54 protein-coding genes and 2 pseudogenes (1 of these 56 running past the window's edge) are annotated in these 57,671 nt (G+C 45.8%); 37 read left to right on the forward strand and 19 right to left on the reverse strand.

Features of this window, described 5'->3' with window-relative positions:
• Positions 1–58 precede the first annotated feature (58 nt).
• Positions 59–409, reverse strand: coding sequence for a hypothetical protein (locus AC1YY3_RS00005; protein WP_481824638.1), 351 nt, complete (start codon positions 407–409; stop codon positions 59–61).
• Between the two features lie 72 nt (positions 410–481).
• Between AC1YY3_RS00005 and AC1YY3_RS00010 the strand changes: the two genes are divergently transcribed.
• The 7 genes and pseudogenes from AC1YY3_RS00010 to AC1YY3_RS00040 all read left to right on the forward strand — a co-directional run bounded on the left by AC1YY3_RS00010 (position 482) and on the right by AC1YY3_RS00040 (position 10,077).
• Complete coding sequence (locus AC1YY3_RS00010) at positions 482–1,237, forward strand: hypothetical protein (protein WP_481824639.1); 756 nt, start codon at positions 482–484, stop codon at positions 1,235–1,237.
• Entirely contained in the window at positions 1,234–1,968 is a 735-nt protein-coding gene (locus AC1YY3_RS00015; RefSeq protein ID WP_481824640.1) for a DUF6339 family protein, read from the forward strand. Before AC1YY3_RS00010 ends, AC1YY3_RS00015 begins: the two co-directional genes overlap by 4 nt.
• 64 nt (positions 1,969–2,032) lie before the next feature.
• Positions 2,033–2,260 carry a hypothetical protein gene (locus AC1YY3_RS00020; protein ID WP_481824641.1) on the forward strand — a complete coding sequence of 76 codons (228 nt, stop codon included), beginning with the start codon at positions 2,033–2,035 and terminating at the stop codon, positions 2,258–2,260.
• A 2-nt stretch (positions 2,261–2,262) separates the two neighbouring features.
• Positions 2,263–2,658, forward strand: a complete 396-nt coding sequence (locus tag AC1YY3_RS00025; protein WP_481824642.1) for a type II toxin-antitoxin system VapC family toxin — start codon at positions 2,263–2,265, stop codon at positions 2,656–2,658.
• A gap of 88 nt (positions 2,659–2,746) precedes the next feature.
• Positions 2,747–2,899 (forward strand): annotated as a pseudogene (locus AC1YY3_RS00030) (hypothetical protein); the annotation flags it as partial.
• Between the two features lie 171 nt (positions 2,900–3,070).
• Positions 3,071–5,791, forward strand: a complete 2,721-nt coding sequence (gene polA, locus AC1YY3_RS00035; protein WP_482194226.1) for a DNA polymerase I — start codon at positions 3,071–3,073, stop codon at positions 5,789–5,791.
• 815 nt (positions 5,792–6,606) lie between these two features.
• Positions 6,607–10,077 (forward strand): AAA family ATPase, encoded by a 3,471-nt coding sequence (locus tag AC1YY3_RS00040; protein WP_481824645.1) that lies wholly within the window; start codon positions 6,607–6,609, stop codon positions 10,075–10,077.
• A 264-nt stretch (positions 10,078–10,341) separates the two neighbouring features.
• Here AC1YY3_RS00040 and AC1YY3_RS00045 read toward each other — a convergent pair whose 3' ends face one another.
• The 5 genes from AC1YY3_RS00045 to mnmG all read right to left on the reverse strand — a co-directional run bounded on the left by AC1YY3_RS00045 (position 10,342) and on the right by mnmG (position 15,260).
• Positions 10,342–10,737, reverse strand: coding sequence for a hypothetical protein (locus tag AC1YY3_RS00045; RefSeq protein WP_481824646.1), 396 nt, complete (start codon positions 10,735–10,737; stop codon positions 10,342–10,344).
• A gap of 325 nt (positions 10,738–11,062) precedes the next feature.
• Positions 11,063–11,911, reverse strand: coding sequence for a ParB/RepB/Spo0J family partition protein (locus tag AC1YY3_RS00050; RefSeq protein ID WP_481824667.1), 849 nt, complete (start codon positions 11,909–11,911; stop codon positions 11,063–11,065).
• A gap of 49 nt (positions 11,912–11,960) precedes the next feature.
• Complete coding sequence (locus AC1YY3_RS00055) at positions 11,961–12,740, reverse strand: ParA family protein (protein WP_481824647.1); 780 nt, start codon at positions 12,738–12,740, stop codon at positions 11,961–11,963.
• Between the two features lie 4 nt (positions 12,741–12,744).
• Entirely contained in the window at positions 12,745–13,389 is a 645-nt protein-coding gene (gene rsmG, locus AC1YY3_RS00060; protein ID WP_481824648.1) for a 16S rRNA (guanine(527)-N(7))-methyltransferase RsmG, read from the reverse strand.
• Positions 13,389–15,260: a tRNA uridine-5-carboxymethylaminomethyl(34) synthesis enzyme MnmG gene (gene mnmG / locus AC1YY3_RS00065; protein ID WP_481824649.1), complete on the reverse strand. Its 1,872-nt coding sequence runs from the start codon at positions 15,258–15,260 to the stop codon at positions 13,389–13,391. The genes rsmG and mnmG overlap by 1 nt, the downstream gene beginning before the upstream one ends.
• Positions 15,261–15,332: 72 nt before the next feature.
• Between mnmG and AC1YY3_RS00070 the strand changes: the two genes are divergently transcribed.
• The 5 genes from AC1YY3_RS00070 (at position 15,333) to AC1YY3_RS00090 (ending at position 20,237) form a co-directional block, all read left to right on the forward strand.
• Positions 15,333–15,503: a DUF7230 family protein gene (locus AC1YY3_RS00070; RefSeq protein ID WP_481824650.1), complete on the forward strand. Its 171-nt coding sequence runs from the start codon at positions 15,333–15,335 to the stop codon at positions 15,501–15,503.
• 354 nt (positions 15,504–15,857) lie between these two features.
• Positions 15,858–17,816, forward strand: coding sequence for a transglutaminase TgpA family protein (locus tag AC1YY3_RS00075; RefSeq protein ID WP_482194227.1), 1,959 nt, complete (start codon positions 15,858–15,860; stop codon positions 17,814–17,816).
• Between the two features lie 109 nt (positions 17,817–17,925).
• Entirely contained in the window at positions 17,926–18,708 is a 783-nt protein-coding gene (lgt, locus tag AC1YY3_RS00080) for a prolipoprotein diacylglyceryl transferase (protein ID WP_481824652.1), read from the forward strand.
• A complete protein-coding gene (thyA, locus tag AC1YY3_RS00085; RefSeq protein WP_481824653.1) occupies positions 18,705–19,538 on the forward strand; it encodes a thymidylate synthase in 834 nt (277 codons plus the stop codon). Before lgt ends, thyA begins: the two co-directional genes overlap by 4 nt.
• 78 nt (positions 19,539–19,616) lie before the next feature.
• Positions 19,617–20,237 (forward strand): inorganic pyrophosphatase, encoded by a 621-nt coding sequence (locus tag AC1YY3_RS00090; protein WP_481824654.1) that lies wholly within the window; start codon positions 19,617–19,619, stop codon positions 20,235–20,237.
• 621 nt (positions 20,238–20,858) lie between these two features.
• On the opposite strand, the gene AC1YY3_RS00095 is transcribed toward AC1YY3_RS00090, so the two are convergent.
• A complete protein-coding gene (locus tag AC1YY3_RS00095) occupies positions 20,859–21,278 on the reverse strand; it encodes a hypothetical protein (protein ID WP_482194228.1) in 420 nt (139 codons plus the stop codon).
• Positions 21,196–21,567, reverse strand: coding sequence for a hypothetical protein (locus AC1YY3_RS00100; protein ID WP_482194229.1), 372 nt, complete (start codon positions 21,565–21,567; stop codon positions 21,196–21,198). Before AC1YY3_RS00100 ends, AC1YY3_RS00095 begins: the two co-directional genes overlap by 83 nt.
• A gap of 132 nt (positions 21,568–21,699) precedes the next feature.
• Here AC1YY3_RS00100 and AC1YY3_RS00105 point away from each other — a divergent pair, with 132 nt between their 5' ends.
• The 4 genes from AC1YY3_RS00105 (at position 21,700) to AC1YY3_RS00120 (ending at position 23,974) form a co-directional block, all read left to right on the forward strand.
• Positions 21,700–21,873 carry a type II toxin-antitoxin system prevent-host-death family antitoxin gene (locus tag AC1YY3_RS00105; protein ID WP_481824656.1) on the forward strand — a complete coding sequence of 58 codons (174 nt, stop codon included), beginning with the start codon at positions 21,700–21,702 and terminating at the stop codon, positions 21,871–21,873.
• Positions 21,854–22,006: a transposase gene (locus AC1YY3_RS00110; RefSeq protein WP_481824657.1), complete on the forward strand. Its 153-nt coding sequence runs from the start codon at positions 21,854–21,856 to the stop codon at positions 22,004–22,006. The genes AC1YY3_RS00105 and AC1YY3_RS00110 overlap by 20 nt, the downstream gene beginning before the upstream one ends.
• A 267-nt stretch (positions 22,007–22,273) precedes the next feature.
• Entirely contained in the window at positions 22,274–23,287 is a 1,014-nt protein-coding gene (locus tag AC1YY3_RS00115; RefSeq protein WP_481824658.1) for an SPFH domain-containing protein, read from the forward strand.
• 18 nt (positions 23,288–23,305) lie between these two features.
• Positions 23,306–23,974: a TFIIB-type zinc ribbon-containing protein gene (locus tag AC1YY3_RS00120; protein WP_481824659.1), complete on the forward strand. Its 669-nt coding sequence runs from the start codon at positions 23,306–23,308 to the stop codon at positions 23,972–23,974.
• Positions 23,975–24,049: 75 nt separating this feature from the next.
• On the opposite strand, the gene AC1YY3_RS00125 is transcribed toward AC1YY3_RS00120, so the two are convergent.
• A complete protein-coding gene (locus AC1YY3_RS00125) occupies positions 24,050–24,997 on the reverse strand; it encodes a DUF58 domain-containing protein (RefSeq protein WP_481824660.1) in 948 nt (315 codons plus the stop codon).
• Positions 24,994–25,899 carry an AAA family ATPase gene (locus tag AC1YY3_RS00130; protein WP_481824661.1) on the reverse strand — a complete coding sequence of 302 codons (906 nt, stop codon included), beginning with the start codon at positions 25,897–25,899 and terminating at the stop codon, positions 24,994–24,996. Before AC1YY3_RS00130 ends, AC1YY3_RS00125 begins: the two co-directional genes overlap by 4 nt.
• Positions 25,900–26,004: 105 nt before the next feature.
• Here AC1YY3_RS00130 and AC1YY3_RS00135 point away from each other — a divergent pair, with 105 nt between their 5' ends.
• The 4 genes from AC1YY3_RS00135 (at position 26,005) to AC1YY3_RS00150 (ending at position 29,119) form a co-directional block, all read left to right on the forward strand.
• Positions 26,005–26,343: a TraR/DksA family transcriptional regulator gene (locus AC1YY3_RS00135; protein ID WP_481824662.1), complete on the forward strand. Its 339-nt coding sequence runs from the start codon at positions 26,005–26,007 to the stop codon at positions 26,341–26,343.
• Between the two features lie 232 nt (positions 26,344–26,575).
• Positions 26,576–27,610 carry a tRNA pseudouridine(13) synthase TruD gene (truD, locus tag AC1YY3_RS00140; protein WP_481824663.1) on the forward strand — a complete coding sequence of 345 codons (1,035 nt, stop codon included), beginning with the start codon at positions 26,576–26,578 and terminating at the stop codon, positions 27,608–27,610.
• Between the two features lie 77 nt (positions 27,611–27,687).
• On the forward strand, positions 27,688–28,401 hold the full coding sequence (locus AC1YY3_RS00145) for a retropepsin-like aspartic protease family protein (protein ID WP_481824664.1): 714 nt from the start codon (positions 27,688–27,690) through the stop codon (positions 28,399–28,401).
• Positions 28,402–28,732: 331 nt separating this feature from the next.
• The gene (locus AC1YY3_RS00150; RefSeq protein ID WP_481824665.1) at positions 28,733–29,119 is read left to right on the forward strand and encodes a hypothetical protein; all 387 of its coding nucleotides are present in this window, start codon (positions 28,733–28,735) and stop codon (positions 29,117–29,119) included.
• Positions 29,120–29,239: 120 nt separating this feature from the next.
• On the opposite strand, the gene topA is transcribed toward AC1YY3_RS00150, so the two are convergent.
• The 4 genes and pseudogenes from topA to AC1YY3_RS00170 form a co-directional block, all read right to left on the reverse strand.
• The gene (gene topA, locus AC1YY3_RS00155) at positions 29,240–31,567 is read right to left on the reverse strand and encodes a type I DNA topoisomerase (protein WP_482194230.1); all 2,328 of its coding nucleotides are present in this window, start codon (positions 31,565–31,567) and stop codon (positions 29,240–29,242) included.
• Between the two features lie 23 nt (positions 31,568–31,590).
• Positions 31,591–32,058: a Smg family protein gene (locus tag AC1YY3_RS00160; RefSeq protein ID WP_481824277.1), complete on the reverse strand. Its 468-nt coding sequence runs from the start codon at positions 32,056–32,058 to the stop codon at positions 31,591–31,593.
• A gap of 13 nt (positions 32,059–32,071) precedes the next feature.
• Complete coding sequence (gene dprA / locus AC1YY3_RS00165; RefSeq protein WP_481824278.1) at positions 32,072–33,124, reverse strand: DNA-processing protein DprA; 1,053 nt, start codon at positions 33,122–33,124, stop codon at positions 32,072–32,074.
• Between the two features lie 50 nt (positions 33,125–33,174).
• Positions 33,175–34,311 (reverse strand): annotated as a pseudogene (locus AC1YY3_RS00170) (LysM peptidoglycan-binding domain-containing protein).
• 97 nt (positions 34,312–34,408) lie between these two features.
• Here AC1YY3_RS00170 and def point away from each other — a divergent pair.
• The 8 genes from def (at position 34,409) to rpsI (ending at position 42,257) form a co-directional block, all read left to right on the forward strand.
• Positions 34,409–34,915: a peptide deformylase gene (gene def, locus AC1YY3_RS00175; protein WP_481824279.1), complete on the forward strand. Its 507-nt coding sequence runs from the start codon at positions 34,409–34,411 to the stop codon at positions 34,913–34,915.
• 1 nt (position 34,916) lies between these two features.
• Positions 34,917–35,840: a methionyl-tRNA formyltransferase gene (gene fmt / locus AC1YY3_RS00180; protein ID WP_481824280.1), complete on the forward strand. Its 924-nt coding sequence runs from the start codon at positions 34,917–34,919 to the stop codon at positions 35,838–35,840.
• Between the two features lie 7 nt (positions 35,841–35,847).
• Positions 35,848–37,137 (forward strand): 16S rRNA (cytosine(967)-C(5))-methyltransferase RsmB, encoded by a 1,290-nt coding sequence (rsmB, locus tag AC1YY3_RS00185; RefSeq protein ID WP_481824281.1) that lies wholly within the window; start codon positions 35,848–35,850, stop codon positions 37,135–37,137.
• Entirely contained in the window at positions 37,115–37,687 is a 573-nt protein-coding gene (locus tag AC1YY3_RS00190) for a DUF4390 domain-containing protein (RefSeq protein WP_481824282.1), read from the forward strand. The genes rsmB and AC1YY3_RS00190 overlap by 23 nt, the downstream gene beginning before the upstream one ends.
• Positions 37,669–39,810 (forward strand): sensor histidine kinase, encoded by a 2,142-nt coding sequence (locus AC1YY3_RS00195; protein WP_481824283.1) that lies wholly within the window; start codon positions 37,669–37,671, stop codon positions 39,808–39,810. Before AC1YY3_RS00190 ends, AC1YY3_RS00195 begins: the two co-directional genes overlap by 19 nt.
• An 18-nt stretch (positions 39,811–39,828) precedes the next feature.
• On the forward strand, positions 39,829–41,190 hold the full coding sequence (locus AC1YY3_RS00200; protein ID WP_481824284.1) for a sigma-54-dependent transcriptional regulator: 1,362 nt from the start codon (positions 39,829–39,831) through the stop codon (positions 41,188–41,190).
• A 231-nt stretch (positions 41,191–41,421) separates the two neighbouring features.
• Positions 41,422–41,850, forward strand: a complete 429-nt coding sequence (gene rplM, locus AC1YY3_RS00205) for a 50S ribosomal protein L13 (protein ID WP_349026492.1) — start codon at positions 41,422–41,424, stop codon at positions 41,848–41,850.
• Positions 41,851–41,861: 11 nt separating this feature from the next.
• Entirely contained in the window at positions 41,862–42,257 is a 396-nt protein-coding gene (rpsI, locus tag AC1YY3_RS00210) for a 30S ribosomal protein S9 (protein WP_349026493.1), read from the forward strand.
• Positions 42,258–42,642: 385 nt separating this feature from the next.
• Here rpsI and AC1YY3_RS00215 read toward each other — a convergent pair whose 3' ends face one another.
• Complete coding sequence (locus AC1YY3_RS00215) at positions 42,643–42,900, reverse strand: hypothetical protein (protein ID WP_481824285.1); 258 nt, start codon at positions 42,898–42,900, stop codon at positions 42,643–42,645.
• A 159-nt stretch (positions 42,901–43,059) separates the two neighbouring features.
• A complete protein-coding gene (locus AC1YY3_RS00220) occupies positions 43,060–43,803 on the reverse strand; it encodes a GlcG/HbpS family heme-binding protein (RefSeq protein ID WP_481824286.1) in 744 nt (247 codons plus the stop codon).
• 452 nt (positions 43,804–44,255) lie between these two features.
• Here AC1YY3_RS00220 and AC1YY3_RS00225 point away from each other — a divergent pair, with 452 nt between their 5' ends.
• The 6 genes from AC1YY3_RS00225 to AC1YY3_RS00250 all read left to right on the forward strand — a co-directional run bounded on the left by AC1YY3_RS00225 (position 44,256) and on the right by AC1YY3_RS00250 (position 51,820).
• Positions 44,256–45,119: an NADP-dependent methylenetetrahydromethanopterin/methylenetetrahydrofolate dehydrogenase gene (locus AC1YY3_RS00225; protein ID WP_481824287.1), complete on the forward strand. Its 864-nt coding sequence runs from the start codon at positions 44,256–44,258 to the stop codon at positions 45,117–45,119.
• Between the two features lie 4 nt (positions 45,120–45,123).
• Positions 45,124–46,500, forward strand: a complete 1,377-nt coding sequence (locus AC1YY3_RS00230; protein ID WP_481824288.1) for a glycerate kinase type-2 family protein — start codon at positions 45,124–45,126, stop codon at positions 46,498–46,500.
• Positions 46,501–46,743: 243 nt separating this feature from the next.
• Positions 46,744–47,997 carry a serine hydroxymethyltransferase gene (gene glyA / locus AC1YY3_RS00235; RefSeq protein ID WP_481824289.1) on the forward strand — a complete coding sequence of 418 codons (1,254 nt, stop codon included), beginning with the start codon at positions 46,744–46,746 and terminating at the stop codon, positions 47,995–47,997.
• A gap of 31 nt (positions 47,998–48,028) precedes the next feature.
• Positions 48,029–49,129, forward strand: coding sequence for a HindVP family restriction endonuclease (locus AC1YY3_RS00240; RefSeq protein ID WP_481824290.1), 1,101 nt, complete (start codon positions 48,029–48,031; stop codon positions 49,127–49,129).
• Entirely contained in the window at positions 49,116–50,141 is a 1,026-nt protein-coding gene (locus tag AC1YY3_RS00245; RefSeq protein WP_481824291.1) for a DNA cytosine methyltransferase, read from the forward strand. The genes AC1YY3_RS00240 and AC1YY3_RS00245 overlap by 14 nt, the downstream gene beginning before the upstream one ends.
• Positions 50,142–50,146: 5 nt before the next feature.
• Positions 50,147–51,820 (forward strand): formate--tetrahydrofolate ligase, encoded by a 1,674-nt coding sequence (locus AC1YY3_RS00250; RefSeq protein ID WP_481824292.1) that lies wholly within the window; start codon positions 50,147–50,149, stop codon positions 51,818–51,820.
• A 69-nt stretch (positions 51,821–51,889) separates the two neighbouring features.
• Here AC1YY3_RS00250 and AC1YY3_RS00255 read toward each other — a convergent pair whose 3' ends face one another.
• Complete coding sequence (locus AC1YY3_RS00255) at positions 51,890–52,420, reverse strand: hypothetical protein (RefSeq protein WP_481824293.1); 531 nt, start codon at positions 52,418–52,420, stop codon at positions 51,890–51,892.
• Between the two features lie 104 nt (positions 52,421–52,524).
• Positions 52,525–53,043, reverse strand: a complete 519-nt coding sequence (locus AC1YY3_RS00260; RefSeq protein ID WP_482194231.1) for an NUDIX hydrolase — start codon at positions 53,041–53,043, stop codon at positions 52,525–52,527.
• A 157-nt stretch (positions 53,044–53,200) separates the two neighbouring features.
• Between AC1YY3_RS00260 and AC1YY3_RS00265 the strand changes: the two genes are divergently transcribed.
• The 3 genes from AC1YY3_RS00265 to AC1YY3_RS00275 all read left to right on the forward strand — a co-directional run bounded on the left by AC1YY3_RS00265 (position 53,201) and on the right by AC1YY3_RS00275 (position 56,958).
• Complete coding sequence (locus AC1YY3_RS00265; RefSeq protein WP_481824295.1) at positions 53,201–53,767, forward strand: c-type cytochrome; 567 nt, start codon at positions 53,201–53,203, stop codon at positions 53,765–53,767.
• Between the two features lie 158 nt (positions 53,768–53,925).
• Positions 53,926–56,166: a fused MFS/spermidine synthase gene (locus tag AC1YY3_RS00270; RefSeq protein ID WP_481824296.1), complete on the forward strand. Its 2,241-nt coding sequence runs from the start codon at positions 53,926–53,928 to the stop codon at positions 56,164–56,166.
• Between the two features lie 162 nt (positions 56,167–56,328).
• Positions 56,329–56,958: a PilZ domain-containing protein gene (locus AC1YY3_RS00275; protein WP_481824297.1), complete on the forward strand. Its 630-nt coding sequence runs from the start codon at positions 56,329–56,331 to the stop codon at positions 56,956–56,958.
• Positions 56,959–57,162: 204 nt separating this feature from the next.
• Here the strand turns inward: AC1YY3_RS00275 and purM are convergent, their stop codons facing one another.
• Positions 57,163–57,671: the 3' portion of a phosphoribosylformylglycinamidine cyclo-ligase gene (purM, locus tag AC1YY3_RS00280; RefSeq protein WP_481824298.1), read on the reverse strand. It continues 535 nt past the right edge of the window; the window shows 509 of its 1,044 coding nt (coding positions 536–1,044); its start codon lies off the right edge, out of view — the gene reads right to left on this strand; its stop codon occupies positions 57,163–57,165.

The raw sequence follows: 57,671 nt of genomic DNA on the forward strand, positions 1-57,671 counted from the left end.
TCCAATTCCTCCAAGGCTTCGTGGTGTTTGACAAGGGCATCGCTTAAACTGGTTTGGGCTAGGTTCTTCCAGGACATAGGCTATTGCTCGAACTTGAATAAAGGCTTATTTTACCCATTTTGGGGCTTGAGGTCGTGCAAAGGTCTCTGTCTATGTATATTTTTCTGTGGATATAAGTGTTTCCTTTTTGCCACCACCCTTGCCTTGGGTTGTCGAAAAATGGATCAAATAAGTCTTGGCGATTTTTAACAGCACCTATCGTTTCAGCGACATTAAGATCAACCATTTTTTTATAAAACTGGTTTTTGCTCTCGCAGTTAAATTGTCTAATAAATTCCTTATCGAATTTGGCTAAACCATAGCCAATCAGATTCAAGATTTCATAATTTTCATGCTTATTCGAGGACATAGTTGATTTTTTAAATCAAAACGACAGGTTGGTTAAAAAATTTGAAATAGGTTATGCTTGTTTAACATATCCTTGGCAACATCTCAAAAATATTTAACGCCGAACGAACTAAGCTACGCAATTTCATCCGAAGAAATTGAACAGCAAATTACATCGGGAAATGCTGAATTTATCGCTGTCATTTCATGCCGGGACACTTATTTTCAGGCAAAACTCTGCTCTAGCGATAACAATAGGCAGTTAGAAGGTGAGTTTGATATTGGTGAATTACGTGGTGAAGTTAGGGTAGACCCTTATGTGGTTGTCACTAAGGATATCCGATATTTTACTTCTCCTGATATAAATTCAGAATTTGGTACAGACCCATTTTCATTTTCGGTCGGCGATATTCTTGCCCAAGACGAAACGCAAGTTTTTTATATTGACCGTGATTTATTTAAGCCAATCACATCAGTTTTTGAACTGGTTAAAAGGGACGAACAAGATGATGGTATTTGGTCTGTTGACTTTGATGGTGATCATGTACAAATTATCGTCAGCCATAGATTGAAGGAAAGCATAGATAACGCCAGGAATAGAAAGGAAAATAGGGTTATTCTGTTAAATTCAATCTATTTTGGGGCAGTCATGCAGGCTATCCAAAAGCTAAAAGACGCTGAAACCCAGTCAATTTATGAAGATAGGAAATGGGCAAAAGTTATTTTCGGTCAGGCGCATAATAAGGGAGTGGACATAGATAGCCATGATGCCTACATGATTGCCGAACGGTTGATGCAACAGCCCATTAAGTTACTTGATGCCTATGTTTTTAAGAGTGCAGAACAATGAAAGTTAATTTCCTTAAAGCTAAAAAAGTCCAAGAGCTTTTAACCAAGATACCTGAAAACCTAGAACTTTATCGAACTGGAAATTTTGGCTTTTTGATGAATGAATCGTCTTATCATCTTGAATCACGTCTGGAAATAGATGAGCAAAAACTAGCCGCCATTAGTTGTGACAAAACTAACCTAAAAGAGGTCGAGAATTGTGTCCTTATTTATCAGGCTCTCGATAATATTTCCCATTATTTGGCGAGGGATGAACGTCTTTGGGTTTATTTGACGCATACCCACTTACTGGAGTATACGCGAGCAAGGTGGCCGATACCCGAAGATAACATTCAAGCCATTAAGCACATCAAAACACATTTTTTCTGCATCGGTGCGCGCGGAATCGAGCGTGATAATGCCGCATCTCGATTATGGTGGCTTGCTTCTTTGTGTAATCGGACGAAAGGGTTATCTTTTGAAGATGCGCTAACATGTTTCTTATATCAATCTGATGTGAGGGCAAACATAGTTGAACGTCCAACGACCTCACAAAATATTCATGTATTTTCGGCAATAATTAAAAAATTAGATGAATCTTATAAATCAAACAAAGAATTATTTGAGCGCGAACGGTTTCGTTCATTTATGAAAGAATTGAACCTTATTGGCGGAATAAAGCTATTGGCGGCATTGCCAGAAACGCTTGTATTACAAATATTGGATCAATGTATAGCTAAAACATCAGCTTAGTTTTGAATGAATCATCATCGACACACAGAGTCCTAAAGCATTTATCAACCATTCGGAGTGCAATATGTACACTGCAATTAAAGGCATCTACGAAAACGGGCAAATCGTTTTGCAAGAAGAGCCGCCGACCACAAAAAAATCTCAGGTTGTGGTGATGTTTATCAACGAGCAAGAATCACAGCCCGTTGAAAACTTACACAAAGGCGTAAAAATCGGCAGTTTGGCTGGGAAAGGCTACAACATCCCTGATGATTTCAATGAGCCTTTGGATGATTTGAAGGAGTATATGTAGCCATGTACCTCATAGATACCCAGATTTTCATTTGGACATTGATAAGGCCTGAAATGTTATCAATGGGGACAAAGAGCATTTTGGAAAACCACAGTATTTTTGTTAGCCAGATTAGCTTGTTTGAAATTGCCATCAAGCAAAAAATTGGCAAACTGCCCGAATTGGGTTTATCTATAAGCGATCTTGTCAGACTTATCCAGCACGACGACTTTAATTTATTAACCCTGCAAAACAAACATATCGAAGCATATTCCCAAATTCCATTTCTATCCAATCATCGTGATCCGTTTGATCGGCTCTTGCTGGCAACCGCTTTAAGCGAAAATATGGCAATTATGTCTGCGGATGAGAATTTTAAATCTTATGCGCCGCAGGTTTCAGTTGTTGAGAATGGCTAACTTATAAACAAAGTTTTAATTCTTCAAAAACAAGTCCTTCAAGGTAAAATCAGTAAAACCCATAATAGCTTTGCCTTGGACACAATTAATGACTCAACACACCCCCAAACGCCTGATGCTGGTTGACGGTTCCTCGTTCCTGTTCCGCGCTTACCACGCCATTCCGCCGCTGACCAGCCCGAAAGGTGTGCCGACCAACGCCATCCAAGGCGTGACGAACATGCTTCGTAAGCTGATAAGCCAACTGCCGAATATTGTGGATGTTAAACGTGAGACTTAGGAAATCAACCCAATTCCGTTCGTCCTGAGCTTTTTGAAGGACTGTGCAGAGACTTTCCAGATAACTGCATCAAAATAAATAGTTCAAGGTAAAATCATCCTAGCCAACATCCTAATCTTGGATTCTTCATTTATGACCCCAAACACCCCAAAACGCCTCATCCTGGTTGACGGCTCTTCGTTTTTGTTCCGCGCTTATCACGCGATACCGCCGCTCACCAGTCCGAAAGGGATACCGACCAACGCCATCCACGGTGTGACTAACATGCTGCGTAAGCTCATTGCTGATTATCACAGCGATTACATCACCGTGGTTTTTGATGCGCCCGGTGGCACTTTCCGCAACGAGTTGTACGACCAATACAAAGCGAACAGGCCGCCGATGCCGGATGACTTGCGGGTGCAGATTGAGCCGTTGCACCAAATCATCCGCGCTATGGGTTTGCCCTTGATTATCGAATCCGGCATCGAGGCCGATGATGTCATGGGCGTATTGGCTAAACAAGCCGAGCGGCAGGGTTATGAAATCATCATCTCCACAGGCGACAAGGACATGGCGCAGATGGTGAACGAGCATATTATCCTCGAAAACACCATGTCGAACACGCGCATGGATATTCAAGGCGTTATCGACAAGTTTGGGGTCAGGCCGGAGCAGATCATTGATTATCTGGCCTTGGTGGGCGATAGCGTTGACAACATTCCCGGCGTACCCAATTGCGGCCCGAAAACCGCCGCAAAATGGTTGGCGCAGTACGAAACATTGGATAACCTGATGGCACACGCCAATGAAATTGGCGGCAAAATTGGCGACAACCTGCGTGCCAGCTTGGCTCATCTGCCCTTATCCAAGCAACTGACGACCATCGTGTGCGATCTTGATCTGCCTTATTCCGTGGAAGATTGCCATCAACAACCGGCTAATATTCCCGAATTGACCAAGCTATTGACTGAATTAGGTTTTTCAACTTGGCTGAAACAATTGGCGAATAACGCTGAATCCGCACCACAACCCGAAGCAACAAACGAAAAACCCGAAAAAGTCGAATCCAGTTATGAAACAATATTGACCGAACAACAATTTGAGCTATGGCTTAAACAACTCGAAGCTGCTGAAATCTTCGCTTTTGACACCGAAACCACCAGCCTTGATTACAGCAAGGCGCAAATCGTGGGCGTGTCGTTCGTGGTGGAAGTCGGGAAAGCGGCTTATTTGCCGTTGGCGCATACTTATCCTGGCGCACCGGAGCAGTTAAACCGTACTGATGTGTTGGAACAGCTTAAACCCATACTGGAAAATCCCGCCAAACCCAAACTGGGGCAACATCTCAAATACGATGCCCACGTCCTTGCCAATCACGGCATTACCCTGCGCGGCATCGCCCACGACACTATGCTGGAATCCTACGTCTTGAACAGCACCGCGACCAAACACAATATGGACGACATCGCCAAAAAATATCTCGATGTAACAACCATCCATTACGAAGACGTGGCCGGAAAAGGCGCAAAGCAAATCCCTTTTCAAGAAGTGCAACTGGAACAAGCCACGCCTTACGCGGCGGAAGATGCGGACATCACCTTGCAAATCCACCAATGTTTGCTGCCAAAACTGCAGCAAATACCCAGCTTGTATGCCTTATACACGGAGATGGAAATCCCCCTGATTCCCGTGCTGGAACGCATCGAGAACAATGGCGTACTGATCGACAGTGCCATGTTGGCGCAGCAAAGCCTGGAACTTGCCAGCAAGGTGATTAGCATCGAACAACATGCCCATAACCTGGTAGGACGGGCGTTCAATATTGGCTCGCCCAAACAAATCCAAGAAATCCTTTACGATCAGCAAAAGCTGCCTGTCTTAAAGAAAACCCCGACCGGCCAGCCTTCCACCGACGAATCGGTGCTGCAAGATTTGGCGGCCGATTACGAACTACCGCGCTTGATCCTGGAATATCGGGGCCTAAGCAAACTCAAATCGACTTATACCGATAAACTGCCGCAGCAAATTAATGACAAGACCGGACGGGTGCATACCTCCTACCATCAAGCGGTGGCGGCGACGGGAAGATTATCCTCCACCGACCCTAACCTACAAAACATCCCAGTCAAAAGCGAAGAAGGCCGTAAAATTCGGCAAGCCTTTATTGCGCCTCCTGGTTATAAAATCGTTGCGGCGGATTATTCGCAAATTGAATTACGTATCATGGCGCACTTGTCGGCGGATCAAGGCTTACTCAATGCTTTCAACGAAGGCTTGGATGTCCATCGTGCGACAGCGGCGGAAGTATTTGGCGTTGCGCCAGAGCTAGTGACCAACGACCTGCGCCGTTCCGCCAAAGCCATCAACTTTGGCCTTATTTATGGCATGTCGTCATTTGGTCTGGCAAAACAACTGGGCTTATCACGCAACGAGGCGCAATCGTATATCGACCTGTATTTTGCCCGTTATCCTGGCGTGAAACTGTACATGGATACCATCCGCGAGCAGGCGCGTGAACAAGGCTTTGTGGAAACCTTGTTCGGCAGGCGCTTGTACCTGCCGGAAATAAAATCCAAGAATGCTGCCATGCGCCAATATGCCGAACGCACGGCGATTAACGCACCGATGCAAGGCACCGCCGCTGACATCATCAAACGCGCCATGATCGCCACCGACCAATGGCTTTGTGCAGATAGAGCCGATGCACTTATGATTATGCAAGTACATGACGAACTGGTGTTTGAGATCGCCGAGGATAAGCTGGCTGATTATTCCAGTACGATAAGATCACTGATGAGTAATGCCGCTGAACTCACTGTGCCGTTAATCGTTGACATTGGCGTGGGCAATAACTGGGATGAGGCGCATTAATTTTTGTGGCTGTTCAGTGCCAAGCACCAAAGCCCTCTCCGAAGAGAGAGTTGGGTGAGGGGAATAAATAAAGCACTTTTCTTTTTTAATTTCTCCTCACCCTGGCTCTCTCTCTCCATCAGGAGAGAGGATGAACACCCCACGCTTACGATAACCTTTGTAATAATCTTGTCTGCTTCTTACCTGTGATCGCGTGTATTTTGGAGTGCAAACCTAGGTTTGCAAATCCCACTATGAATCAAGTTACAGGTTTCGCCCATTACCGGATTGTGTTTTTTATCAGCGAATATCCGTCAAATCCGCGTCATCCGAGTTCTATTGATCAAACTGCTAAACATTTACCAAATTTTTTACAAAACAGCTTGGAACTTTTTTCTGACACCTTTAGTCATACTCTAGAACGTCTGCAATAGGCGTTTAATCAGCCTCCTTTCCCCTTGTTTATAGGCTGATTCTTCTTTGGAGTCCCAAAGCCTACCTCTTCAGGCTTTGGGACTTTCTTTTTCCTAGGGTGCAAACATTTTAACCTTGGATTCAACGTCCGTCATCGCAATCAATAGTATAAATCTACCCTTTTCAAGCTAGCGGCTAACGCGGATTTAAACTCATAAGGCCGCCAAAATCTTTCTCCGAATCAATAAACCGAAGCTAACCCTAGAGCAGCCAAGAGAGGTCGCCATTAGTGGGCTTTTTTGTGCATGTTTTCTCAACCAGCCCCGCCGTGTATCATATAGCTTAATGTCGAATAGTATGTGCCACGATGAGTGTAATTTTTTCTAAATATCGCTGCAATATGCTATATAAATTATAGACTTATGAAGATACTCAATTTATATTTTAAAAACATCAACTCCCTGGAAGGCGAAAATCGGATCGATTTCGAGCAAGCGCCGTTTACCGATACGGGGGTTTTTGCGATTACAGGGCCAAACGGCTCAGGTAAATCAAGCATTCTGGATGCGATTACGCTGGCGTTGTATGGTGAAACATTCCGGTTTGATAAGCCTGCCCAACACATCATCACCCAGCAAACTGACGAGAGTTTTTCACAAATTGAGTTTGCCTTGGGAGCGGATAAATATCGCTCTAGCTGGCACGTAAAGCGCGAAGACGGCAATCTACGGGGTGAGTTGCTACCTTCAGAAATGCACTTGATACAGCTAAATAATGGCGAAGAGACCGTCGCCACTACCCCGCAACAGGTTTGTACCCGAATGGCTGAGATTACGGGTATGAATTTTCGCAGTTTTACCCGTTCTATCATGCTTGCCCAAGGCGATTTTGCCGCGTTTCTTAATGCGCTGGACAATGAGCGCATGGATATTCTGGAAAAAATCATCAGTACGGATATTTATGCCGATCATAAAAAGGAAGTGACCGATAAGCTGGCTGATGCACAAAAAAACCTAACCTATTTACAACAAGATTTGGCGGCTGTTCCCCTGATCGAGCCGCAATCGCTGGAAGCCTGCGAGTTGGATTTAGCTGATTTTAGCGAGCAAACAGCAGAGTTTCAGCAAGAAATTAATCGCTTGGCCGCCCAACAAGCGGTATTAGCAGAAACTGAAACCCTTAGAAGCCAAATTGGATCCCAAGAAAAAAGGTTGCAGGAAGCCATTACCCAACGTTTGTCGGTACAAAAAAAGCTGGATCAGTTAACTGCCGCTGACAATGCGCGGGATTTTAAAGATGACATCGAAACCATCACGCAAAAAAAGCAGCATATCGAGCAGGAACAAACTGCACTGACGGCTTTACGTAATGAACTCAAGCAAATAGAAAGCACGCTGGCTTTGCCAGAGTTTGATACGCATATCTTATCGCAGGAAAGCCTAACAAATAGTACGGGAATATCGTTCACCGAACAAAAACAAGCCATTGATAACATTAGGAATCAAGTCGGTTTGTTTAATGCCAACTGGCAATCCGAAGTTATCTTATTGAAATCGTTGGCCGATCAGATTGCCGAAAAGAAAACGACATTGAGTGAGGTATCGGCATGGTTGGAAGAACATGCAATTGATAAGCCCTTACTGGAAAATTTTCCTGAACTCGACCGATTAAAAAAGCTGCGTATTGCGCTGGACGAATTTGATGAAAAGAAGCAAGCGTTAGACAAGTGGTCAAAATCCACCAGTGCAGCATTGCATAAAAATAAATCAACTATAGACAAGAAAAACAACAAGCTGGAACAGTTAAACAAAGAGCTGGCAACTGAGAAAAAAGAGCTGGAAGAACTCGCCCAAGGCAATACCTTGGAGCAACTTGAAGATTTACAAACAGAGCAGAAAGAACGGGTAAAAGACTTTCAAGAATTAGTTGACTTGGCTGTCGCCAACGAAAATTTGACACCCAAAGCATCGTTTTTCTTCGGTCTATTTGGTAAGCAGGTTGCGCCGAAGCGTGATGTTGACGAATTAGAAGCCGAATTTGAAAGCTTGACGCAGCAGCTAAAGCAGGATGAAAACATACGATTATCCCTGGAAAAATCGATTTTTAATGATGCATTATTGGCGCGTATGTCACAAGATCGCGTCCATCTCGTTGATGGTAAACCGTGTCCTTTGTGCGGCTCAACCGAACATCCTTATGCCAAACGCTCACCGGCTCCGGCAAATGCCCAACAAGCATTGTTAGATCAGCGCATAAAGATAAAGCGGTTAACTGTGCAAATTAACGATCTTGAGCAGCATATCAAATTGGCACGAAAACGCGGTGAAAGAAGTCATGCCCATAATAAACAACGGCAACTGATTAATGCTCAATGGCATACCTTATGTAATCGGCTGAATACCGCCAGTGCTGATTTGGACATCAAAAATACGGCAATGATGAAGCGGTTGTTAACAATCGAATCCACTGAATCGAAGAATATAACCATTTTATTGACCAAGTATAAAGGCAGCGAAAAAAAGATAGCCAAACTTAAAGCCGCCATCGAGAAAAATACCTCCGCAATCAATCTCACCCAGACAATCGTACAAACCATTGAATCGGAATGGCAAACCGAGCCGCAAAGAGTAGCGGAAACTGAGACGACTAGAAACCAAGTTCAACAAGAAGAGCAGACGTTGATAGCAAATCTTACCGATCTGTTAACGCAATTAGGTGAAACCGTGCCTGCAAAAGGCAAAGAAGACGAGCTACTTAACCGCCTTAATCAGCGTCGTCAGGATTACGAAAGCTATGCCTTCCGCACCAAAAGCCTGACGGAAGAGCTGGAAAAGCTGGTATCACAACAATTAGCCAGCCAAGCTCAAATCGACTCCTACAAAGAACGACTGGACTACACTAACAACCAGTTACGTTCAGAAGAAGTTGTTGGTTTACACTTGGCACTGGTTGAAAAGCAGAAATTGATTGCCGATAAAGCGCAGTACATTAGCCAATCAAAAGACGAAGCCGAAGCGTTGGATAAGGCCATCGCCAATAAAATGCAGGGAACACAATTTGGCAATTTGGCTGAAATCAGTCAAATTTTGGAATTAATGACCAGTCAGCCTGAATTCACCCAGCAAAAAACGCAGTTAGATGAAGATGTTAACCAATGGGGAGCAAATCTCGATAAACTTTATGTGCAATTAGAAAGCCATGAAGAGCAAGCTAAATTGAAGTTAGTACCAGAAGAAATCGAGCTTAAATTAAAGGCTACCAATGAGAAAATGGAGCTGGCAGAGCTTGAAGCCAAACGCTTGGAAACCATAATCCGTGAACAAAAACAATACCACGACAAATACGCTTCCATCTTAGCGCAAGTGGCAAGCCAGCAAGCATTAGTACAACAGGCAAATGCTGAAGTTGAGGAAATATCGGCAGAAAATGGCATGGCATTTCGCCGTCGCGTACAAGAACGGATGGTTGAGCGGCTATTATCGCAAACCAATTCAACGCTGGAAAAAATCAGCGGACGTTATTATATTAGGCAAAAGCCCAGCGATAGAGGATTGGCGCTGGAAATTGAAGATACTTATCAAGGCAATGTCCGGCGCTTACCCAAATCCCTATCGGGCGGCGAGAGTTTTATTGTCAGCCTCGCACTGGCATTAGGACTTTCGGAACTGGCAAATAACGGCAGGTCGGTGGATTCTTTATTTTTAGATGAAGGCTTCGGCAACCTGGATGCAGAAACCCTGTACACCGTGATTAATACCCTGGAAGGTCTCCGTGCACATGGCAAAACCGTGGGCGTAATTTCCCATGTAGAAGCCGTGCAAAAACGCTTTAAGGCGCAATTGCAATTGGTCAAAAAGCCGAATGGTTTGGGGGAGTTGAGGAAGGTGTCTTGAATCAGGATGATTTTGATTTAAAAAAATTAAACTTATGTGGGGGTAATACTCAACTATGCTGGGTTACGACGCGCCAAGGCTTCCTGCAAATATCATCGCCCTACAGTTTGCGCGTCTAACCCAACCTTCATTTGAAAACAGTACGTGATGCGTACCCCCTACTTGGCTTCTAAGTTCATTTGCCAATCCTTTAGCTGAACTAAGCAAGCCGTTGAAATCGTTAGTTTATCCAACTCAAACTGAACGGCAGTAATGGGCTAATCATTACTTACAAGTTGCTCCGACTGACCCTACTAGGCTTAAAGTACCCGTACTATTCCGTTTGTAAATATTGCCTACAACACGATTACCTTTTATGAAATTAACTGGTATTGCTGTTGCACCAGCTTTAATATCAGCAGTATTGCTGTCAAAATCAAATTCTACTTCATCGCCAACTGGAGTTTTCAGGTTTTTAGAATACACAGCTGCGCTAGTTCCTGAGCGTGCGCTTGCTCTATATGATCCGTTACCAAGACCATCTGCATCAACAGATATTTTAGAACGATTGGCCTTAACCGTACATTTCGCTGTTACAGAGGCAGCGTTCACATCACCCAGAATAATAATATTGAGTGCCAAGGTGGTTACGACCAAGCCGATTATTTTTTTAAAGTTCATATTTTTCTCCAAGTTAAAAATGATCAATTGGTTATTTATACCTTTCGATCAATTAAGTATTGCTTTCTCTTCAATACGTACGTTAATGGCAGAAAAACCAGAGAAGGTTCATTTGGTTAAAATTTTTTTTTGATTTACAAGATAAATGAATTGATGCCCTCTCTCATGGGGATAGAGCTAGGGCGAGAAATTCAATAAGATTTTTTGTTTTTTTAAGGCATTGAAGCAGACAACCTTTGGGTCGAAATCTGTACAACACACACGAAAGCTATCTGTTTGTGTACCCTCTGGGCGGTGTAATTCGCCTACAGGTATAATCCCAGTTTTACCTTATCTGCTCAAGAATCCCATCCAACTCTTCCAAACTGGCATAAGCAATAACCAACTTCCCTGCGCCATTATCTTTATGCTCTATGAGGACTTTAGCGCCCAGTTTTGCAGTCAGTTCGTTTTGTAGACGTAAGGTGTCATGATCGACAGTTTTGGTTTTTTGCGGTTTGGGTTCGGCCTGAGCATCTTTGACGAGTTTTTCGGCTGCCCTTACGGTTAACCCTTCCCTGGCGATTTTTTGGGCGGTGGCAATTTGCTTTGCTGCGTCTAAAGACAGCAGCGCTCGCGCATGACCCATTTCCAGTTGTCCATTAATCAGCAACTTTTTTACTTCAGGGTGTAAGTCCATCAAGCGCAACAAATTGGTCACAGTAACCCGTGACTTGCCAACAGCATCAGCTATTTGTTGATGGGTCATGGTAAATTCATCGAGCAGCCTTCTTAAGGCTTCGGCTTCTTCCAGGGGATTGAGGTCTTGCCGTTGGATGTTTTCGATCAGTGCAATCGCCATGGTGGCACGGTCGTCGATGTCTTTGACGACGACTGGGATTTGCTGTAGTCCTGCCAGTTGGGAGGCCCGCCAGCGCCGTTCGCCAGCGACAATTTCGTACTTGTCCTGCCCGATTTTACGCACGACGATGGGCTGAATAACGCCCTGTGCTTTTATAGAATCCGCCAACTCCTGCAATTTTTCTGGGTTCATATCTTTTCTGGGCTGAAACTTGCCCCGTTGTAGATATTCAATTGGTAACGTGTGTGATGGGTTGGTTGTTTCTTTTGCAGCAGAAACATCGCCCAATAGGGCATCTAATCCTCGTCCTAGTCCTCGTTTCATGAAACTTATCACCTTTTGCTCAAATAGGGTTTCAGTTTAAGTGCTTAAGCGATTACTGTCACGACCCTTTTTTGTTACCTTCCTTTCTTAGCATTTCCCCAGCCAAGGCAATATAAGCCAAGGAACCGCGTGATGCCTTGTCATAAAACAGCACGGGCAAGCCGTGGCTAGGAGCTTCTGCCAACCGAATGTTGCGGGGAATGCAGGTTCTGTAGACCTTATCGCCAAAATATTGAACCAACTGCTCAGAAACGTCTTTGGTCAATCGGCTACGGTCATCGAACATGGTGCGGAGTATGCCTTCCAAATGCAGCCCAGGGTTGACGGTTTCCTGTATGTTCTTGATGGTACCCATCAGCGCCGTCAAGCCTTCCAGGGCGTAATACTCGCACTGCATGGGGATCAACACGCTATCGGCAGCGACCAAGGCATTCAAGGTCAGCATGTTCAGGGACGGCGGGCAATCGATTAAAATATAATCGTAATAAGGCTTAATCAAAACCAGCCCATCGTCCAGCCGCCGTTCGCGGCGCTCCTCTTTCAATAAGCGGATTTCGGCGGCAGTCAGGTCAGAATTTCCTGGAATTATCGAAAAGCCGAGTTCAGGTAATTTGATGATGGCCTCGGTTGCCAACACTTCTTTCATCAAAATATCGAAGCTGGAGTAGCTGACGGTTTCTTTATCCACGCCGCAACCAATGGCGGCATTGCCCTGGGGATCAAGATCGACCAATAACACCCGCTTTTTTGCCGCAGCCAGTGCAGCAGCCAAGTTGACCGTAGTTGTGGTCTTACCGACACCGCCTTTTTGGTTAGTCAGGGCAATTACTTTTCCCACTTGATTACCCTAATACCTCATCGATAGACTCATGATTGAGTTGTATGCACACCAGATTTCTTTCTGCTTCAACGCTTGGTATTTTAACAGTAATTACTGTTTTTCTGGCCTTGACCTGAGCCAGTTCGGCTCCAGTACAACACCCTTTCATTGCTATCATTTTGCCATTTTTGGTCAGTAAATGCTGGGTCGATTTAACTATATAAGACAACTCTGCAAAGGCTCGCGTCAATACCGTGCTGAAAGCTTGCTCAGGCTGATAATCCTCAACGCGGCTATGGAAAACTTGCACATTTGCCAATTTCAGTTCCAGTACAGCTTGCTGCACAAAACGGGTCTTTTTGGCGTTACTGTCTAGCAAGGTAAACGTTAGGTGCGGCAGACAAATAGCTAACGGGATACCCGGCAAACCTGCGCCTGTCCCAATATCAATAACACGCTCGCCTTCAAGATAAGGGATAACGGTCAGGCTGTCCAGTAAATGCAGCCTGACCATGTCGTTCTGCTTTTTTATTGCTGTCAGGTTATAAGCCTTATTCCATTTTTCGATAAGCTTTATAAAGGCCAGCAATCGATCAATTTTTTGCTCGTCAACCGACAGGTTAAGTGCTGCAATGCCGTCAACCAGGATTTTACGGCAGTCTTCCATCAAGCACTTTTCTTTTTCAGGTAGATCAACAACAAGGAAATAGCGGCGGGAGTCATGCCTGGAATACGAGAAGCCTGCCCCAAAGTCTCTGGACGTTGCGCTTTGAGTTTTTGGCTGACTTCGTTAGACAGCCCAGGTACGCCGTTATAGTCCAGGCTGTCAGGAAGGTGTAAATGGTCGTAACGCAAAGTTTTGTCGATGTCGGTTTGCTGCCGCACGATGTAACCGGCATATTTCGCCTGTATTTCAACTTGTTCACCGACTTGTTCAGGAGTTTCCTCGCCACCTTCATAGAAATGCAATAAACGCTGGACATCAACTTCGGGCCGACGCAGCAATTCCATCAGGTTGGCTTCTTTCAACAAAGGCTTGCCCCAGAATTGTTCAGCCAGTTCCGCTTCTGCGCTCTCTGCCCTTATCCACTTCTTTTTCAGCTCGTCCTGGAGATTGCTTATCGCTTCCCTCTTAATATCAAACGCTTGCCAACGGACATCGTCAACTAAGCCTAATTCACGGCCTTTTTCAGTCAAACGTAAATCGGCATTGTCTTCTCGCAGCAATAAGCGATATTCCGCGCGGCTAGTGAACATGCGGTACGGCTCTTGTGTGCCACGGGTAATCAGGTCGTCGATCATCACGCCCATGTAGGCTTCGTTACGTTTTGGACACCAACTTTCCTGGTCTTGTACCAGGCGTGCCGCATTAAGCCCTGCAATCAAGCCTTGCGCGGCGGCCTCTTCATAGCCCGTCGTGCCGTTGATTTGTCCTGCAAAGAACAAGCCTTGCATGTGCTTGGTTTCCAGCGACATCTTCAAATCGCGGGGATCGAAAAAATCATATTCGATGGCATAGCCAGGACGCACGATTTCAGCATTTTCAAATCCTTCCATCGAACGGACGAATTCGTACTGTACATCGAACGGCAAGCTGGTTGAAATGCCATTAGGATAGATTTCATGCGTGTCCAACCCTTCCGGTTCAACAAATATCTGGTGCGTATCGCGGTCGGCAAAGCGCACGACCTTGTCTTCAATCGAGGGACAATAACGTGGGCCGATGCCTTCAATAACGCCCGAATATAAGGGCGAACGGTCTAAGCCCGCACGGATAATGTCATGGGTTTTAGGATTAGTGCGGGTGATATGGCAAGGGATTTGCCTGGGGTGTTGCTCGCGCTTGCCCAGGAATGAAAATACGGGCACCGGATCGTCCCCGTGCTGAACCGCCAATTTATCGAAATTGATCGTCCGACCATCAATGCGCGGCGGTGTACCCGTTTTCAGGCGATCAATACGAAACGGCAGTTCACGCAACCGATCAGCTAAGGCAATCGAAGCCGGATCGCCCGCACGACCGCCGCTATAATTTTCCAAACCGATATGGATCTTGCCGCCCAAGAAAGTGCCTGTGGTCAATACGACAGCCCTAGCCATAAAGTCCAACCCCATTTGGGTTTTAACGCCGACGACCTTATCACCTTCAACAATCAAGTCCGCGACAGTTTGCTGGAATAAGGATAAGTCGGGCTGGTTTTCCAACACGCTTCTAATGGCTTGCCTGTATAAACTACGGTCAGCCTGGGCGCGGGTCGCCCGTACTGCTGGACCTTTGCTGGCATTTAGGGTACGAAACTGGATACCAGCAAGATCAACTGCATGAGCCATAATGCCGCCCAAGGCATCAATTTCCTTAACCAAATGCCCTTTGCCGATACCGCCAACGGCAGGATTACAGCTCATTTGCCCCAACGTTTCTATATTTTGGGTAAGCAGCAGCGTCCGCGCGCCGCAACGCGCCGATGCCAGTGCCGCCTCGGTACCCGCATGACCGCCACCGACCACAATCACATCAAAATCTTTTTTGAATTTCACACGCGTTATATAATCTAATGTTAGTTGCCGAAAACTTTAACTTTACAATTGCTTAATTATAAGGGGTAAACGATGAAAAAACGTAAAAATATGAACAAAATAGAGGAAGTGCCAAATCAAAATCCGGTGGCAAAATTCGCACACCAGTTCAATAAGGCACAGGTATTTCCTGATAAAACCGAATACCGCCGCAAAGCCAAACATGCGAAGCAGGAGGCTTCTCCAGTCGTTCCCTCAGAGTGACTGGAGAAGTTTTTTGTTAAAAAACATACGACAAATCAGTACAAATTGAGAAATAACGCGGTATTGAGATCCTCGGTATCGCAAATCGCGTAGCTTGAGTCGCAACTTTTCTCAACCCAACACCTTTGAGATGTTATCGGTCTTCCCTATTATTAGGGAACGTCATTAAGTCGAATTATCAAGTTATCTTGTTTAAATACGGAAAACAGCATTCGCGGCACATCAAATCTGCCTACAGGAGCTTTTTCATAAGAGTGTCTGCCTGATGGTATTTCATCTAATGCACCAAGAACAGCTCTACGCGCTATATTGATTATGCTGAATGATGTTTAGAACCCACCGCAATTAATGGCTATGATCACCAACCCCGCCCATAACAAAGAAATCCTAATTTTTTTGCTGTCGTCTATCGGCTTGATCGTACTCCCGCATGTGGCGCATTTGCATTGGGGCGTATTCGGCTTTTTTTGCCTACTGCTTGCTTGGCGGTTTATTGGTATCTGGAAACCTGAACGCTTGCCGACTTTCCCAATTATTATTCTCCTGATTGTCTGCGGCATGGCGATTCTGTACATCCAGCACCGGGGCTTTCTGGGGCGTGATGGCGGCACCAGTTTGTTCGTGATTGCGCTGGGCTTGAAATTGATGGAGATCAAGACCGAGCGCGACCTTTACCTGATAAATTATCTGGCGTTTATCGTTGCCGCCTCGCAGTTCTTGTATGAGCAAAGCATCCTGATGGCGGCGTACATCCTGTTTGTTTGCTGCGTGTTGCTGGCAACGTTGGTTTATATCAACAGCTATGTTGCCCAAACATCCGTGGCACTTAAAAAAGCCGCCGTTATCGTCGCCCAGGCGATTCCCATGGCGATTGCCGTATTCATCCTGTTCCCACGGGTGGAAGCGCCGAGGTGGTTATTGTTTAACGATGAACATCAAGCCAGGATGGGCTTGAGTGACTCAATGGAACCCGGTTCCATCACCGATCTCGGTATGTCGGATGAGCTGGTGTTCAGGGTAAAGTTTGCCGGAGCAATTCCGCCAGCAAAGCAACGCTATTGGCGCGGTCCAGTGTTGACACAAACCGATGGCAAAAAGTGGACTCAAGCCAAAGATTTAACTTATCAACAGCATTTAGATAAGCCAACATTTTCGGGAATACCTTACCAGTACACCTTGTTGCTAGAGCCACAGGAAAAAAACTGGGTGTTTGCGCTGGATATGCCAGCCGACTACCCTAGCCAATTACGGAAAAATGCTAACTATCAACTCATTACATCGGAAGACCACAATAAACGCACCGAATACAAGCTGACTTCTTATCCCACATACAACACGGGCTACCTCACAAAAACTGAATATAAGGATGCACGGCAGTTGCCTGGTTCGCCTTCAGATAACATCAAACAACTGGTAACACAGTTGCACGGTTTCGACAGTGCGCCGGATGTGTTTATCAACCAGCTACTCAACCATTTCAGGCAAGAAGACTTCTATTACACCTTAACCCCGCCGTTGATGGAAGAAAACCCCATCGAAACCTTTTTGTTTGAGACCCGCTACGGCTTTTGCAGCCATTATGCTTCGGCTTTTGTGTACTTGATGCGGGTGGCCGATATTCCCGCTCGTGTCGTGACAGGTTATCAGGGCGGTGAATTCAATGAGGTCGGGAATTTCCTGGAAATCAAACAAGCCGATGCCCATGCCTGGACGGAAGTCTGGTTGGACAAGCAAGGCTGGGTCAGGGTTGACCCGACCGCCGCCATCGCACCGGAACGGATCGAGAAGAATATCGACATCAACAGCCTAGTGTCCGGTGGTCTAATCAGTTATGCCTCATCCGATACGGGACAGGCTGCGTTTAACTTGCTAAAACAAGCCAGACAACTATGGAGCAATGTCGATTACAACTGGCAACGTTGGGTCATCAATTACAACAACGCCAATCAAGCCAGTTTCCTGTCGTCATTCGGTATCGTTGATTTCAAGACGATGGTCTATTGGATGATGGGGTTCGTCGGCATTATCACCGCGATACTCAGCCTATTTTTGCTCTATCAAAGACCCAAGCCCAAAGACCGAACCCTGATAGTCTACAACCGATTTTTAAAGAAACTAGCCAAAGCGGAACTAAGCAAAAACACAAGCGAAGGTGCTAGGGATTTTGCCGAGCGTACTAAACTAATTTTGCCGAAACAGGCAGCTAACATAGACGAAATCACCGCAGCATTCATAGACCAACGATACGGCAGTAAACCATCGGCGGCTGTCTTAAAGCAGTTGGCTAGGCTGGTTAGTTTGTTTAAAATTTGAGGTCGGATTGAGGAACGAAATCCAGCTTACTACGAGGTTAACTGGACGCGCCTGACTTTCTGGCATGAGTTAAGTTATAATAAAAGCTTATTCAATATCATAAAATCCCATGCTCACCTACCCCCAAATCGACCCCGTCCTAATCACCCTTGGCCCATTAAAGGTACACTGGTATGGCTTGATGTATCTGGTTGGCTTTGCTGGGGTGTGGTTTTTGGGGCAAAAACGAGCGCAACAGCCTTGGTCCCCGATTAAGCCAGCGGCGATAGAAGACTTAGTCACTTATGGCGCGATGGGTGTTATTTTGGGTGGTAGGATAGGTTACATCCTGTTTTACAATTTCAGTGAATTTCTCAGCAATCCCCTTATTATTTTTAAAATATGGCAAGGCGGTATGTCTTTTCATGGCGGCATGTTGGGGGTTTTTATTGCCATGTGGCTGTTTGGCAAAAAGCAAAACTGCACGATGTTGCAATTGACTGACATTATTGCGCCGCTGTGTCCGATTGGTTTGGGCGCGGGACGGCTAGGTAACTTTATTAATTCCGAGCTTTGGGGCAGGACTACCGATGTGCCTTGGGGTATGGTGTTCCCTAACGGAGGCTTGTTGCCACGGCATCCGTCCCAGCTTTACGAGGCTTTCCTAGAAGGTTTGGTTTTGTTTGTTATTCTTTGGCTTTACACCAGCAAGCCCAGACCAACGATGGGCGCAACCGGATTGGCGTTGTTCTGCTACGGCTGCTTTAGGTTTTTTGTCGAATTCTTCCGTATGCCCGACGCACATTTGGGTTATCTCGTCTTGGATTGGGTGACGATGGGGCAAATCCTGTCAACACCGATGATTATAATTGGTGCAGGTATGTTGTACTGGGCGCACAAAAAAGCCACATGAAACAGTATTTGCAGTTACTTGACAAAATTCTCCAGGAAGGCACTTTAAAGGGTGATCGAACGGGCAGCGGTACATTGTCCATTTTCGGTCATCAGATGCGGTTTAATCTGGCGGATGACTTCCCCTTGGTCACAACCAAAAAGATTCATCTCAAATCCATCATCCATGAATTGCTGTGGTTTTTGAAAGGTGAGACCAATATCGCTTATTTACGCGACCATAAGGTTAATATCTGGAACGAATGGGCGGACGAACACGGCGAATTAGGGCCAATCTATGGTTATCAGTGGCGCTCCTGGCCGACTCCGGACGGCAAACACATCGACCAAATAGCCCAGGTAATACAACAACTCAAACAAACACCCAACAGCCGACGTATGATCGTATCGGCGTGGAATGTGGCGGATTTACCGGATGAAAGCATCAGCCCACAACAAAATGTAGCGAACGGCAAAATGGCTCTGGCTCCTTGCCACGCGTTTTTCCAGTTTTATGTAGCGGACGGCAAGCTGTCCTGCCAGCTATACCAACGCAGTTGTGATACGTTTTTGGGCGTACCGTTCAACATCGCCAGTTATGCTTTGTTAACCCACATCGTGGCACAACAATGCGATTTGCAAGTGGGCGATTTTATTTGGACGGGTGGTGATGTGCATTTATATTTAAACCATCTGGAACAAGCCAGATTGCAATTAACTAGACAACCTTATCCGCTGCCCACCTTAACCATCCAACGGAAACCAGATTCGATTTTTGCTTACCAATACGACGATTTTGCTATCACCGATTACCAAACCCATGACCACATCAAAGGTGTTATATCGGTTTAATACGTTCTTTTTATCGCATAAACGTGATAATACATGAGGTTTCCATGACTATAAACACAGCAACATAACTACGATTCAATGAGTATTCGACACAAAGCCCACCCCTGGCATGGCATAGAAGCCGGTGATAACACCCCAAACATAGTGACGGCGTTCATCGAAATCGTCCCATCCGATACCATCAAATATGAAATCGACAAAGTCAGCGGTTATCTCAGAATTGATCGACCGCAAAAATTTTCCAATATGATTCCCACGTTGTACGGATTTATTCCGCAAACCTATTGTGCGGAGGAAGTGGCGGAGTACGCAGGGATGAAGTCAGGCAGAAAAGTCATAAAAGGTGACGGTGATCCGCTGGATATTTGCGTCCTCAGCGAACGTAGCGTAACTCACGGCGATATTCTGGTACAAGCAGTACCAATTGGCGGTTTTCGCTTACTGGACAGCGGTGAAGCAGATGACAAGATAATCGCCGTAATGAAGGGTGATGAATTTTATCGGCAATGGAATGATGTCTCGGATTGCCCACAATCGTACATTGACCGCTTAAAACATTATTTTTTGACTTATAAACATCTGCCCAGTGAACACCTTATTTGCGAAATAACCGATGTTTATGGACGAGATGAAGCCCACGAAGTAATAAAACGGGCAATGGCAGATTATCAACACCACTACGGGCATTACACGATTTAGATATTAAGAGTAGTAGTGTTCGTATTTTAAAAAATCGGGTAATCGGTAAAACTGGGTGGAAAATTCATCCTGAAATCCAATGTCAAAATCGTAAAACTGTGTGGAATTTTGAAATTTATTTATGCTACCCAAATAAGTTTTCAATAGTGACTGAGAATAACAGTAAGACACTATTAGCCTAGCCAAATAACATCATCAAATCATAATTACTGCTTGATTTAATTGATAATATGGCTACGCTTAGTCACAAAGCTCCAAGAAGTGGTTAAATTATCACTTAGCACCATACGGTTATCAACAAGGGAATAACCAAAGTACACCGCCATTTGCCGTGCATAACGGTTAAAACCGTTCTGATGCGGCACTAACAGGCCACCAAATTCTAATAAGCCAACACAAGTTAAGGTACTGCATGAACGCAATCGAAGAAATAGAAAATTGGCAAAGCTGCGCGACAGGGGCGTACCGACAGATGAAGAGCTTAAGGAACTAAAAGCCTATACTTTGTCTTCGGAAGTAAGGTGTAGGATGGATAACCGTAGCACATCCATCTTTCCCAGGGATTATATTTGATGGATGCGCTGAGCTTATCCATCCTACTTCCTTGTGCCGCGCCTTGGCTCAATGCGTGTTGTTCGGCACCTCTTTATCCGTGACCATGTGCATTGACCCGCTGGAAAAAAAATTCCAATGGTCTGATATACGGACAATGCCTTCCGGCGTGGAATCCCAGCTTTTGCTGGGCATGTTGTAAAAGCTGTACGAATATGGGCTTTGGCTGACATAACCCCAACCCGCGATTTCGTCACGGAATGCGGATGGCATCGTGATCCCGTCCTTGATGTTCGGGTTGCCTATGTTACTGGTTTTGGCAATGCCGCCTGTCCTGGTCGTCCGGTACGGGTCTTTCAATGCCTGCGGCTCGCCGTTTTTGTCGAGGGCTTTGGAAATATCAACCTTATTGACTTTGAAAATGCCCTGTAGCATACTGGCTATAGCTCCAGCGTGTCCTCCGTTTAGCGCGGCATCCGTGTCGGTCAATGCTTCGGTCTTGAAGGGATCGCGCTGGAGTGATTCCAACACCACCACTTCCTGCAAATAAAACCCGTGGCTTGTCCTTGTGGACAATTGCCACGCCGACATACGCCTCACCTGCAATGCTGATCGGCGCAGCCAGCGTATAGCCGTCATAACCCCTGCCTTTCCAGTTCAGTTCAACATCGACTATCACACCTTTTTCAATTATTTTGGGGACGGCTGTAAAAGCAGATGCCTTGCGCTTCCCAACCTCGTACGGCGGGTTGTAGGGCGGGTCGAGACCCGCCCACATGATTATAATTATATGGTTAACCCGTAAGACGGTTTCGCGCTAACAAACCGTCATTGAACATTGAATCGAGGACACTTAGTCTGTTACATTGAAAATCACCTGTGCAATCACGCTTTCACTGAGTTTTTAACAATGATTCGAGAAACTTCTGCCATGACAGTGCAGCAGAACTTAAGCGAGCTGCTTAATGAAGTTCAATACCAGCATGAGCAAATTATTATTACCCATGCTGTGAAGCCAGTTGCAGCATTAGTTGATATGCTGCTGTTTGAGAAATTTCGCCAAAATGAGCAAGCTTTTGGATAGGGCAATAGGTAACTGGCACAAAGAGGTATTTAACTACTTCGACCACAGGGTCACCAATGCGTATACAGAATCAGCCAACAACCACTCAAGTCAATTGCAAGGCAAGGCTGTGGCTATAGTTTTGAAGTGCTGAGGGCAAAAGTGCTTTACAACAACGCCAAACATAAGGTCAAAAAGAAATCGGGAATTCGTGAAAATATCTTGGCTACGGCTTGCCTAACAGTGATGAAAGCAACAAATGTACTGAATCATTTAAGCAAGAATTTTTAAATTTTGGTGTCATAATTCCACACAGTTTTACCCAAAAAATCAAACATCATCCAAACCTAGCTACCTATTGTTGCTATTTCAACCATTTCAACTAACATGAAACCACTACTTAGCCCAGTGGAGAACTTTTATGGCACTTTTCGACAGTATTAGACGGCAGTTTCGTTCGGTTATTGAATGGAGCGATCCCAATCCCGATACCTTATTTTATGAATGGAGCGACAATGGCGACGAAATCAAAAACGCCTCCAAGTTGATTGTCGGTCCTGGGCAGGGCTGCATTTTCGTGTACGAAGGCAAGGTACAGGCGGTGCTCGAGGAGCAATGCCTGATTACGCTGGAAACCGCCAACATCCCGTTTTGGACGACGATCAAAAACTTCATGCAGTTTTTTGAAAGTCACCACAAAGTCGGCATTTATTTTTTTCGTCGTACCGAAATTCTCAACCAAAAATGGGGTACAACTTCGAGCATCAAATACGAAGACCCCAAGTACAAATTTCCTGTAGGATTAAAAGCTTACGGCAATTACAGCTACCGCATATCTGATGGGCGCGGGTTTTTCGTCAATGTGGTCGGTAGCCACGGCGATTTTCTGGTTGAAGATTTTCGCAAAGTTATGTCCGAACGAATTATTCATCCACTGAGTGACTTTCTTGCCGAAAGCAAATATTCATACACGGATATTGATGCCAGTCGTGACGAAATATCCGACGGCGTATCGGCAAAATTAAATGCCGATTTTGGTAAACTCGGTTTTGAGATGACCGATTTCCGCATCGAAGGCACGAGCTTCGACGAAGAAACCCTGACGCGTATAAACCGTATTGCCAATGTCACCGCCGAAGCGCATGCCGCACAAGCCGCAGGTGTGGATTATGCAAAGCTGCAACAACTTGAAGCCATGCGCGAAGCCGCACGTAATGAAGGCGGTGCAGCAGGTGCTGGTGTAGGTTTAGGTGCGGGTATAGGTCTGGGGCAAGCGATGGCACAAGGGGTGCAAAATGCACCCGCCGCCCCAACAGCACAACCTGCAAACGACGTTGCGAGCAAATTGGCACAACTTAAAGAACTTAACAAAGATGGCTTGATTTCCGACCAGGAATACGCCGATAAAAGACAAGCAATTTTGGACGCTTTATAAATCGGGTGCGGATAAATCATGGCTAGATGCTCATCTTGCTCGGCGGCGTTGCCTGCCAATACCAATCGCTGTCTGTATTGTAATACGCGCAGCGATGTCGATTTACATGCCAAGCATCCGTATAAAGTAGAAAAACTGCATAGCAAGCGGATCTGTCCAAACTGTGACAAACCGCTACAAACTATTGGCTTAAAAACGCCAGAGCCATTAGCTGTTGAACGCTGTCAAACTTGCTACGGCTTGTTTTTCGATAAAGGTGAAATAGAGTTGATCTTGCAAAGCTCGGTTTCTAATGTCTTTGATATTAATCGTGAACATATCGATAACATCAACAAAGACCGTTACCGCAAGCCTGAAAAAATACGCTATCTTAAGTGTCCTGATTGTCGAAGGCACATGAACCGAGTCAATTTCGGTCAACGCAGTGGTGTGGTCGTTGACCAATGCATTATCCACGGCATTTGGCTGGACAGTGGTGAACTGACGCACTTACTGGAATGGAAAAAAGCCGGTGGTCAATTGTTACATCAAGAACACGCGGCAGACCTGAAAAAGCAAAAACAACAGAAACAGGATGTTCTTCCCCATACGGCGACCGATTATGCTAATACCAGTGGTGGTTTTGGTAGTGCGCTGGAAATAGATTTAATTGAAACAGTGGCGAAGTTGTTGGGTAAATTATTTTGATGTAATCGATAATGTATAGGCTATTTACTGACGTAACCCAACTTTTCAACTGCTATCGGCTTTGCGTAGTTAATATTAAAACAACGCCAACGCTTCCAGACATTTCCGGTAATGTGCTGGGCCATTGCTGGGTTCTAGCCGTAAACCGGGCAACACGAATCCGTAACTTAATCCCGCTTGTTCTGCATCTACCACCCAGCGGCATAAGTAACTCAAGCGTTCTTCCAGCGATTGCCCTGGGGCATGCCCATAATCCAGCCAGATTTCTGCCGAACTTTCCCCGCCGTATTGCTTGCTGAACAGACCTAGGCCTTTCGCGTAGGCTTTCCAGTGCAAATGCCTGATCGGATCGCCAGCCTGATAGCTTTGCAAACCATAAAATTCATCACCGCCTTTTTTGAACCGGCCTTGCTGGTTTTTGGTTGATCCTGTTTCTGGAAAGGGGATTTCCTGGTTTGCAGGTTTGGGGTACACCAACGCTTTCGAGCTAAACCTTATCGGCGACCAAGCGCGGAACAAGCCCAGTGGATAGGCGCTAAAAACAGTGACCGTCCCCGCCGAATGCCAACCCCTTTTCTGGGTCAGGTCGTATAAGGTAAGATGCGCCTTGCTATTGGCTTTTAGGTTGAAATGCTCGACCGCCTTGATTTTTATTTGCAGATGATAGCGTTCGACTGAGGTGGGATTGTCGATATGTACGCCAAACCCCGCCGCCTCGCCAACAAACACGGCTAGGGTTTGGCCTTCCTGGACTGTCAATCCCGCTAGGGATTTATAGGTATGCAGTATGGTGATAAAAAAAATACTGCCCAGCAAAAAGGCCAGCATATACGCCAGATTGTTGTTGTACACGAAGGCAATCAGTGCCAGCAGCAGGATCAACAAGCTGAAACCCAGGCCGCGTTGCGTTGGCAAAATAAAGATTCGCCGCTGATTGAGGGTTAGTGGCTTGCCGTCCACAGTTCGTTCACCTAAGAAAAATCGGTCCAGTCCGTAGCGTTCTTTTAGAGCTAATCCTTTCAATGCACGGCAACCTTAGCCAAAATGGGCGCGACGATGGCTACGGAATCGTTATTGCCTGACCGCAACCTATGACCTGCAACTGCCGCCAGCACGGCTTGTATATCTTCCGGGATGACCGCATCGCGCTGACCCATAAACGCCCAGGCTTTGGCAGCCGTTAGTAACGCCAAGCCTGCCCTGGGCGACAACCCGCAATGGTATTCGGGGGATTCGCGGGTGAAGTTGATGATTGCTTGGCAATAATCCAGCAAGGCAGAGGACACATGGACTTTACGTATGTTTTTTTGGATTTGCTGCAAATCTTGCGGCAGCAACTGGGCAGATAATGACTCAATCAGAAGGTGCCGATTCTGTCCCGTCAACAATTGCCGTTCTGATTTGGGGTCGGGATAACCCAACTCAATCCGCATCAAAAAGCGGTCCAGTTGCGATTCCGGTAGGGGAAAAGTGCCAATCTGGTGCGAGGGATTTTGTGTGGCAATCACAAAGAAAGGTTCTGGTAATTGATAAGTAACGCCTTCCACGGTGACTTGCTGCTCCTCCATCGCTTCCAGCAGCGCGCTTTGGGCTTTCGGTGTCGAGCGGTTAATCTCATCCGCCAACACCATCTGGTTAAATATCGGCCCAGCATGGAACTTGAATTCATGGTTTTTGGCATCGAACACCGAAGCGCCGATGATGTCTGCCGGTAAAATATCGCTGGTAAATTGGATGCGCTGGTATTGCATCCCCAGTAACTTCGCCAACGTATGCGCCAATGTGGTTTTGCCCACGCCGGGAATGTCTTCAATCAACAAATGCCCACGCGCCAACAGGCAACACACCGCCAGGCGGATTTGCCTGTCTTTGCCGAGGATAACCTGATTGGCGGCATTCAGTAGCCGCTGGATGTCATTTTGCATAGTTAATGGTAGGATGCTTGAAAAACGAGTTGTTGCCCATAGTATAGAACATTGGCTATAGAACAATGGCTCTAGTTGAGGCAAAGCAAAAGCAGGAGTGTTGCCATGAAAGAATATGAACAAGTACGCAGTAATCTGATTGAAATGCTGGAGGAACTGGACGACCGCCTAGCCAAGATCACTCACGATGTCAAACATGAAGACGAACCGTTAGAAAAAGATTTTGCCGAACAAGCCACACAGTCCGAAAATGACGAAGTGCTGGATTACTTAGGCAATGCCGCCAGGGCAGAACGGGATAGGGTGCAACAAGCCATCGCCCGTATAGACAGCGGTGAATACGGTATTTGCGAATTGTGCGGTGAACCCATCAGAAAAGAGCGCCTGGAAGCCGTGCCTTATTCCAGCATGTGCGTTAAGTGTGCGAGCCAGGCGGGGTGTTGAGCTTGGTAGCTACTGCCACCTTAATGTACCCCAACTACTTGCTTGCTGATCGAAAATAATCTTTCGCAGCCAGTGCGCTTGGTTTTTTACAGAAAAAAGGTCTTTAATGGGTTCACCGGTTTGTTCTATGGTTAGCGGAGTGTATTGTAGAACTTGGGCTTTTTGAACCAAAAATGTATTTTGGTTGGCTCAAAATATGCCCCGCATAAGGCTGCACCTTGATTAACCCTTCATGACTATTGAAATCCCCGCTTGGCCTTATGTTTACGGCTCGCCTTCAGGTGTCGGCAAAATCCGCACCGCACCGGAAGATTTTGTCGTCTATGAAAACCTTGCTTTTGAGCCGTCCGGGGGTGGGGAACATGTCTTTTTGCAAATACAAAAAACTGGAGAAAATACCGACTTTGTTGCCCGGCAATTGGCTCGATATGCCAATGTGCGCCAGCGTGATATTGGTTATGCCGGATTAAAAGACCGCCATGCGGTGACGACCCAATGGTTTAGCGTTTGGCTGCCCGGTAAATCTGAGCCAGACTGGACGGCATTTGCAAGCGACAACATGAAGGTGCTGCACACGGTACGTCATGCCCGAAAATTAAAACGTGGCGTGTTGTCGGGCAACCGTTTTGAAATCACTATTCGTGATTGGCAAGGAGATCAAGCAAAAACCGTTGAGCAGTTATCATCAATCAAGGCCAACGGCATTGCCAATTATTACGGCGAGCAACGCTTTGGCAACCAGGGGCAAAATGTCAACAAAGCCTTGGCGATGTTTAAAGGCGCGAAAATAGGCCGCGAACAGCGTAGCCTGTACTTATCCGCCGCACGTTCGTATCTGTTCAACCAGATTCTTAGCATTAGAGTTGCCGAAGCAACCTGGAATCAAGGGCTTATAGGTGACACCTATATGTTCGACTGCTCGAATAGCAGTTTTAAATCACAGTTGCCGGATGCTGAAATCCTACGCCGACTTGCAGCCAAAACCATCCATCCAACAGGCGTGCTATGGGGCAAGGGCGAGATTGATGTGTCTGCTGACGCATTTGCTATAGAACACAAAATAGTCGATGATTATGTCGAACTGGCTGAAGGTTTGGTTGCTTTTGGTGTGGAAAAAGCCCGTCGTGCTTTAAGGGTTAATGTGGACAATCTGGACTGGCAGTTCAGCAATAAAACCACATTAAAGCTCTCATTTACCCTGCCTGCTGGCAGTTACGCTACCTCGGTGTTGCGGGAAGTTATTGGACTTCAAGTTCACAACAGTTAATCAAAAATTGGCAAATCGCAATGTTTTGTGTGTTAACGTAAGTTTTCAGTCTATTTACGTTGTATCGAATTATGCTAATGACAATAACCGACAACCTCATTCCTGCTAGTAAACACCTGCATTTACTGCTCATTGCAGCCTTGGTGTTGTTTGCCGTAAGTATTCATGCAGAAGATGCTGACGATTTGTTTGCCCAAATCCAGGCATTACAAAACCAGAACAAAATCCAGATTACTGGGCTGGAACGTATTCAAAATGCAGAGAAAGTTCTGATCAGCGGCAGCTTGGAGCAGCAAGTCAAACAGCTTTTTGCATCGTACAATCACATTGTCAGTCGAAATACGAAAGGACAGATTGACCGCGTTGTCATCATCAACAAAAAGCAAAAACACAAAGATAACCGTATTGTGTTGCCGACCAGTCTCAAAGGCAATCATTCTACGGTTTCTGTAGCACTTTCAGGTGATGGCAGAGTCTGGCAAACCGTGGATATGGTGATCGACACTGGCGCGGATTTAGTTGTGTTGCCAGAATCTATGATCGACCAATTAGGGCTTGCGGACAGTAAATTTGTCGTAGGAAAAATGCAAACTGCTAATGGCATGGCCGACGCAAAAATTGGTCTGTTGCAAGAACTGAATATTGCTGGAGAAACCGTTGAAAATGTTGAAGTCGCCTTTATTGCTGACCAATTGTTAGGCGAAAACAAGTTGTTGGGGATGAGTGTGTTAGGACGTTATCAAGTAAATATTGATGATAAAGCGCAGTTGATTACGTTAATTAAAAAATAAGTTAACAAGAAGATAGTGATGTTTGCTCATATCACACAATGAAATCCAATAACATTGAAATACAGCTATCACCATTTTAAGCACTTAATCCCTTCAATGGTAGTAAGATGTATTCGGTGGCAGCACTCAAATTGTAGTAACAACAGAATCGGTATTCCCGCCTCATAATGACATTTGTAGTCATATTTAAGTCGATACTTGGTCTCATTGTGAGCTTGATTAACTCCAAATACCCGTTAAGTTGGGTTTGTAATAACTGCCGTTCTGAGTAAGTGTAATGTGTAGAGTTGCCCTTAAGTTTGTTTTTAATCCTTAAATACAGGAAGTGATAATGAAAAAAATATTTCTAGCCACAGCAATTTTGGGTTTAACGCTATTTGGAAACGCTGTTTCTGCTGATGTTGCAGTGCAATCCAAAGAAGAAGTACAAGGCACTTGGAAGCTGAAAACCACTAAAAATTCTTTAACCGATAGGCGACCTATCACACGGGAAGATACCTGGGTGTTTGAAGGCGGTAAAGTAACAATCTTACATATTCCCCGTGAAGGCACTTATTACGACCAACCTCCCGTAAATTATGAAATAGATAACGGTAAGTTGAAGGTTGAGATTTTAGGTGGTAGCCGATTTGATTTGTATACTGTCGTGGAAAAAAGCGACAAAAACATGACTTTGAAAGGAAAATTCGGCGATTACTACTTTTTTGAAAAAAAGTAATACTGGCTTAATCTTGTCAGTTAGCTCCGTAAGTGACCGTTATCAAGCGAACACTTACGACCTTTGAATTGTTTGTAGCTTAAAATAAAACTGAGTATTCCGGCTTATTATCGGCTGTTCTCAGACAGCCGTTTCTTTTGGTCCTTGCACATCAGCAGGATCGCCTTCATAAGGTGTGGCATATTTGCAGTCTTTTTGGGGGCAGGTTTTTTCCACGCCGCGTGTTTTGGTTTCCTTGACTACCAGAACGGGCCAATGGCATTCCGGACAGCTATCATTTATTGGCACGTTCCACAGTGCATAATTGCACTTGGGATATTCAGAACAGGAATAAAACACTTTGCTGTTACGCGACTTGCGTTTGAGGATAGTGCCTTTTTTGCATTGTGGGCATTCGACTTTTGTGTCTTGCGGCTTTTCCAGTGGCTCGATGTGCTTGCACTTAGGATAAGCGCTACAGCCGATAAATTTGCCGTACTTACCGACTTTAAATACCAAAGGCGATTCACAGCTAGGGCAAACTCGACCTTCGACAGTTTCCGGCGCAGTGCTGGTGGCGGCATCGTCATTCAAGTTACGGGTGTACGAGCATTCTGGGTAGTTTGTGCAGCCGATAAAGCGTCCATTTCGCCCTAAACGGATGGATAAGGGGCTGGTACAAAGCGGACATTTCTCGTCAATAGCTTCCTGGGTGACATCCTTGCGTTGGACTTGCGCTTCTTTTTCAATAATCAAATTACTGAATGGCTTCCAGAACTTGGTCATCAGCGGAATCCATTCCTGCTCACCGCGTGATACTGCGTCCAGTTCATCTTCCAGATTGGCGGTAAAGTCGTAATCGACATATTTGGTGAAATGTTCGGTCAGGAATTTGTTGACGATTCTGCCGACATCGGTTGGGTAGAAGCGCTTGCTGTCCAGAGTGACGTATTCACGGTTTTGTAAGGTCGATATGATCGAGGCATACGTGGAGGGGCGGCCAATGCCATGTTCTTCCAGCGATTTGACCAAGCTGGCTTCACCGTAACGCGGCGGTGGTTCGGTAAAATGTTGTCCAGCGATGATGTCGTTAAGTTTGACTGGACGGCCTTCTTCCATAGAAGGCAAAAAATTTTCCTTATCGTCGCTTTCTTTGGTGTCATCTTTTCCTTCCAGATACACCGCCATAAAGCCTGGATTGGCAATGCTAGAACCTGTTGCTCTAAAAGTATGCTTGCCCTCTTCGCCACAACTTAGATCAACGGCGACCAGATTGAGCGTGGCATAGGTCATCTGACAAGCGATGGAACGTTTCCAGATTAAATCATAAAGCTTAAATTGCTCTGCGCTGAGGTGGGCTTTTAGCTGATTGGGTAAGTGGCGCGGATAGGTCGGGCGTATCGCTTCGTGTGCTTCCTGGGCATTTTTTGACTTAGTTTTAAATAATCGAGGTTCTTTGGGAACGTTATCCGCCCCGTAAGTTTCTGCAATCAAGGTGCGTATTTCTTGCACGGCATCTACAGACAGATTCACTGAATCGGTACGCATATAAGTGATAAGGCCAGCCGTTTCGCCGCCTATATCAATGCCTTCGTACAATTGTTGGGCGACCATCATGGTGCGCTTGGTAGTGAAACCGAGCTTACGTGAGGCTTCTTGTTGCAAGGTTGACGTGATGAACGGCGGAGCAGGATTGCGGTTTTGCTGCTTTTTTTCCAGCTTACTGACGACTAACTGACCGTCGGCGGCATCAAGTAAGGTTTGTTTGGTTTTTTCTGCTAATTCGCCATCGGTTATGCTGAATTGGTTGAGTTTTTCGCCGTTAAAATGCGTGAGCTTTGCTTTAAACGCCTGTTCCTGAGCAGTTAATGCGGCATCTATCGTCCAGTATTCGCGGGTTTTGAAAGCCTCGATTTCCAGTTCGCGCTCGACAATCATCCGCAAAGCAGGACTTTGCACACGACCTGCGGATAAGCCTCGGCGGATTTTTTTCCACAACAATGGCGATAGTTTAAAGCCAACCAGATAATCCAAAGCCCGTCGCGCCTGCTGGGCATTGATTAAATTGATAGCGAGTTCTGACGGGTTGGCAATAGCTTCAGTAACCGCTTTTTTGGTGATTTCATGGAACACAACCCGATGCACTGGCTTGTTTTTTAAAAGGTTTTTTTCCTTGAGCAATTCGTACAAATGCCAAGAAATGGCTTCCCCTTCGCGGTCAGGGTCGGTAGCCAGATAAAGCACATCAGCCGCTTTAAGTGCCTTACTGATGGTTTGTACGTGCTTTTGGTTGCGCTCAATCAGCTCATATTTCATGGCAAAATCGTTGTCGGGATCAACCGCGCCCTCTTTGGGGACAAGGTCGCGGACATGGCCATACGAAGCCAACACATGGAAGTCTTTGCCTAGATACTTCTCGATGGTTTTGGCTTTAGCCGGGGATTCTACAATAACGAGGTTCTTGCTCATTCAATCAAATGCAAGCGGAGGAATTAATTTAAGTAAGTGGGTACAAGGTCGTAAACTATATCTTCCATTCTGGAAAAGGCAATTTCTTCGTCCGGTTGACTAAGCAATACCAGCATGACTATCCACTTGAGTTTTTCGATGGACAGTTCTTCATCTTCGAGTGCCAGCGCACGGTCTATGACCACTTCCCGATTGGCGGAATTTAAAATGCTGCTACGCTCAAGAAACATCAGTAGATCGCGGCATTCCAGATCCAGCTTGGCCTGTTCTTCATGGCTGAAAATACGGAAAGAAGTGGCTATGGTGGGCCTTATTCCACGTTGCAGGCTGAGAGATTCCAGCCAAACAAAAGCTTTATTGACTTCGCAAGTCTCAAAACCCGCTGCCAATAATTCTGTCCTGACGCTGTCACTGTCTGGAAGAATTTCAAGCTCATCTTCCATATAGTGTTCAAAAAGGTACATCAGGACATCAAAAATAGTTTCTTTCATAGGTTCAATCGGTTTATTTCAAACGGGTATAGCTACCACCAGCGTTCGCCTCTACGTATCCAGATAACTCCAAGATCAATAGCATGGATGAGATAACCTCAACTGAAGTCCCTGACTCTTCAACCAATTTGTCGATAGCAGTTGGGCTGAACATGACGCGATTCAATAGTGTTTGTTGCTCCAGGTCAAGCGTTGTTTGTAATATTTCAACGGAATTGTTTTCATCTTGTTGAATATATTGACTAAATTCTTCAAGTATATCCTGGGTGGTTTCGACCAGTTTAGCACCTTCCCGGATCAGCGCATTGCAACCTCGCGCCAAGGGGTTATGGATAGAACCTGGAATGGCAAAGACTTCGCGGTTCTGTTCCAATGCCATCCGTGCAGTAATCAGCGAGCCGCTTTCCTTGGCAGCTTCAACCACCAGCAAGCCTTGGCACAGTCCGCTGATGATACGGTTACGTCTGGGGAAGTGGTTGGCTTTTGCCAAAGTGCCGGGCGGAAATTCGGAAACCATTGCGCCGGTATTGACGATTTCGGTCGCCAGATCAATATGCCGTGCGGGATATACGCGATCCAAGCCAGTTCCTGCGACGGCAATAGTGTAGCCTTTAGCATTCAACGCACCTTGGTGGCTGGCGGCATCAATTCCCAATGCTAAACCGCTGGTAATGACAAAACCCTGTTGACTTAAGGTTTTGGCAAAGCCAAAGGCTGTTTCCAGTCCTAATGTCGAGGGATTACGGCTACCGACGATGGCAATCTGCGGCAGAGATAGCAGCTCAGGATTGCCCCGTACAAACAAGAGCGGCGGCGGGTCGTGGATTTCTTTAAGTTGTGCGGGGTAATCAGAGTCAAATAAGGTGAGAACAGCATTATTGTTTTGTTCCAACCAGGCGAGATCAGAGTCAATAATCGACCAATCTGGATTTTTAATGGCCTGTATGATGTCGCTTTTCAAACCTAAAGCGGAAAGTGCTGCGTTGGATTCCTCAAATAGTTGAGGAGCCGTGTGAGTTTCTAGCAGTCTAAGGAAAGTCCTGCTACCAACGCCTGGCGTACGCAATAGCGCAAGCCAGTATTTAATGTCGTTTTTTTGTGCTTTAGTGAATGTGTTCAGGGAGTTTGGACTTTATCGAGGACGTGAATGGCTTGAGTGGCTTTCATGACCAAGGCGTAACTCACCCGATCAAAGGGGCGGAAAACCATTAATGTACCTGCCATTTCATCAGGCAGCTTGACCTGATCGTTCTTGATGACACTGTATGTGTCTCTGGTTATTCTGCCGCGCTGGTAAATATCCAGCTCATGTCCTGGCAACAGCCCATCCTGAGTGCCCTTATCAATTACGACCACATTAAATTTGCCGATTTGGCTAACGCCATCCAGTACACTGATAATGCTGCCCTTAATGCTTTCTTCGGGCGCTCTGGGGAAATAGCTCAAGGTGAATTGTTCCTCAGCCTTTGGCATTAGCCGATCACCGATAAGGATTTCGGTAACCGATTTGTCGATAACCACCGTTGCGGGGTCGCCTGCTTGCACTAAGCTGGTGTCGGCGACATATTTTGCTTCATAGCCCAATACTTCACCCGTTTCTGGTCTTTGGAAGGTATCACCAGCACGGTACACCGTAAAGCCTGTATTTTGCGGCGCAAGAATGGAGCGCACATAAAGTTTGTCACCTGCCGCTGCAATTAGACGTTAACCCGCAAGATCGACGACATAAGGCGCGGCGTTGAGTTCGTTAACCCCGACCACTTTAGGTGAGCTTAGGTATTTAGCGATAGTTTCCGTCGGAATCAAACGAATGGCTGCTTTCTGGCTGGTTTCTCGGATACAGGGCGAAAGTTTGCCGCCTTGCGCCATCGCAAAGCTGGTACGACCATTATGGATGTCTTCTTCGCTAATCATACAGGTATCGCTAGTAGGGCTGACACCTGAATCTTGATAAGCCTCGTTGCCTCTGGAAAAACTCAACCTAGGCTTGCCATCAACAACAGAAAAGTAAACGGTTTGACCAGGATAAATAAGGTGTGGATTTTTAATCTGGGCGTTGTAACTCCACAGTTGCGGCCACTGAGTGGGATGATTTAAAAACTTCCCTGAAATATCCCATAAGGTATCGCCTTCGACAACGGTGTATTGGTTAGGATGGGATGGATTAATGGACAATGGGATCGCTTCGGTAGCCCACGCAGATGCGATCATGCACAAAGCAACTATTAATCCTGAAAGTGTTCTAAAAACCATAGTGTATTCCCGTGGTGTCTTTTTAATCATTATGAATTCAAAGTTTAGATGAATTCATATAGAATTCCAGTATTAACTAATTATAGTGGAGAGTTTGTTGAGCGTTTTAACTATTCTCGAATTTCCTGACGACCGTTTACGTAAAAAAGCGGCTGAAGTTCAGGTTGTCGATGGCAAAATCAAAAAACTGGTCGATGACATGCTGGAAACCATGTATCTGGCGAAAGGGATCGGCTTGGCGGCAACCCAGGTAAACGTCCACCAGCGTATTGTCGTCATTGATGTGAGCGAGGAGAAAGATAACCCTTTGTGTTTGATTAATCCAGAAATTATTGCGAAAGATGGCGTGGAAGAGTCTGAAGAAGGCTGTTTGTCAGTACCTGGTTTTTTTGAAACGGTTAAACGCGCCGAACACATCAAGGTAAAAGCCTTGGATAAGGAAGGCAAGCCTTTTGAAATGGAAGCAGATGCTTTACTGGCTGTGTGCATACAGCACGAGCTGGATCATCTGGAAGGCAAGTTGTTTGTGGATTATATATCGTCCCTAAAGCGGCAGCGCATCAAGAAAAAACTGGAGAAACTCCACAAACTGGAACAAAACTGACGTGCGGATTATTTTTGCGGGAACACCCGATTTCGCCGTCCCCAGCTTACGGATGCTGTTGGACTCCAAACACGAGGTCTGCGCCGTCCACACCCAACCTGACCGCCCTGCCGGCAGGGGACGCAAGCTGCAACCCAGCCCAGTGAAAGAATTGGCGTTAAGCGTGGAAATTCCGGTATTTCAGCCGCTTAGCCTCAAACCGGAAGCGGATTTGCAGCAACTGCGTGATTTTAATCCTGATCTGATGGTAGTAGTGGCTTATGGCATGATATTGCCGCAAGCGGCTCTTGATATACCGACATTAGGCTGCCTCAATGTTCATGGCTCCCTATTGCCGCGCTGGCGCGGTGCAGCACCGATTCAACGGGCTTTGATGGCCGGGGACGAAAGAACTGGCGTTACTATTATGCGGATCATCCACAAACTGGATGCTGGCGATATGTTGCATAAGGAAGAGTGCATGATTACTGCACAAGATACTTCTGGGGATTTATACGAAAAACTGGCTGCTTTAGGTGCGGTTGGTTTGGAAAAAGTGCTTGCACAGATCGAATCTGACACTGTACAAGCTGAAATTCAGGATGAAAGCTTAGTCACTTACGCGGAAAAACTGAGCAAAACCGAAGCCGAACTCGATTGGACGCAATCTGCGGAACAATTGGGTAGGATAGTAAAAGGACTTAATCCCTGGCCTGTCGCACAAACACTGTATAAAGGTCAGGTGTTACGGATATGGCAAGCCGAGCCGATGGTATCTGACATCAAAACTGATCCTGGCACAATCATCTGCACTAACAAAACCCTGGATGTAGCAACCAAAGATGGCTTGTTGCGTTTGCATGAAGTGCAATTGCCCGGCGGAAAACGCTTACCTATCCAGGCGTTTTTGAGCTCACATCATCCACAAGGAGTCAAACTCGGTTGATTACATTTTGAATACGCGATTGATCGCCGCCCGTGTCATGACGAAGGTATTGCAAGATGGGCAATCGTTGACCTTGGCATTAGACCACGCCCTTAAGTCGGTTGAATCCGCACAAGATAAAGCCTTTGTGCAAGCCATATCTTATGGCGTGTGCCGAACTTATCACCGTTTGGATTTCATCTTAAACGCATTGATTGATAAGCCATTAAAATCGTTAGAAGTAAAATCGCTGATATTAATTGGGCTTTATCAACTCAAGTATATGCGGGTAAAACCCCATGCGGCGGTTTCGGAAACCGTACAGGCGGCACGTAAAATAGTTTGGGCAAAAGCTTTGATTAATGCCGTGCTTAGAGGTTATTTGAGGAAGCAAGACGATCTTGAGCAACAAGCAGATGAATTCAAAACAGCGGCGTTAAGTCACCCTAACTGGTTGATTAAAAAAATAGAACATGATTGGCCTAAGCAAGTTGAAACAATATTGCTGGAAAACAACCAGCCACCACCGATGGCGTTGCGGGTTAATCTGACGAAAACGACGCGGGATGACTATCTTCAGTTATTGATTGAACAAAATTTAGCGGCAAATGCCGCCGACTTTACGGCTACCGGAATTATCCTGGATAAACCCGTGCCGATTGAAGCCTTACCCAAATTTGCGGACGGCTGGGTTTCAGTGCAAGATGGTGCGGCGCAATTGGCCGCAGAATTGCTTGATGCGCGACCAGGACAGCGTGTGCTGGATGTCTGTGCCGCACCAGGTGGAAAGACCGCGCACATTTTAGAGCAACAACCTGACATTGGTGAAATGGTCGCCGTTGATATTGACGAAAGCCGAATGCTGCGGGTGAGTGAAAACCTACAACGATTGGGTCTGCAAGCCAAGCTAATCGTCGCCGATGCAGCCAAAACTGACGATTGGTGGGACGGCAAACCGTTTGACCGGATTTTGCTGGATGCGCCGTGTTCGGCAACTGGGGTTATTCGCCGTCACCCAGACATCAAGCTATTAAGAAAAGAGACGGATATTGCCGCATTAACAATCCTGCAAAAAACCATCTTAAATGCCATCTGGCCTTTATTAGCAAGCGGCGGAATGCTTTTATACGCCACTTGTTCAGTGTTAAAAAAGGAGAATGAAGAGCAAATTCAAGATTTTTTATCGACACATAACGACGCTATCGAATTACCAATCACGTCTGATGAATGGGGCATTCCTGGTATCTGTGGAAGGCAAATTTTGACCGGCGAATCCTCAATGGATGGCTTTTATTATGCGCGACTTGTTAAACAATAAAACAGCTATTTTGCTGTATTTACTGTTGTTACTGATGCCCACATCAGCTTATCCGAGCGACACAGGGGTAAGGGTAACAAGTGCCGAAACCTCCTTATTGGGCGACGATTATGTACTGACCGCCGACATCGATTATCAATTAAGCAAGAAAGCCATAGAAGCATTGAACAATGGTGTTTCCCTATTCTGGACGTATGAGTTTAAAGTGCAGGAACAACGCAATTATTTATGGGATAACACGCTGATTGAAAAAAGTTTCCGCTACCGTATCCAATATCATGCCCTATTGAAGATGTACCGGATAACCAATGAAAGCAACGGCGCGGTGGATAACTTTTCCACACTGCAAGCGGCTCTGAATTTGTTGTCAACAGTGCGAGATTACCGACTCGTAGAAAAATCCAAAATATTCAACCAAGAATCATATATCGCCGGAATGAAAATCACCTTCGAGCGAGATGCGCTGCCACTGCCTTTGCGCCCAGTTGCTTATGTGAATTCGCAATGGTATCTTTCCAGCGACTGGTATTTATGGCCGTTAAAAAAATAAAACTGCCTATCTGGGTCTCTGTAGCCATATTGTTTGGCTTGATTTTGCTGTCGCTACAATTGATGAGTTCAGCCCAGCAGGAATCATCAAAACTAAGTGCCATGTCTTCATGGCTATTACTGATAAATGCCTTGGGTTCAGTGGTTTTGCTGGGCTTGGTCGGGGCAAATATTTACGCTTTAGTCCGACAATTAAAAAAGCGTGAAGCGGGTTCTAAACTCACTACTCGGATGATGTCCTTGTTTGTATTGCTGGCTTTAGCTCCCGCAGCCATCGTTTTTTTCTTTTCCATGCAGTTCCTGCACCAAGGTATTGATAGCTGGTTTAACGTCGAAATAGACAAGGCGATGGAAGATGCGCTGGAACTCAGCCAGGCTTCATTGGATCAAAGAATGCGCTGGCATCTAAGGCAAACCCAGCAATTAGCTGAGAACCTGGATTATTCATCTGAAGCCATGGCGACCTTGGAAGTTGAAAACTTGCTTATGCTATCGGGTGCTTCCGAAGTGACGCTTTTTTCAAAGCAAGGACGTATTATCGCCTCCAGCAGCATTAATCCCGGTGATATATTGCCCAGCCTACCCGATGAGAATATTCGTTTGCAACTACAGCATAGCTCTGATTACGTGGCTTTAGCGCCAGTTATGGAGGATCAATTGATGATCCGAGCGATAGTTGTCATCAAAGGCCAAGAACCGCAATATCTGCAAGCACTTTATCCTGTTCCGGTACGGATTGCCGACCTTGCGGACTCAGTAGAATTTGCTTTTCTTCGGTATCAGGAGATGAATTATTTAAGAAATTCCCTGAAACGGAGCTTTTCTTTAACCTTATCGCTGGTGTTATTGATGAGCTTGCTGGCGGCAATATGGGTGGCATTTATCAGTATACGCAATATCGTCGCACCGGTAAAAAATCTTGTCAAAGGTACGCAGGCCGTGGCTTCTGGGCTTTATGACCAGCAGTTGCCAGTAACTGCCCAAGATGACCTCGGTTTCCTCGTCGAATCTTTCAATGTGATGACACGCCGCATAGGTGAGGCTCGGAATGAAATAAGGCGGACGGGTGTTGAGGTAGAAAATCAACGGGCATACCTGGAAACAATACTCGCTAATTTGACGGCAGGGGTCATCAGTTTTGATGAAGACTATAAAATCCGTACGGCCAATCAGGCGGCTTACCGGATTTTTCACATTCATGTTAACCACTTTATTGGGCAAACTTTGCTGGAACTGGTCGAGAACTATCAAGAACTTACCGAACCTTTAAAATCTATCCAGCGTTTGCTTGAACAAGCCGATGATATTTGGCAACAACGGATCGCATTTTTAGGCCCGAATGGTCGCCAAGAGCTATTGTGCCGAGGAACACCATTATTTTCGCAAGAAGGTCAGCGAGTCGGTGCTGTTGTGGTATTTGATGATGTGACGGATTTGATTCAAGCGCAAAAAAGTGCTGCCTGGGGCGAGGTGGCGAGGCGTTTGGCGCATGAAATCAAAAACCCGCTGACCCCTATCCAGCTATCAGCAGAACGCTTACAGGTGAAGCTGGCGACAAAACTGGAAACCAGTGATGCCGAAATTTTACAAAAATCCACCCGTACGATAGTGCAACAGGTTGAAGCAATGAAAGAAATGGTGGATGACTTTGCCCAATATGCTAAACCCGCCAAAAAACAGGCCACTGATATAGACTTGGCTGTATTGGTACAAGAAGTGTTAGCATTGTATCCAGTGAAACCTGGAGTAAAATTCAAGGTCGAATTTGAAACCGGTGAGCTATTAATAAAAGGGGATCCGGTTAGTCTCAGGCAAGTGGTGCATAATTTGATCATTAACGCCCTGGAAGCCATAGGCGCTGAAGGACAAATCGAAGTTCATTTATCCAGGGTGCAGAAAAACTACGCCGATTTTATCGAAATGGCGATTTATGACGATGGCCCAGGCATTAAAGAAGAGCAAATTGAACAAATTTTTGAGCCTTATGTCACCACCAAGACCAAAGGCACTGGCTTAGGTTTGGCGATTGTGAAAAAAATCATTGAAGAACACGGTGGTTCTATATGGGTTGATAGCCGTCGTCCAATTGGCGCGGGTTTTATCATTCAACTCCCCACAGTTTAATGAAGCAGCGGAAACACTATGAATGAACAAACACCTCGATTATTGGTTGTAGATGATGAGCCGGAAATTCGCCGTTTAGTGTGCGAAATTCTCGAAGATGAAGGTTATCAGGTTGCAACCGCAGAAAATGCTACGGAAGCACGAACGCTTAAGGATTCAGTAAACCCGCATCTGATTTTGCTGGACATCTGGATGCCCGATACAGATGGCATAACTCTATTAAAAGAATGGGTTGCAGAAGATTCATTGCTGTGTCCCGTCGTAATGATGTCAGGGCATGGTTCGGTAGAATCCGCCGTGGAAGCTACCAAGCTGGGTGCTTATGACTTCCTGGAAAAACCCTTATCCTTGGCAAAACTGTTGCTGATCGTAGCTAGGGCATTGGAAGCGAGTAACCTACAAAGGGAAAATGCCGGACTTAAACAACAATTGGTGACCGACATAGAACCAGTCGGCAAAAGTGCTGCTGTTGCCCGCACTAAAGACCAGCTAAAACGCCTAGCTCAACACGATACCAGGGTATTGTTCGTTGGTGAAGCTGGGGCAGGTAAAGAGCTATATGCCCGTTACTTGCACAATAATAGTGCTAGGAGGGATGGTTCATTTGTCGATGTCGCGGTAGGCAGCATTTCACCGGAAAACGCCGCTGTGGAATTTTTTGGCAAGGAACATGACGGCAGGGTTTTCCCTGGCCTGCTGGAACGAGCAAACAGAGGAACCTTATTCTTAAGCGAAATTGCCGGAATGGATCAGGAGACGCAGCTAAGATTGCTCAGTGCCTTAGCATCAAGCTCGTTCTTGCGTGTAGGAGGCAGCGAGGCTGTACGCGTGGACGTGCGCGTACTGGCTTCAACACGAATCGACTTGGCAGACGAGGTTAAATCAGGGCGCTTTCGTCACGACCTCTATTATTTGTTGAATGAAGTCACCTTGAACATTCAACCGCTTAGGGAACACAGCGAAGATATTCCAGGTTTGTTGAGTTTTTATGTGGACTATTTCGTCAGCCATGACAAATTGCCGTTTCGGAAGTTTTCCATGTCGGCGCAGAACTTTTTACGCAACTACAGTTGGCGCGGAAACGTCAGGGAATTGAAAAACTTAGTCCAGCGACTGATGATTTTGGGCGTTGGCGAAGAAATTGAACTGGATGAAGTAAAACTGGCGTTAGGGACAGTCATCAGTGATTCAGCACCTTCAGCATCCGTGCCGGATTTCTATAACTTGCCGTTAAAAGACGCTAGGGATCAATTTGAAAAAGCTTATCTGGAATACCACTTTGAGCGTTCAGGTGGCAGCGTAGCCAAGTTATCTTCAGCCGTCGGTATCGAGCGCACCCACCTTTATCGAAAATTGCATTCCTTGAACATCAAACTATAAAAAATCTCCTTCTCCCTCTGGGATGCCTACAAGGATGTAGATAGTAGGGCAATGCAGGAGCTATTGCCGAGAAGGTTGGGATGAGGGGATTTATAGGGAGTTTCTAAAGCTAAAGATGTTCATGTCAACGCACTAATTAAGCCCTTCCAGTAAATAAGTTTGATAGCAACGCAAAGATTTAGTATAATTCCGCTTCTTTTTTTAAGCCTTTAACAGCAAGACAAAGTAACGATGAAAACATTTAGTGCAAAGCCCGCAGAAGTAAGGCGCGACTGGTATGTGGTAGACGCAGAAGGCAAGACCTTAGGTCGTCTGGCATCTGAAATTGCAAGCCGTCTACGTGGCAAACACAAGCCTGAATATACCCCACATGTCGATACCGGCGATTACATCATCGTCGTCAATGCTGAAAAAATTGGCGTTACCGGCACTAAAGAGCAAGACAAGCTGTATCAACATCACACAGGTTATATCGGTAATCTTAAAACTGTTAACCTAGCCAAATTAAGAAAAACATTTCCTGACCGCATACTCAATACAGCGATTAAAGGCATGTTACCAAACAACCCGCTCGGTCGTGCCATGTTCAAGAAATTGAAAGTGTATGCAGGTCCAGAGCACGATCATCAGGCTCAACAGCCGAAAGTTTTAGACATTTAAGCAGGAAGACCATGACAGCAGCAGCGCAATATTATGGAACAGGTCGTCGTAAATGTGCGATAGCGCGCGTTTACGCGACGAAAGGCACTGGCAAGATTACGATTAACACAAAATCCATTGAAGACTATTTTGGTCGTAAAACTGACCAAATGGTGTCACGTCAACCATTAGAATGTGTTGATATGGAAACCAAATTTGATGTCAACGTTTTTGTTAAAGGCGGCGGTCCTTCTGGACAAGCTGGCGCGATTCGCCACGGCTTGACCCGTGCACTGATGGTATATGACGAAACATTACGTCCTGCACTTAGACAAGCAGGTTATGTAACCCGCGATTCACGGATTGTTGAACGTAAGAAAGTCGGCTTACATAAGGCTAGAAAACGTCCACAATACTCAAAACGCTAATCTTTTTTTTCGATCCCCTAAAAAGGTCTGTGTTTGCAAAAACACAGACCTTTTTTGTTTTTATCGTATAAGGTTTTGATTTCGTTCGTGGTGAACTCGTCATTCCATGAACACTTACTGTGTCTGTCCTTCGTAGCTTCAAGATGGACGGGGTTTTAATGGTGTTAGGTAAAGCGTATCTGCACGATTACCATACCCTACGACTAGACCACTATATGAGATGTCTGTGAAGTAATTGACTGGAAAAATGTGGGATATTTCTCCTCGTGTAGATGCTTTTAACGCCGATTGTTAAATATTGCTGATGACAGCTAATGCCTATTTAAACAAATAGTTACAATTAGCTTTGACAATAAAGCTGTTATATACAGTTTCCAACCTAAGGCTATGGCGCTTTTGCATCATCAGGAACAAAGCCGACAGGCGGCTTATTTTCGCCATGCGTTTTATTCTGACGGTTTTGAATTAGCAGGGTACGAATACGATCTCCTTGTTCCATGCGAACTTTTTCCTGCCTTGCTCTGAGTTTTTCTGCTACTTCTTTGGCTATGACTTCCTGGTGAGTATGCCAGTTATCGATCACAAGTTGGGATGACAGCATCCCCAAAAACACACCAAGGGCGATTTGCAGCACTAATTTCATTTTGTTCTCTGTTGGAATCGATTTATGTCTGTTTGAAAAATTGGGTTATAGCCTAATAAAAAAGCCGCTTAAGGCTAACCTTAGCGGCTAAATATATTTTTAATCAGTTCGAACAACTAAGCAGGAAGTCGGCCATCAACAAACAACAAGGCTGGCTGATTAAGGAACAGCAGGGCCTCCTGCGCCAATGCTTACCGCTACTTCATCTTCACCCCCAACTGCACATAATGGGTGTGCCCAACCACTACTTTGGCTATAGTCGATACCGTCAGTGCCATTAGGTCCAACACCGCCAGGAACATTATCTAAACCAAGGGTGGTTCTTGTTCGCCAAGCGATATTGTGATCTGCACAAGAAGAATCCCAGCTTACGCCGACAGCACCAACTATTTTTCCGGAAGCATCATAGAGTGCAAGACCACCCCCGAAAACATTAACACCACCAATCTTTTTACCGACTAACGGATCGTTGGATTGACCATATTTTGCTGATGGTCCTTTATAAGCGACCTCGGTATCAACGGGGTTGCTCTCCTGCAAGCCAAACAAACTACCACCAGGCTGAACGGCGGTGTAAAGATTAGCTGTGGAAAGTGCTAACCCAGGTAGACTGAACGAATTAGCAGTGTTTGCTTTTTGGGCTGAGATAACACGACTGCCAGGCCATTGGGTACCTCTGTCGCCGCCGGTAAATGCAACGGCGCAAACAATGCCGTCTCTATCGACAATAGTACCCCACATGTGCAAACCAAAGCCGCCATTACCGACATTTTGCGCTGCACTTAGGGCAGCTTTTAGTGCAGCATGATTGGGTAAAGTTGCACAATTGGAATCTGCTAAAGCAATATTAGAAGCTGTCGCTAAAGACCCCATTAGTGTTAAATAAAAAACTGTTTTTTTCACTATACCCCCTATCCCTCATAGTGCTACAGGAATGCCGCTGTCGCTTCGGCTCATTAAACGCCTACAGGCGTAGCAGTAAGGTAAAAGCATTATGGTGAGAAGTCAATACGTAAAAAATACCTATAAACTAGGCTAATAGTTAACAGCTTTTTTATGCCAAATTATGTACGCATATAGAAATACCATGCTAGAGCAAGACCGTATTTATGCGTCCCAAAATATGATAAAGCAATGATTTTAGCTATGTTTTGTTTGTTAGCGTTCGACCAGATTGCTGACAAACTGCTTGGCACTAAATGATTTTACTTATCTTGCAAAACTAGCTATCGGATATAATGAACCCCTATTTTGAATGCCAAAAAGCTTAGCCAATTCTGCCTTGTCCCGTGAAATGGATAGCGAATATCTAAGTACACAGTGCAGAAAAACCCAATTCATAACAAGGTAAGTTAATGAAAAAGCTGTTATTCCAATTTGATACAGATACTTATCCTTCTGTTTTCGATACGGTTGTCGCTTACGATGGCGGGGCTGACCATGTGACGGGATATGGCGGATTAACTCCCGAAAATGTAAGCCCGCTGGTTGAAGGTGCCATTTTTACCCGTGCACCCAAAGACAAGATGAATACCGCTATTTTTGTTGGTGGGAGCGATATGATTACAGGGCAAGCCCTCTTTAAAGCCGTACAGAAACACTTTTTTGGCGGTTTTCAAGTCTCGGCCATGCTCGACTGTAACGGCTGTAATACGACTGCCGCTGCTGCTGTAGCTAAGTTGGTTGCTAACAGGAGCATTGTCGGAAAAAAAGCCGTCGTATTAGCGGGGACAGGCCCTGTTGGTCAACGTGCTGCGGCTATGTTAGCTAAAGAAGGCGCAATAGTCACTATCACTTCCCGAAAAATGGTACAGGCTGTAGAAGCCTGTAATGCCATGAAAGTTCGCTTTGGTGTTGACCTTATTCCCATTGAGGCTGCTGATAATGGTGCCAGAGGACAAGCGATTTCCGATGCCAATATCGTGCTGGCTACTGGTGCAGCCGGAATTGAGCTGCTGACCGAGGAGCAATGGCGAGACAATCCCAATATTGAACTGATTGCCGATGCCAATACCACGCCGCCGCTAGGGATAGGCGGCACGGACATGATGGATAAGGGAATGGAACGGCACGGCAAGATCATCTGGGGCGCAATCGGCTTTGGGGCATTTAAACTGGCATTACACCGCGCCTGTATCGCCAAATTGTTTGAAGACAACAAACAGGTTTTGGATGCCGAAAATATCTTCACCTTAGCCAAGGAAATGGCAAAGATTTAGTTTGGTGAATGTTTCCGCCCACTCATCTATCCCTAACCTGAGAAAGTCCGCGTTCAACATTTTTCAGGCGGGTGTTGCCGCTGCTGATCCTTATCAGGCAGTCAGGCGATGCCTGATAGCTGACGATAACCAGTTACAAATCCTGCTGAATAAGAACAGTGATAAGCGAACAGGGCGATGGAATAAAACCCACCTGATTGCCTTTGGCAAAGCGGCTTGCCCGATGATTAAAGCCGCTATCGACACTATCCCAGCCCATTATTTATCGGGACAGGCGATTGCCGTCACCAATTACGAAAATGTAAAACCTGTTCCTGGCGTTAACGTCATTGGCGCTGGGCATCCTTTGCCTGATGACGCGGGCTTCAATGCTGCCAGACGGTGCGCCGAGATAGCGCAAGATGCTAAAGTAGGTGAATTGGTCTTGGTTTTGGTCAGCGGCGGCGGTTCTGCCCTGATACCTTATCCGGTTGATCCGGTAAGTTTGCCGGATAAAATCCGCACGACCGATTTGTTGCTTGCTTCCGGTGCAACCATTAACCAGGTCAATTGCGTCCGTAAGCACCTGTCCCAGTTAAAAGGCGGCGGCTTGGTACAGATGATTGCACCTGCCGATTGTCATGCCCTGATTTTGTCCGATGTCATCGGTGATGATTTGTCGGCTATCGCCAGCGGCTCAACCGTGCCGGATGAAACAACGTTTGATGATGCGATTGACCTATTAAAAGCCAAAGACATCTGGCATAAGGTGTCGTCCATTGTACGCGATTACCTGGAAAGTGGACAGCAAGGCGAAGTCAAGGAAACTGCAAAACCTAACGATGCTTGTTTTGCCAAAACCAGCCATACCTTAATAGGCAGCAACACCCTCAGTGTAAAAGCCATCATGAAAGCGGCGCAAGAGCAAGGTTTTGATGCGATCCTTTACGGCGATAACCTGTGTGGCGAAGCACGAGATGAGGCCGGAAAACTCGTGTACTTCGCCCTTGCCCATTTGAGTACAGCAGGAAACCGACCGATTGCGCTACTAGCAGGGGGCGAAACCACAGTTACCCTCAAAGGCAATGGCCGTGGTGGGCGTAACCAAGAAATGGCGCTTGCCTTCGCCATCCAAGCGCAAGAACAAGGGTTGCAAGGAAACTGGGTCTTCCTAAGCGGCGGCACAGATGGCCGCGATGGCCCAACGGATGCTGCCGGAGGAATGGTAGATTCGGGTACAATACAACGAATGCTGAAAGCAGGCGTAAATCCAACCGAGCTGCTCTACAACAACGATGCCTATACCGCGCTAAAAAGTTCGCAAGATTTATTGATGACGGGTGCAACGGGTACGAATGTGGCTGATTTGCAGATACTGCTTATTCAACCGTTCCAATCGTAAACTAATTCTGTAGAATTAAAGGATGAAAGCCCTATCCAGAGGGATGCCTACATGGATGTAGGTAAGTAGGGCAACGCAGGATCAGTTGCCGAGAGAGTTGGGTGAGGAGAATACGCATAGGGGAAAAGCCTAGTTAAATCCCCTCATCCCAAGCTTCTCCCTAAGGGAGAAAGAATCCATATTTTTAAGCCATCAACATTAGCCGTAAACTCAGACACCACAAAATTTATTTCAGGAGAAAACATGTTTAACAAATCCATGACCATTGCCGAATTCGATGATGAATTATTCCACGCGATTGAAGAAGAAAAACAACGCCAGGAAGATCATATCGAGCTGATTGCGTCTGAAAATTACGCCAGCCCCAGAGTGCTGGAAGCGCAAGGCACGTTATTAACCAATAAATATGCGGAAGGTTATCCAGGAAAACGCTATTATGGTGGCTGTGAATTTGTCGATAAGGCAGAGCAATTAGCCATCGACCGCGCCAAAGCCTTATTCGGTGCAGATTATGCCAACGTACAACCGCACTCCGGTTCAGGCGCAAACATGGCCGTATATATGGCGTTGGTACAACCAGGCGATACCATTTTGGGCTTAAGTTTGGCGCACGGCGGTCATTTAACCCACGGCGCAAAACCCAATTTCTCCGGCAAAATTTACAACGCCGTGCAATACGGACTTGATCCAGCAACTGGTTTTATAGATTACGACCAAGTTGAAGCCTTGGCACTAGAACATAAACCGAAAATGCTAGTGGCGGGTTTTTCCGCTTATTCACGCGTGTGGGACTGGCAACGTTTCCGCGAGATTGCCGATAAGGTTGGCGCTTATTTGTTTGTCGATATGGCGCATGTAGCGGGCTTGATTGCCGCAGGTGTTTATCCAAATCCCGTACCGATTGCCGATGTAGTCACCACCACTACTCACAAATCCCTGCGCGGCCCTCGCGGTGGCTTGATCTTATGCAAAAGCAATCCTGAACTGGAAAAGAAATTCGATTCCAACATCTTCCCTGGCATCCAGGGTGGCCCGTTGATGCACGTTATTGCCGCCAAAGCCGTGGCGTTCAAAGAAGCCATGCAGCCGGAATTTAAGACTTATCAACAACAAGTCATCAAGAACGCCCAGGCAATGGCGAAGGTATTTATGGATCGTGGCTTTGATGTTGTTTCAGGCGGCACTGACAACCATCTTATGTTGGTTTCCTTAATCCCCAAAGGCATCACCGGCAAAGCTGCCGACGCTGCCTTAGGTAAAGCCCATATCACCGTCAACAAAAACGCCGTGCCAAACGACCCGCAATCACCCTTCGTCACCAGCGGCATCCGCGTCGGCACGCCCGCAGCAACCACGCGCGGCTTTAAAGAAACCGAAGTCACTGAAATCGCCCACTGGATGTGCGACGTGATGGAAAATATGGAAGATGAGAAGGTAATTACGGCGGTGCGGGAGAAAGTAACGACGCTGTGTAAGCGGTTTCCGGTTTATGGCTGAATAAACGTTGTAATATTTTGGAGCAATAGGAATGAATTGTACCCAACCCCCATCTTTATACGGAATTACCAAATCAAACCGTATTGGAGATGATCTTTGGGGTAAAAATCAATTCAATAGTACCTTTCCCACAGCATTATGTTGTTATATGCGGGATAAAAACATCCCCGCTGTTTACTTAAAATTGATGGGCGATACCCTCGATCAATTGCATGTTCAACCTGAAGAAATCTCATTTGATGAAATCTTCAATACAAAATTGGCGAACAAACAACTAACCTTTTCATTTGAGAGCAAGTTTGAACCTTATCAACAATGGGCGTATGGGGACATCGGCAATATCGACTTGGTAGTTAAGAACGAAAAAGAATTTTTGCGGGCACTGGAAATAAAGCTAACCGTATTGCCTGATGATGGTACGCATGAAGACGAGGAATCAAGATGGGGTTCTGAGTTAGTAGTTAGAGCCGCCACAACGTCTTATGCTGCGTTAGGAATTGCCCATTCCTGTATTGATGTATTACCAGAACTACGCAAATTGTTTGAACCCGTTTGCCAACCGATTAGGAACTGGGGTAATCCAACAGAAATCAAATCTCGTAAAGATAGCATCCTAGATTGCTTAGATACCTTCCAGACTCTTTACGTTTCACGCCAAAAACCTTTTCTAATGCAACCTATTTGGAAAACCAAAGGTAAATCGCCAGAACTGTCAGATCATGCGTTCGATGTTTTTGTTTGGAGCGACTTTGCGTTGTGTCGGGCTTTTATTGACAGGGCGAAACATGAAACCTCAAAAAAGGCTAACGAAGTACCACGATTTCTCCGTGCTGCAACGCGCTTGGCGCATTCGCTATATGATTTATCGACACGAGGTAAAGTTGATATGGGCGTTTACAGAGAGGACGCAATGGGTAATTTAACTGATAAAGAATTCGCATTGGGTGGAAAAATTACTCGGAGTTATATGGATCATCCAAGGAAACTTAAACCCGCCGTCGTTAAAGAAGCACTACGTGAAATTATTTTAGGCGGCGGTCAAGACAAATTAAGTCCAGAGCGACGCTTCGACGCAACAATTTATTTCACCGCAAAGCATTTATTTGAGGAGCTTGACAATGAAAGCGATTGATTTGTTTTGTGGCGTGGGTGGGTTATCTCTTGGCTTGAAATTATCTGGGATTGACGTAATTGTAGGTATGGATAATTGGACTCAGGCATTATCCGTGTACCGGTTGAACCATCTTCACGATACTCTTGACATTGATCTTTCAGATGTTGATACAACTGTTAATGCTGCCGCTAATTACGAAATTGACTTGATTGCAGGTGGCCCGCCCTGCCAGGATTTTTCGCATGCTGGGAAACGAGTTGAAGGCAAAAGGGCAAACTTGACCTTAGCCTATGCAGAAATCGTGGCGAAAATTCTTCCAAAATGGTTCATCATGGAAAATGTTGACCGTTCGCAAAATAGCGATGCTTATTCAGAAGCGCGAGAAGTTTTCTGTAATGCAAATTACGGGTTAACAGAAATAGTATTAGATGCCAGTTATTGCGGCGTACCACAAAAGAGGAAACGCTTTTTTTGTATTGGAAAAAGAAATGAGTCAGACGGTTTTTTATTGGAAATAATTAAATCAAAACTCTCAAAATCACCAATGACAATAAGGCAGTACTTAGGTAACGATTTGGGCTTGTCACATTACTATCGACATCCACGCAATTATTGCAGACGTGCTGTTTTTTCCATAGATGAACCCTCGCCTACAATTCGTGGAGTTAATCGCCCAATACCTAAAGGCTATCCTGGTCACGCCAATGATGAAGTGCCTGTTGAAAATGTTCGACCTTTAACGACCTTAGAAAGAGCGCGTCTTCAAACATTTCCAGAAAACTATGTTTGGAATGGTAACAAAACAGAGATGGAACAATTTATTGGCAATGCTGTTCCTGTTAATCTAGCCCGCTTTGTAGGTGAATGTGTGATGATCCATGAAGTAAATGAGGTTATAGGCATTAATTCAAAGGGATTACTGTTAATGCCAGTACCACGTTTTCAAGCATTACAGGGAATTGCAACCGGAGCTGATGCGAGCAATTTTAGAGACCGAAACGATAGACTTTTTACGAATAGCCATAAATAAACACCATGTCTGACATAGAAATCGCCCAACAAGCAAAAATGAAACCGATTATCGGTCTTGTTAAAGAAAAATTTGGCATTGATGCTGAACATTTAGATCCGTTTGGACATTACAAGGCCAAGCTTTCGCTTGAATACGTGAACAGTCTGGCCGACCAAAAAGACGGCAAACTCATTCTTGTTACGGCCATCAGCCCTACGCCAGCCGGAGAAGGCAAAACCACGACCACCGTGGGCTTGGGCGATGCCTTAAACCGGATCGGCAAAAACGCCATCATGTGCTTGCGTGAACCTTCCTTGGGGCCTTGTTTTGGCATGAAGGGCGGCGCAGCGGGTGGCGGGTATTCCCAAGTCGTGCCGATGGAAGACATCAACCTGCATTTTACGGGTGATTTTCATGCGATAGGTGTGGCGCATAACCTGTTAGCGGCCTTAATCGACAACCATATCACGCAAGGCAACGCGCTCGGCATTGATCCGCGCCGTATCCAATGGAAACGCGTAGTGGATATGAATGACCGCGCATTACGGAAGATCATCATCGGCTTGGGTGGCACTGGAAATGGCTATTCGCGGGAAGATGGTTTTGACATTGTGGTCGCCTCTGAAGTCATGGCGATTCTTTGTTTGGCAACCAGCCGCGCTGATTTGAAAGAACGCCTGGGTCGCATCGTCATTGCTTATAAAGCCGACGGCAAAACGCCCATTTATGCCCACGACCTCAATGCCCACGGCGCAATGGCGGCCTTGTTAAAAGACGCGATCAAGCCGAACTTGGTGCAAACGCTGGAAAATAACATCGCCATCATACATGGCGGCCCGTTTGCCAATATCGCCCACGGCTGCAACACCGTCACCGCGACAAAAACCGCGTTAAAGCTTGCTGATTACGTAGTGACAGAAGCCGGTTTTGGTGCGGATTTGGGGGCGGAAAAATTTATCGACATAAAATGCCGGATGGCAGGTTTAAAACCATCAGCTGTCGTGTTAGTGGCTACAGTACGGGCTCTAAAATTCCACGGCGGTGTAAACAAGGAAGATTTAAACCAGGAAAACCTGTCTGCGTTGGACTTAGGTTTTGAAAACCTGGAGCGTCACTATAACAACATTACCAAGCATTACGGCTTGCCATGCGTCGTGTGCGTCAACCATTTCACCTTCGATACCGAAGCAGAAATTAACCTGCTCAAAGCCAAGTGCGCTGAGTTGGGTGCAAATTGCGTCGTCTCCAAACATTGGGCTGAAGGCGGGGCGGGTGCAGAAAACCTCGCCAAAGAAATCGTGAATCTCGTCGATCAACGTGAACCCGGCTGTACCTATGTGTACGATGAAAACATCAGCTCGTGGGACAAAATAGCGACCATAGCAACCAAACTTTACGGCGCATCCGGTATTTCCGCCAGCGCCAAAATTCAAGCCCAACTTAAAACCTGGGATGAAAGCTATGGCAAATTCCCCGTGTGCATTGCAAAAACCCAAATGTCATTTTCCACCAATCCCAACCTGAAAGGCGCACCGTCAGGGCATACCGTCGAAATCAGCGAAGTCAGGCTGGCAAATGGCGCCGGGTTTATTGTCGCGATTGCCGGTGACATGATGACGATGCCGGGCTTGCCTAAACAGCCTGCGGCGGAGCGGATTGATATTGATGATGATGGGAAGATAACGGGGTTGTTTTAATCTTGGCGGGTAGTCTCGAAGCGATGTAATGGTATCGAGGCTACTCGCTTTTGACCTAAAAAAGGAACATTAAGCTAACAAGCTCTGTGTCCCCATCGCTTTTTCAATCTCACCAAATAACTGCTTTTCATTGGTGCTAAAACGCTCACCGCCAAAGCCCAAGAAACCGCCCTCGGTAGTTGCCATTGCGACTTTTTCAGCAATTGACATCGCCCATTGCTTATATTCTGTTGCGTCTTGTGGCGTTGCCTTGGTAGCCAACAACGCTGCTACTGCTTTGCAATCTTCCACGGCTTCGGATTGAAATTTCTGAGCAGAATCAACACCTTTGGCTTTCATGCGTGCCACACCCCAGTCACGCACCTTTTTCATTTTGTCCATAGCTGCGGACGCATTACCCTTAGCATCGGGCAGTATGGTCTGAATCAGCGCGTTATTGGGATAATCTTTGATGCCAGACATAACGGCCTGGGCGTTGGTGAACATCTCCTTTCCAGTCCCGAATAGCCCACTGCTACCTGCAAACGCCATCGCCGCACCAATGATGTGAGGGGTGTTAGCCAGCAAATTCAATTCTTCTTCGGTGTAATTCAGGCTCATATCAGGTCTTCCTTTCGGTTGGTTAAAAAGCCGTCATCCAGTCAGTTACCGGAATTGGTCTAATGGCATTCTAGCCTTAAAGCTCATGAGAACCAAGCAATACTCTACAAGGTGTTTTCAGTTTTCTGAGGCACTAAAAAATCCGTACCCGTTAAATCAACATCATGCAAACCCACTAAACTACCTTGTGCTTGAGATTGATAGGTACTCAGAATAATCTCAGTTAAGCCTACGACCACATCATACAAACCGAGATCATCTAAGTTGATCCACTTGGCTTCCGCGACATCACTTTGCGCTGTAGGCACACATCTATGTTCATCAACTAACGTAACCCAATAATCGATAATCACGTAATGGAAGCCTTCTAATCGCCTATCAACAACGGCGACGATATGCTTTACCTCGACATCCAGGTTGGTTTCTTCATGGAACTCGCGTTTGCAAGCCTCAACCAAGGATTCTCCAGGCTCTAACCTGCCGCCGGGAAGTGACCACAAGCCCTTCGCTGGGGCTTGGTTGCGTTTAATCAATAAGACCTGTTGATGACTGTTGAGCAGCACACCGCCAACACCTATGCTTGGTACGGGGTGTCTATTTTCTGAAAGATTGGGCTTATTCATGGCAGTTTGGTGAAGTTTTCATTATCTTTCATCACATTTGGCTGTATATTAAGAGCCGAATTATAATCATATTTTACGAATCAGCTTGTTGTTAACGTTAAGATAACGCTACAAGAAGCTCCTAATAGCCTTCGTATTAATTTTTCTGAGGTGACCCATGCACTTTTTTAGGCAAGCGTTTACTTTCTCGCTATTTTTGGCCTGTTATTGGGCAATGCAAGTCTCGGCGAACGAGTTGACATCGGTGGAGCAAAAAGCGGCTACCTGCTTCGTGTGCCACGGTGATAAGGGCAAGAGCGGCGATGCCCAATGGCCTAGCTTGGCGGCGCAGCAATCGGTTTATATCGTGAATCAACTCAAGGCGTATAAGTCAGGCGAGCGCAAAAATGCGGTGATGCAAGCGCAAACCAGTAAGTTGACAGTGGAAGACATCAACAACTACGGGGCTTATTTTGCCGTCCAACAACCAGCGAAGGCTGGCGGTGACCCTGCGTTAGTGCAGAAAGGCAAGGATAAGGCCGCAGTCTGTTTAGGTTGTCATGGCACATCTGGCGAGGGCAACGGCGAATTTCCAAGATTGGCTGGGCAGCATCCTGATTATCTGACTAAACAATTGACCGATTACAAAAGCGGCTCAAGAATAAATGGAGCCATGCAAGCAATAGCTGGAAACCTTTCGGAAGACGAAATAAAAGCGTTAGCGGCGTTTTTCGGTTTCTTATAACTCAGTTTACATTCAATATAGCAGTCAAAAAAGGCGGATAATCCGCCTTTTTTATTGCTTGGTGATTTTCGAGTGCCGCAAGGCTAGGTAAATGGTTTATCATAGAGCGATTAACAAGTTAGATAAGATTAAACCCAGCTAAACCTAGAATAATAACAATGAATTCGCCAGCCAACACCAAAACCGACCGCAGTTTATTTCTGATTTTTTTATTTGCGGGAACCTTATTCATCAGTGCGGCATTAATGTTTGTGCTGCAACCCATGTTCGGCAAGATTTTGTTGCCGTTACTGGGTGGCTCGCCTGCCGTCTGGAACACCTGCATGGTGTTTTATCAAAGCATTTTATTCCTCGGCTATTTGTATGCCCATTTCCTCTCTACTCGGCTCAACCAGCATAAGCAAATCCTGGTGCATATTGCCGTCATTTTGGTTAGCTTTTTGGCATTGCCTGTCGGTTTGCCTGAAAGTGTTTCACCGCCAACTGAAAACAATCCGACGTTTTGGCTGCTTGGTGTGTTGTTTCTTTCAATCGGCTTGCCGTTTTTCGTGGTTTCCACGACTGCGCCGTTGATCCAAAAATGGTTTGCCAATGTCGGTCATCACACCAGTGACGACCCTTATTATCTGTATGCCGCCAGCAACATCGGCAGTTTGATTGCTTTACTGAGTTATCCTTTTGTGGTCGAACCGAATATTGGCCTGGCTAACCAGAAATCGGATTGGAGCATGGGCTTTCTGGTGCTTTGCCTGTTGATCGCAGCGTGTGCTTTCATTTTATGGAAAGCCCAGCAAGCAAAGGAAGCAGTCGAAGAACCCGCTACTCAAGACGACGAACTCAGCTTAACCACCAAACTGCACTGGCTGGCACTGGCATTCGTACCATCCAGCTTATTGCTGGGTTTGACCACGTTCATCAGTACGGACATCGCCTCTGTGCCGTTGTTGTGGATCATTCCGCTGACGGTTTACTTGCTCACCTTCATTATCGTGTTTTCAAAATGGCACGATAAAGTCCATCCGTTAATGGTCACGTTGCAACCCATCGTGTTGCTGCCATTTATTGCGTTCTCCTTCATCAATCCGGCGGTATTGCCTTATTGGGTGGATTTGGGTTTGCATTTGACCGCATTCTTCCTGGCGGTGATGGTGTGCCATGGCGAACTCGCCAGACTTAGGCCCAATACCAGGCACTTGACCACCTATTATTTAATCATGTCATTTGCCGGCATGTTGGGCGGGATGTTTAACACCTTCGTCGCACCCTTTATTTTTAATGCCGTCTACGAATATCCTTTGATGATAATCGCCGCGCTGTTGCTACGTCCTGGCTTGGTAGATTCTGTCCGCAATAGGAAAGAATGGTTAATGCAATTGATCTTTCCTGTTCTGCTATTGATTGTCGGATTAGGTCTATTTTTCAGTATCGATGATTTGCCGCAATACCTGGACACTATCGGCGTTGGCCTGATCCTGCTGGCAGGCTTGACCTATTCGTTCAGGGCGCAACCGGTCACGCTGGCCGTGCTGACGGGCATTCTCATCTTCTTTACCTTTGGCTTGCATGGCTTGCTGTCGCACACCTTATACCAGGAGCGGACTTTCTTTGGCGTATTGTCCGTCCGCGAAAGCATGTTGACCAATGAGCAAGGTCAGCCCGAAAAATACCGCGAATTCTACCATGGCACCACCAAACACGGTGCTCAACGCTTGGCGGACAAAGATTCACGCACGCCGTCCACGTACTTCAGCCACCAAGGGCCTATCGGCCAGCTTTTCAGCGAATACGACAAAGTTAACGATAACTGGGTCGTCGGCATCATCGGATTGGGCGCAGGAACACTGTCTTGCTACACCAAGCCCCAGCAAAACTGGACGTTTTATGAGTTGGATCCGCTGGTCGTCGATGTTGCCAGCAACCCAACTTACTTTACCTTTATCAGCCAGTGCAATCCGAAAATGACGATGACGGTGGGCGATGCCCGCTTGTCATTAGAAAAAGAGCCTGACCACAAGTTTGACTTGTTCGTGGTCGATGCTTTTAGTTCGGACTCTATCCCGACCCATTTGCTGACCCAGGAAGCCATCAAGCTCTACTTTGACAAAATCAAGCCAAACGGCATCCTGGCATTGCACATCACCAATCGCCATTTGGCGTTGAAAAAAGTGCTGGCGGTACACGAAAAATCTGTGCAATTGTCGGGATTGATCCAGGAATTCAAGCCCCAGCAGGACATTCCCTTAGTGGTTGCAACTGATTGGGTAGTCCTAGCGAAAAAACCGGAAACTTTAGAATTATTAAGGCAAAGCCAACTTGGGTTGTGGCAAAAACTTCCAGTAACCTTTGATGTCAAACCGTGGACGGATGACTTCACCAATATAGTTACTATCTGGAAATAACATTTTTGTAAAAACAGTCTATGCTTGTTTCAAAATTAAAAATTGAATTATTAAATAACTGTTGTAGGAAACTACAAAATAAGTAATGATTATGCGACAAGACAACGGCGTTAGAAGTCCGTACAGGACATGCGCGGATTGCGATACCACGAGGAGATTTACATGAGTTCAATGCTGTTAAGACCCTATCGGAAAAATTTAACCACGAATGGTCTGATTTATTTGGCCGGCGAAGAACAGCCGATCACTATAAAAAACATATCCATCACCGGTGTTCTTGCTCAATTAAATAGCAAGGTCGGCAAAAGTGACATTAAGGGTATTTTCAATACGCTATTAGCCTCAACAATAATTGATCTATATCTCCCAGATATGCGCTTGGCTGGCGAAGTTGAAGTTATCAGGGTTGATTTGCAAGACGATCACATTTTGCTCGCCTTGGAATTCAAGAACGTTGCGTATGATGTCAATGACCTTTTGTATAAAAGAAAAGCCTATCGGAAAAACCTGCCTGGGACTGGACACATATTATTCAATGGTCAATACCTTGAATTTAATGCAGTTAATGTATCTGTGGATGGAATTATGATTCGCCTTGCCGAGACGGTTTATGTTGAAGTAGGAGTCGTTACTGTTTTTGAATTTAAACAGCTAGGGCTGGAAGGCGAAATAAAAGTGATCTGGGTAGAACACCTGAGCGAAGGTGGAACTTTGATGGGATTACAGTACGTCCACATGGAAAAAACGGCAATCAAAGGTATACCCGAATTTGCTTGGCCGAAGTCAGCTTAGATCTACTCAGGGGCAAAAACTCGCGCAGGATTTTGTTTAACGCGAACAAGTTTAATCAATTCAGAAGCAGGTTTTGGCAACAATAAAAATCAATTACATAGAACGCGAATCTATAACCGATTGAATAACAATGTTATTTTGTTCGTGTTTCTTCTCTTTAATACGGCTAATAATATCAACAGTTACACGCTGTATTTATCAAAGTTACCGATAAATCACCTGCGCTTTACCTTCTGAAGCAAGCAGTTCACCCATCGGAAATACCGTTTCCCCTGATTTCTCAAGATACCTAAGTGCGGCACTTTCGTGGTCTGCTGCGACAACAACAATCATACCTACACCGCAGTTAAACGTCGTCAACATATCAGCGAGTGATACCTTGCCTTTATGTTGTAACCATTTGAAAATAGATGGAACTTCCCAAGCAGCAAGATCGATATGTGCCGAAATACCTTCGGGTAATACCCTAGGCAGGTTTTCTGTGATGCCGCCACCCGTTATGTGGGCTAAAGCGTGTACGGGAACTTGATCTATCAGGGATAACAAAGACTTAACGTAAATTCGAGTAGGTTTAAGCAATGCTTTTCCTAAAGTGTTGTCTTCAAAGGGATCGGATAATGCGGCATTGCTGTGTTCCAAAATTTTGCGGATTAAGGAATAACCGTTGGAATGTGGTCCTGATGATGCGATACCAATGAGCTTATCGCCCACTT

This window comes from Methyloglobulus sp., assembly GCF_964779595.1.

What these genes read in the sequence shown, in the direction of transcription:
- AC1YY3_RS00110 (WP_481824657.1), top strand. Translation starts at nt 21,854, where the DNA reads ATGAGCAAGCTTTTGGATAGGGCAATAGGTAACTGGCACAAAGAGGTA.
- AC1YY3_RS00015 (WP_481824640.1), top strand. Translation starts at nt 1,234, where the DNA reads ATGAAAGTTAATTTCCTTAAAGCTAAAAAAGTCCAAGAGCTTTTAACC.
- AC1YY3_RS00160 (WP_481824277.1), bottom strand. Translation starts at nt 32,058, where the DNA reads ATGAAAGAAACTATTTTTGATGTCCTGATGTACCTTTTTGAACACTAT.
- AC1YY3_RS00130 (WP_481824661.1), bottom strand. Translation starts at nt 25,899, where the DNA reads ATGCAAAATGACATCCAGCGGCTACTGAATGCCGCCAATCAGGTTATC.
- rplM (WP_349026492.1), top strand. Translation starts at nt 41,422, where the DNA reads ATGAAAACATTTAGTGCAAAGCCCGCAGAAGTAAGGCGCGACTGGTAT.
- AC1YY3_RS00240 (WP_481824290.1), top strand. Translation starts at nt 48,029, where the DNA reads ATGAATTGTACCCAACCCCCATCTTTATACGGAATTACCAAATCAAAC.
- AC1YY3_RS00040 (WP_481824645.1), top strand. Translation starts at nt 6,607, where the DNA reads ATGAAGATACTCAATTTATATTTTAAAAACATCAACTCCCTGGAAGGC.
- rpsI (WP_349026493.1), top strand. Translation starts at nt 41,862, where the DNA reads ATGACAGCAGCAGCGCAATATTATGGAACAGGTCGTCGTAAATGTGCG.
- AC1YY3_RS00270 (WP_481824296.1), top strand. Translation starts at nt 53,926, where the DNA reads ATGAATTCGCCAGCCAACACCAAAACCGACCGCAGTTTATTTCTGATT.
- AC1YY3_RS00005 (WP_481824638.1), bottom strand. Translation starts at nt 409, where the DNA reads ATGTCCTCGAATAAGCATGAAAATTATGAAATCTTGAATCTGATTGGC.
- polA (WP_482194226.1), top strand. Translation starts at nt 3,071, where the DNA reads ATGACCCCAAACACCCCAAAACGCCTCATCCTGGTTGACGGCTCTTCG.
- rsmG (WP_481824648.1), bottom strand. Translation starts at nt 13,389, where the DNA reads ATGGAAGACTGCCGTAAAATCCTGGTTGACGGCATTGCAGCACTTAAC.
- AC1YY3_RS00100 (WP_482194229.1), bottom strand. Translation starts at nt 21,567, where the DNA reads ATGTGGGCGGGTCTCGACCCGCCCTACAACCCGCCGTACGAGGTTGGG.
- AC1YY3_RS00150 (WP_481824665.1), top strand. Translation starts at nt 28,733, where the DNA reads ATGAAAAAAATATTTCTAGCCACAGCAATTTTGGGTTTAACGCTATTT.
- truD (WP_481824663.1), top strand. Translation starts at nt 26,576, where the DNA reads ATGACTATTGAAATCCCCGCTTGGCCTTATGTTTACGGCTCGCCTTCA.
- AC1YY3_RS00245 (WP_481824291.1), top strand. Translation starts at nt 49,116, where the DNA reads ATGAAAGCGATTGATTTGTTTTGTGGCGTGGGTGGGTTATCTCTTGGC.
- AC1YY3_RS00215 (WP_481824285.1), bottom strand. Translation starts at nt 42,900, where the DNA reads ATGAAATTAGTGCTGCAAATCGCCCTTGGTGTGTTTTTGGGGATGCTG.
- AC1YY3_RS00075 (WP_482194227.1), top strand. Translation starts at nt 15,858, where the DNA reads ATGATCACCAACCCCGCCCATAACAAAGAAATCCTAATTTTTTTGCTG.
- AC1YY3_RS00225 (WP_481824287.1), top strand. Translation starts at nt 44,256, where the DNA reads ATGAAAAAGCTGTTATTCCAATTTGATACAGATACTTATCCTTCTGTT.
- glyA (WP_481824289.1), top strand. Translation starts at nt 46,744, where the DNA reads ATGTTTAACAAATCCATGACCATTGCCGAATTCGATGATGAATTATTC.
- AC1YY3_RS00195 (WP_481824283.1), top strand. Translation starts at nt 37,669, where the DNA reads ATGGCCGTTAAAAAAATAAAACTGCCTATCTGGGTCTCTGTAGCCATA.
- AC1YY3_RS00020 (WP_481824641.1), top strand. Translation starts at nt 2,033, where the DNA reads ATGTACACTGCAATTAAAGGCATCTACGAAAACGGGCAAATCGTTTTG.
- AC1YY3_RS00025 (WP_481824642.1), top strand. Translation starts at nt 2,263, where the DNA reads ATGTACCTCATAGATACCCAGATTTTCATTTGGACATTGATAAGGCCT.
- AC1YY3_RS00260 (WP_482194231.1), bottom strand. Translation starts at nt 53,043, where the DNA reads ATGAATAAGCCCAATCTTTCAGAAAATAGACACCCCGTACCAAGCATA.
- thyA (WP_481824653.1), top strand. Translation starts at nt 18,705, where the DNA reads ATGAAACAGTATTTGCAGTTACTTGACAAAATTCTCCAGGAAGGCACT.
- AC1YY3_RS00200 (WP_481824284.1), top strand. Translation starts at nt 39,829, where the DNA reads ATGAATGAACAAACACCTCGATTATTGGTTGTAGATGATGAGCCGGAA.
- AC1YY3_RS00115 (WP_481824658.1), top strand. Translation starts at nt 22,274, where the DNA reads ATGGCACTTTTCGACAGTATTAGACGGCAGTTTCGTTCGGTTATTGAA.
- lgt (WP_481824652.1), top strand. Translation starts at nt 17,926, where the DNA reads ATGCTCACCTACCCCCAAATCGACCCCGTCCTAATCACCCTTGGCCCA.
- AC1YY3_RS00070 (WP_481824650.1), top strand. Translation starts at nt 15,333, where the DNA reads ATGAAAAAACGTAAAAATATGAACAAAATAGAGGAAGTGCCAAATCAA.
- AC1YY3_RS00265 (WP_481824295.1), top strand. Translation starts at nt 53,201, where the DNA reads ATGCACTTTTTTAGGCAAGCGTTTACTTTCTCGCTATTTTTGGCCTGT.
- AC1YY3_RS00045 (WP_481824646.1), bottom strand. Translation starts at nt 10,737, where the DNA reads ATGAACTTTAAAAAAATAATCGGCTTGGTCGTAACCACCTTGGCACTC.
- AC1YY3_RS00190 (WP_481824282.1), top strand. Translation starts at nt 37,115, where the DNA reads ATGCGCGACTTGTTAAACAATAAAACAGCTATTTTGCTGTATTTACTG.
- topA (WP_482194230.1), bottom strand. Translation starts at nt 31,567, where the DNA reads ATGAGCAAGAACCTCGTTATTGTAGAATCCCCGGCTAAAGCCAAAACC.
- AC1YY3_RS00250 (WP_481824292.1), top strand. Translation starts at nt 50,147, where the DNA reads ATGTCTGACATAGAAATCGCCCAACAAGCAAAAATGAAACCGATTATC.
- AC1YY3_RS00145 (WP_481824664.1), top strand. Translation starts at nt 27,688, where the DNA reads ATGACAATAACCGACAACCTCATTCCTGCTAGTAAACACCTGCATTTA.
- AC1YY3_RS00120 (WP_481824659.1), top strand. Translation starts at nt 23,306, where the DNA reads ATGGCTAGATGCTCATCTTGCTCGGCGGCGTTGCCTGCCAATACCAAT.
- AC1YY3_RS00105 (WP_481824656.1), top strand. Translation starts at nt 21,700, where the DNA reads ATGATTCGAGAAACTTCTGCCATGACAGTGCAGCAGAACTTAAGCGAG.
- AC1YY3_RS00135 (WP_481824662.1), top strand. Translation starts at nt 26,005, where the DNA reads ATGAAAGAATATGAACAAGTACGCAGTAATCTGATTGAAATGCTGGAG.
- AC1YY3_RS00275 (WP_481824297.1), top strand. Translation starts at nt 56,329, where the DNA reads ATGAGTTCAATGCTGTTAAGACCCTATCGGAAAAATTTAACCACGAAT.
- AC1YY3_RS00255 (WP_481824293.1), bottom strand. Translation starts at nt 52,420, where the DNA reads ATGAGCCTGAATTACACCGAAGAAGAATTGAATTTGCTGGCTAACACC.
- AC1YY3_RS00090 (WP_481824654.1), top strand. Translation starts at nt 19,617, where the DNA reads ATGAGTATTCGACACAAAGCCCACCCCTGGCATGGCATAGAAGCCGGT.